This is a genomic window from Salinicola sp. MIT1003 (genome assembly GCF_001858555.1).
Lineage (GTDB): Bacteria > Pseudomonadota > Gammaproteobacteria > Pseudomonadales > Halomonadaceae > Salinicola > Salinicola salarius.
In genome coordinates this window covers 1-40,803 of sequence record NZ_MCAP01000019.1, presented here as the reverse complement: position 1 = coordinate 40,803, position 40,803 = coordinate 1, and the positions used below count along the sequence as shown (strand labels likewise).

At 63.2% G+C, this 40,803-nt stretch carries 30 protein-coding genes; 6 read left to right on the top strand and 24 right to left on the bottom strand.

All coding sequences use genetic code 11. The annotated features are described in order from the left end of the window. Positions 1-481 precede the first annotated feature (481 nt). The 18 genes from BC443_RS09555 to BC443_RS09470 all read right to left on the bottom strand — a co-directional run bounded on the left by BC443_RS09555 (position 482) and on the right by BC443_RS09470 (position 28,806). Positions 482-1,264 (bottom strand): SapC family protein, encoded by a 783-nt coding sequence (locus BC443_RS09555; protein ID WP_071231608.1) that lies wholly within the window; start codon positions 1,262-1,264, stop codon positions 482-484. 593 nt (positions 1,265-1,857) lie between these two features. Continuing rightward, a complete protein-coding gene (locus BC443_RS09550) occupies positions 1,858-3,159 on the bottom strand; it encodes a DUF4214 domain-containing protein (protein WP_071231607.1) in 1,302 nt (433 codons plus the stop codon). 301 nt (positions 3,160-3,460) lie between these two features. Further along, positions 3,461-5,170 (bottom strand): DUF4214 domain-containing protein, encoded by a 1,710-nt coding sequence (locus tag BC443_RS09545; protein ID WP_071231606.1) that lies wholly within the window; start codon positions 5,168-5,170, stop codon positions 3,461-3,463. Positions 5,171-6,039: 869 nt separating this feature from the next. After that, the gene (locus BC443_RS09540) at positions 6,040-8,505 is read right to left on the bottom strand and encodes a glycosyltransferase family 4 protein (protein ID WP_071231605.1); all 2,466 of its coding nucleotides are present in this window, start codon (positions 8,503-8,505) and stop codon (positions 6,040-6,042) included. Beyond that, positions 8,502-9,578, bottom strand: coding sequence for a glycosyltransferase family 4 protein (locus BC443_RS09535; RefSeq protein ID WP_071231604.1), 1,077 nt, complete (start codon positions 9,576-9,578; stop codon positions 8,502-8,504). Before BC443_RS09535 ends, BC443_RS09540 begins: the two co-directional genes overlap by 4 nt. Further along, positions 9,575-11,164 (bottom strand): methyltransferase domain-containing protein, encoded by a 1,590-nt coding sequence (locus tag BC443_RS09530; RefSeq protein WP_071231603.1) that lies wholly within the window; start codon positions 11,162-11,164, stop codon positions 9,575-9,577. Before BC443_RS09530 ends, BC443_RS09535 begins: the two co-directional genes overlap by 4 nt. After that, the gene (locus BC443_RS09525; protein WP_071231602.1) at positions 11,161-12,408 is read right to left on the bottom strand and encodes an ABC transporter ATP-binding protein; all 1,248 of its coding nucleotides are present in this window, start codon (positions 12,406-12,408) and stop codon (positions 11,161-11,163) included. The genes BC443_RS09530 and BC443_RS09525 overlap by 4 nt, the downstream gene beginning before the upstream one ends. A gap of 152 nt (positions 12,409-12,560) precedes the next feature. After that, positions 12,561-13,364 carry an ABC transporter permease gene (locus BC443_RS09520; RefSeq protein ID WP_071231601.1) on the bottom strand — a complete coding sequence of 268 codons (804 nt, stop codon included), beginning with the start codon at positions 13,362-13,364 and terminating at the stop codon, positions 12,561-12,563. A gap of 60 nt (positions 13,365-13,424) precedes the next feature. Then, complete coding sequence (locus tag BC443_RS09515) at positions 13,425-14,678, bottom strand: glycosyltransferase family 1 protein (RefSeq protein ID WP_071231600.1); 1,254 nt, start codon at positions 14,676-14,678, stop codon at positions 13,425-13,427. A gap of 7 nt (positions 14,679-14,685) precedes the next feature. Then, positions 14,686-15,822 carry a glycosyltransferase gene (locus BC443_RS09510; RefSeq protein WP_083387313.1) on the bottom strand — a complete coding sequence of 379 codons (1,137 nt, stop codon included), beginning with the start codon at positions 15,820-15,822 and terminating at the stop codon, positions 14,686-14,688. Between the two features lie 79 nt (positions 15,823-15,901). Beyond that, a complete protein-coding gene (locus BC443_RS09505; protein ID WP_071231598.1) occupies positions 15,902-17,362 on the bottom strand; it encodes a mannose-1-phosphate guanylyltransferase/mannose-6-phosphate isomerase in 1,461 nt (486 codons plus the stop codon). A gap of 14 nt (positions 17,363-17,376) precedes the next feature. Beyond that, complete coding sequence (locus tag BC443_RS09500; protein ID WP_247643253.1) at positions 17,377-18,726, bottom strand: undecaprenyl-phosphate glucose phosphotransferase; 1,350 nt, start codon at positions 18,724-18,726, stop codon at positions 17,377-17,379. 30 nt (positions 18,727-18,756) lie between these two features. After that, complete coding sequence (locus BC443_RS09495) at positions 18,757-20,322, bottom strand: TolC family outer membrane protein (RefSeq protein ID WP_083387311.1); 1,566 nt, start codon at positions 20,320-20,322, stop codon at positions 18,757-18,759. A 2-nt stretch (positions 20,323-20,324) separates the two neighbouring features. Further along, the gene (locus BC443_RS09490) at positions 20,325-21,692 is read right to left on the bottom strand and encodes an HlyD family type I secretion periplasmic adaptor subunit (protein WP_071231596.1); all 1,368 of its coding nucleotides are present in this window, start codon (positions 21,690-21,692) and stop codon (positions 20,325-20,327) included. A 1-nt stretch (position 21,693) separates the two neighbouring features. Further along, positions 21,694-23,514: a type I secretion system permease/ATPase gene (locus tag BC443_RS09485; protein WP_071231595.1), complete on the bottom strand. Its 1,821-nt coding sequence runs from the start codon at positions 23,512-23,514 to the stop codon at positions 21,694-21,696. A gap of 499 nt (positions 23,515-24,013) precedes the next feature. Then, the gene (gene glyA, locus BC443_RS09480; RefSeq protein ID WP_071231594.1) at positions 24,014-25,276 is read right to left on the bottom strand and encodes a serine hydroxymethyltransferase; all 1,263 of its coding nucleotides are present in this window, start codon (positions 25,274-25,276) and stop codon (positions 24,014-24,016) included. 273 nt (positions 25,277-25,549) lie between these two features. Then, entirely contained in the window at positions 25,550-28,087 is a 2,538-nt protein-coding gene (locus tag BC443_RS09475) for an FtsX-like permease family protein (protein WP_071231593.1), read from the bottom strand. Then, positions 28,084-28,806, bottom strand: coding sequence for an ATP-binding cassette domain-containing protein (locus tag BC443_RS09470; RefSeq protein WP_071231592.1), 723 nt, complete (start codon positions 28,804-28,806; stop codon positions 28,084-28,086). The genes BC443_RS09475 and BC443_RS09470 overlap by 4 nt, the downstream gene beginning before the upstream one ends. Before the next feature lie 184 nt (positions 28,807-28,990). Between BC443_RS09470 and BC443_RS09465 the strand changes: the two genes are divergently transcribed. Together BC443_RS09465 and BC443_RS09460 are read left to right on the top strand one after the other, a co-directional pair. Further along, positions 28,991-29,527, top strand: a complete 537-nt coding sequence (locus tag BC443_RS09465) for an arylesterase (protein ID WP_282097197.1) — start codon at positions 28,991-28,993, stop codon at positions 29,525-29,527. Between the two features lie 145 nt (positions 29,528-29,672). Further along, positions 29,673-30,644: a zinc transporter ZntB gene (locus tag BC443_RS09460; RefSeq protein WP_071231591.1), complete on the top strand. Its 972-nt coding sequence runs from the start codon at positions 29,673-29,675 to the stop codon at positions 30,642-30,644. 215 nt (positions 30,645-30,859) lie between these two features. On the opposite strand, the gene BC443_RS09455 is transcribed toward BC443_RS09460, so the two are convergent. Beyond that, complete coding sequence (locus BC443_RS09455) at positions 30,860-31,132, bottom strand: SelT/SelW/SelH family protein (RefSeq protein ID WP_071231590.1); 273 nt, start codon at positions 31,130-31,132, stop codon at positions 30,860-30,862. Positions 31,133-31,345: 213 nt separating this feature from the next. Between BC443_RS09455 and BC443_RS09450 the strand changes: the two genes are divergently transcribed. From BC443_RS09450 to ettA, 4 genes are all read left to right on the top strand, one after another. Then, on the top strand, positions 31,346-32,674 hold the full coding sequence (locus BC443_RS09450) for an MFS transporter (protein WP_071231589.1): 1,329 nt from the start codon (positions 31,346-31,348) through the stop codon (positions 32,672-32,674). An 84-nt stretch (positions 32,675-32,758) separates the two neighbouring features. Beyond that, positions 32,759-33,205 carry a PAS domain-containing protein gene (locus tag BC443_RS09445; RefSeq protein WP_244179798.1) on the top strand — a complete coding sequence of 149 codons (447 nt, stop codon included), beginning with the start codon at positions 32,759-32,761 and terminating at the stop codon, positions 33,203-33,205. Between the two features lie 140 nt (positions 33,206-33,345). Then, the gene (locus BC443_RS09440; protein WP_071231588.1) at positions 33,346-33,540 is read left to right on the top strand and encodes a hypothetical protein; all 195 of its coding nucleotides are present in this window, start codon (positions 33,346-33,348) and stop codon (positions 33,538-33,540) included. 185 nt (positions 33,541-33,725) lie between these two features. After that, positions 33,726-35,387 carry an energy-dependent translational throttle protein EttA gene (ettA, locus tag BC443_RS09435; protein ID WP_071231587.1) on the top strand — a complete coding sequence of 554 codons (1,662 nt, stop codon included), beginning with the start codon at positions 33,726-33,728 and terminating at the stop codon, positions 35,385-35,387. A 176-nt stretch (positions 35,388-35,563) separates the two neighbouring features. Here the strand turns inward: ettA and BC443_RS09430 are convergent, their stop codons facing one another. The 5 genes from BC443_RS09430 to rpoS form a co-directional block, all read right to left on the bottom strand. After that, positions 35,564-35,722 carry a DUF1328 domain-containing protein gene (locus BC443_RS09430; RefSeq protein ID WP_071231586.1) on the bottom strand — a complete coding sequence of 53 codons (159 nt, stop codon included), beginning with the start codon at positions 35,720-35,722 and terminating at the stop codon, positions 35,564-35,566. A gap of 143 nt (positions 35,723-35,865) precedes the next feature. Continuing rightward, a complete protein-coding gene (lpxL, locus tag BC443_RS09425; RefSeq protein ID WP_071231585.1) occupies positions 35,866-36,780 on the bottom strand; it encodes an LpxL/LpxP family Kdo(2)-lipid IV(A) lauroyl/palmitoleoyl acyltransferase in 915 nt (304 codons plus the stop codon). A gap of 71 nt (positions 36,781-36,851) precedes the next feature. Further along, positions 36,852-37,940 (bottom strand): alanine racemase, encoded by a 1,089-nt coding sequence (alr, locus tag BC443_RS09420; RefSeq protein ID WP_071231584.1) that lies wholly within the window; start codon positions 37,938-37,940, stop codon positions 36,852-36,854. A 183-nt stretch (positions 37,941-38,123) separates the two neighbouring features. Continuing rightward, positions 38,124-39,599: a TolC family outer membrane protein gene (locus BC443_RS09415; RefSeq protein WP_071231583.1), complete on the bottom strand. Its 1,476-nt coding sequence runs from the start codon at positions 39,597-39,599 to the stop codon at positions 38,124-38,126. A gap of 313 nt (positions 39,600-39,912) precedes the next feature. After that, positions 39,913-40,737, bottom strand: coding sequence for an RNA polymerase sigma factor RpoS (gene rpoS, locus BC443_RS09410; protein WP_247643252.1), 825 nt, complete (start codon positions 40,735-40,737; stop codon positions 39,913-39,915). Positions 40,738-40,803 lie beyond the last annotated feature (66 nt).

The window sequence follows — 40,803 nt, the reverse complement described above, 5'->3', positions numbered from 1 at the left end:
TCACTGAACACGCGGCCGCGCAAGACGCTCGACTGGCGCACGCCGCTGGAAGTCTACGCCGAGGTGCTCAAGAAATCGGTCGCTGGACCGAGCACCCTTCAATAGCGTTGCGCTTGGAACTTGAGACCGCCCTTTCCTTCCATAAAATTTTTTATGCTTTTGCGTCCCTTGAGACAATTCAGTGCATAGCTCATGGCAGTTGGGCGAACCGGAGCAAGATGACCGGCGCGCCGGTATCAAGAATGTCGCTGGCGACGCACGCTACGACTTCGTCCCACCTTTCATCACGAATCCGAAGCGCTGGCTTCGGCCTCGGCGAATGGCTCGAAAACCTCAGGCGGCATGGCTACGCAACAGGCTACGCAACAGGCTACGCAACAAGGACCATGCCGCCTGCCTGGAAGCTTCCAGAATCACGACTTCCACGATTGCTCATTATGGGGCGCGCATGGTTGCCCCTCCCCGAAATCAACCCCCAAAATCAATCCCCAAAATCGAAAGTCAGTTCATCGTCGTCGCCATCGAGCAGCCTGTCGTAACTGTCATCGACCGGCGGCGGCTGAAAGCGGGCCTGGAATGCGGCACGTTCTGCCAGCTTGTCGACCTGGGTCATGGAGAAAAGCTGGCCGAAGGCCAGAGCCAGCGCGCCCTGCTGGCGTAGCGCCACAAACGCGTCGGCCGGCAAGGCATTCAAGGCTTTCTCATCGATATAATGCAGCCCCTCCACCTTATAGGGCGCCTGGCCTTCCCCCCGCTCGATCTGCAAGGCCCAGGGTTTGATCAGGCCAGCCTCCTGCAGCAGGCGCGTGGCCTGCCGGGTGGTCTGGTGCTGCCTGTCGCGTTGCTGCAGGAAGTTCATCGTCTGCCGTACCCGGCCTGCCAGCTCACCGCCTTCGTCGAATAGCGGTTCGCCCTGGCCGCCGTCGGTCATGCTGCCCCGTTCGAGACACAACACCTGCTTATCGCCACCCGCCATCTTCAGGTCGAAGGGATAACCCCGCAACGAGGCCGGCACGTAATCCGCCAGCCAGCGCCCATCGGGATGCAGGTAGAGATTCTGCTCGTTGCTCAAGCCCAACAACGCCACGGCTTCGAAACCGTCGCCCTGTTCGATGAATCCCAGCAGGTAATACGGCAACAGCCGGCTGATCTCCGCAATCAGGATCGACGCCACCGGCTGCCCGGCCGTGAAAGAATAGCGCTCTCTCGGCAGCCAACCGTTATCGGCGTGGTGCTTGCGGGAGACGGCTACATAGTCGCTCATGGATACTCCGTAATCGAAAGGACATTCGGTCGCCCGCGCTTTCGGCCGGGCGCGAAGCGATCGATGCCAGCCAGTGTCGCTCGATCGGCGCCTGCCGATACGCCAACCAGCGATTCGGCGGAACAGTCTACCATGCGACCGAGCGCCCTCACTTCAGGCGCCGCCAGCCCCTCCCCGAAGGATGCCAGCGCCAGCCGGTAATGACATCTGTCAGCCCGCCGGCCAGCAGAACAGGCATGGGTAAAGCGAATACCACCTAGCGACATTCAGCAAGCCGCAAACAAAAACCCTCGACCTTGGTCGAGGGTTTTGCTGGCGAAACAGAAGCCTGCCACGAAACGATACATCGAACGCCGGGCGGTATCCGTCTCAGTGTGAGTTACAACTGCCGCCAGGCGGCTCAGGGCAGCGCGGGCGGAACATCATGACCATGATGCAACCCGGGTGTCACTGGTAACCGCACACGACCGGAAGCCTGGCGTTACGGCACGAAGAAGAAGGCGCTGTCCCGCTTGAGCTGATCCGATGGCGAGGTGCTGCGAGCAATTCCATTCCCTTCCCATTGGTGACCAGCGCCCCGCGCCTGCCTTGGCTCAATACCCGATGGACAGCGAGTCTCCGAACAGCGCGGACAGTTCGCTGCCCGTAACGCCGGTCACTTCGACACTGCCACCCGCCGGGACCACGCTTGCCTCGTTGGCGGAGAGGCCCAGCTCCGTGACGTCGAGGCCGGCGGCGTACTGATCCGTCAGCGTCAACGAGCCGCCCGTGGCGAAGGCGATTTCCAGGTCGATGCCGGGCTCGCCGGCAGTCAGGCTGCCGTTATCGATAAAGCGTAGCGAGTCGATCGATGCCGCCAGCGCGTCGATATCGGCCACGTCGATGACGTTCAGCTCATCGGCCCCGCCATGGGAGAGTTCGAAGCCGACCAGCGTATCCGCCCCGCCAGAGCCGGCCGCATAAGTGAAAATTTCGTTCCCCGGCCCCGCCGTCACGCTGTCGTCTCCCGCGCCGCCCACGATCCAGTAATAGCCATCGGCCCCAGTGAGGACGGTATTGCCCGCATCGCTGAGGCGATACTCCTCCACGTAGTCGTAGCTGACATCGGCATCCGTCAGATCGACCGTGCCGCCTGCGGTGAAAAAGATCGTCTCGTGCCCCGGCGTTCCCGCCCGGCCGGCGTTGAGGGAATCGAAAAGCGCCAGCTGGCTCGGCGTCATGGCGACGCTGGCGGCATCCGCGATATCCAGATACCTTGCGCCCGTCAGGGACATTTCGCTGATATCCGCCCCGTTGCCCAGTCGCAACCAGCCGCCCGCGTCGAATGTCACATCCTGACCCGAGGTCTCCGGGAAAGCCGGGAGTTCGCCAATGCCATCGGCCGGGCCCGAATCCCCCACTTGCGACGACGGCAGCGATTCGGCGATGATCCGGGCGAGAGTCGCCTGGGCCGCGGCCAGCCCGGACGCCGTGGAATACGCCTCCACCGCCTCCGGGGTAGACAACGTGGCGGTGAACGCATCGGCCGCCTCGACACGCGCAGCGAGCACATCGCGGTCTTCGCCCTGGGCGGCGTTGGCGACGGTCAGCGCGATTTCCGCCAGGCTTTTCTCACCGCGAGCCAGCACACCGACGTAGTAGTCACGACCTGCCTCATCCGCCGCTCGGCCGAACAGCTGCCCGTACAGCGTTTCGATGCGTTGCGCGTCGTCCATATCACCGAAGCGGTTTACATACTCCTGAGACTGGCCGAACGCATCGATCATGGCGTTCAGGTTGCCGCCGTTGGCGTCCAGCCGCGTGGCCCAGTAGTCCCGGCCGCCGGGTTCGGCGGGCCGGCCATAATAGGCCACATAAAGCGCCTGAACCTGCTCGAGCGAGGTGGAGGTCGGCATCGCGATTCCCTTTTTCAGTCATGGATAGAGTCATTACATCGGCGCCGCGCGGGCAGAACTTTACAGTGGCGGTATCGAGGAGGATGACGGCGATGACCGTACACGGATGGGAGCCCGATTTACCTCGCTTGGCGATCAGTCAGATCGGGGCGCAGTGACGAGCCCAATCATGACCGTTTGCCCCAGAGAGGGCTGGATGGCGCGGATTCGAGCAGGGAAAAGGAAAGGTAATAACGAAAAAACCCCCGGCCGAGGCCGGGGGTTTGGTCACGATTAACGTTGCCGTTAAATCGCAGTGCCGTTAGGCGATAGTCAGAACGCCGTCAGCGTTCAGCGACACGTCAGTGACACCAGTCAGGGTCAGATCGACATTGCTATCAGAACCGTCAGCGAACTTCTCGACACTCAGCACACCGGTATCGGCGTCGAAGAACGCTTCCAGAGCGCTGTCGTTCGGGCTCTCGGCGTCACCCAGGGTGTAGCCATTACCCAGGTAAATAGCATCGTCATCACCGAAAGTGATCGTAGAATCAACAGTATTTTCTTTGTCGAACACGAACAGGTCGGCACCTGCAGTGCCAGCTTCAGTATTGGTGGTCAGGACGTCAACGGTATAACCCAGTTCATCCTGAGCGTCGTCCAAGTTGGTCTGCGCGGTATCGACGGCATCCTGCGCGGTCTGCAGCGTATTCAGATCAGACTGGGCGTTATCGATGTTGTCACGCAATTCTTCACGATCATCGACTGCAGTCTGAGCATCCTGCCAAGCAGCAAACTCTGTACCAGCTGCAGCTTCGATAGCGTCTTGAGCATCTGCTGCATCATCAACCAGCTCGTTACGTTCGTCGAGCGTGGTCAGCAGGTTTTCAACGTTGTCGCCGGCTGTGCCGTCTGCCAGTACGCTAGCATCATCTTCACCACTGAAGACTGAGCTGAACGTAGTTGCAGCTTCGTCCAAAAAGGCAGCTTCGTTGGTAGCGTTAGGCGTTGTAAGGTACGCATCTACAGCTGTATTCAGCGCATCAAGAGTCGTGTCGCTAGCGTTATTTGCTTGGTAAGCAGCGATCGCTGCGTTCAAATTACTTGCCAGATCGGCAGTGGTGCCATCGGCTTCGACGTCAGCTTCAACGGCAGCCGTTGCGTTCAGGTAGGTAGTGAACAGCTGACTGGCGGAGAATGCGGCCGCACCGTCTTTAGTAACTAGCGCACCATCTTCATCGAAGCGACCTTCAACCGCACGAATAGCGGCGGCAGCGTCGGAAACGTCCTGATTCAGATCGGCGTCGGTACCGTCGGTAACGATAGAAGTCTGCAGAGCTACTTGCTGATCTTCCAGATAGTCAGAAACGTCAGCAAGCTCTACGGCATCAGTATCGTCGTCGTCTTGGCTGCTGTATGCAGAGTACAGATCGGAGTCTTCCAGGTCTTCAAGCGCAGAAGTGAAGTTCTCGTTGGCCAATTCCAGAGAGGCTTCAGCAGACTGCACAGCCTGATAGTTAGCGGCGATACCGCTGACATTCTGAAGGTCGTCGATTTGTCCGACAACGGCGTCGAAGTCGGCACCGGTGTTGACGTTGTCGATACCGGCCAGCAGAGACTTGGCGCTGTCCGCGTCATAGCTCGGAGCGTTGTCGGTGTAGTAATCGGCAGCCTGAACCTTGGTGTTCAGAACGACACGATCAGAACCCTGCGCCGCGTTGCTGATGGTCAGCGCGATTTCGGACAGTGTTTTCTCGCCAGAGGTCAGAACGCCGGTGTAGTACTCGAGACCAGCGTCATCGGCATCACGGCTGAACAGCTGCTGGTAGAGGTTGTTGACCAGCTCTTCGTTGGAGAGGTCGCCATAGCTGTCCTGGAATTCCTGGGACTCGCCGAAGGCATTGACGATAGAGCCCTGGCCTTCTTCGTCGGCGCGGTCAGCCCAGTACTGGAGACCTTCGCTTTCGGCCGGACGGCCGTAGTAGGCGACGTAGAGCTGTTGTACGAAATCTAAAGATGCTTGTGTTGCCATGGGACTATAGTCTCCTAACGTTTGCAAAGTTGGCGGCCTAGTAACGCCAACCGTTCACACTGCTTGAGCGCTCGAGCTCTGCTCAGTGAGCCACACCCATATCAGTGATTGCTTTTATATCGTGCCGACTATGTTCCTTGGGATCGGTCACCACATTAACCACCGTTACGGATGCGGATACCGGCTAATGTAATGACGCGACTGGCATCAAGTCAACGCGTGATCCCGACGAACAATCGACAAATTCCCTTTCTATTCGTGGCATGCCGATGGCGGGCATTGCGATGGCATGAAGGCCACTCGTCTGCACCATTGGCTTGCCACTAACCCTGAGATTAGCTGATATCGCAGCTTATAGCGAGAGTGAGCGCTTACTTTTCTGCAACTTTCGACTGGCTTGCATCAGTTGCTGATCTCGTTGAGAAAGGCGCCGCTCCATCGAGCTACATCATAGGCCATGTGTGTTTTTATTTCAGCGTCAGGATGAGAAATTTCCCTACCGTATTAATTTTTGTTTCCCCTCCGCCCTGAATTCCCGCGGGTCGCAAAGGAAGCGCTCACTTACCTCCCTAAGGATCGCAGCGTATCCGCTGAAAGATTTGTCCTACGATGACTACTTTAGTTGTAGGAAATATCTTACACGGGCTATTTTTTCGCCCAGATTCGGCGCTGAATCCGCATTTTTTCCGCGTCATGTAAACGGCGATAACGCGTTGTTTACAGGCCACTAAACGCTCTATAAACGCGAGGCACCATCGAGCGAGCGGTGTAGGAAAATGCCGCAGGGAAGCGCCCCGGGCAGACATGAAAAAGGCGCCGTGAGCAGGCGCCGTGGAAAGCCGGTATGGGGTGGCCGGGTGGCCTATCGCTCAGGCAATGCCTGCGAGCGGGCGCACCGCCGAGCCCCAGGCGAAGTGGCGTTCGGTGCGCTCGCGGGCGCGGGCGACCCGCGCCTGGCGGGTGTCGTCGTCGCTGGCGAGCAGCGCTTCGAACGTGCGGGGGAAGGCGTCGAGTTCGGCCAGCCAGACGGCATCGGCGGGGAATTCCAGCCCGCGGTTGCCGAACGGCGTGGTGAGCACCGGCACGCCGCTGGCGGTGTAGTCGAGCATCTTGAGATTGCTGCCGGAGCCGCTGGTCATGGGGTTCAGCGCGACATCGACGCTGGCCAGCAGCACACGCAGCTCGGTATCGCTGACCCGGCCCAGCGCGCGCACGTTGGGCGGCAGATGGCGAAAGTCGGGGTGTTCGCAGAGGCTGCCGGCGAGATAGAAGATCGCCCCGGGGTGGGCCGGCGCCAGCCGCCGGCAGATGAATTCCGCCGCCTGCAGGTTGGGGCCGTGCCAGCTGCCCAGGAACAGCGCCACCGGCTGGTGCTGGTCGAGCCGCGCCTGCCAGCGCCGCCGCGTTGCCATGTCGATCATCGGCAGCGCCGCAAGGTCGGCGCAGTTGGGCACGACCCGGCCCTTGTCGGCGGGCAGGTCGTAGCGCTCGCGGAAGACCCGCAGGTCGCCCTCGGCGCAGGCCAGCACGTCGCGGCTCTGCCGGCAGGCGAGGCGCTCGGCCTCTTCGACCTCGGCCAACGCGGTTTCGGCCTCGGCCACGCCACGGTTCAGGGCGTCTTCGAGAATGGCCCGCTTGAGGTCGGTTTCGACGTTGTGGGATTCGTACAGCCAGGGGCCGTCGAAATGCTCGGTCAAGGCGTGAACGAGATACGGGTGGGCGCAGACGCCCAGCGTGGCGTTGGCGGCGTGACGCTGGAGCGCACTGATGAACGCGGGGTTGTCGCGCCAGCCCTGAATGGCGGCGATGTCATCGACCGGCGCCTCCAGCGCCTGGGTCATGTCCTGCAGGCGGCGGGCCTGGGCGCGGCTGAGCGGCACGCGATGCTCGCAGACGCCAGGGGCGATGATCTGTTCGCGCTCCGGGTCGTCGGGGCCGGTCAGCGAAAGCAGCGTGACGCGCACGCCGAGTTCGCTGGCGACATGGCGGTAGAGATGGAACATGCGGTTCTGGCCACCGCCCATCGGCGGATAGACCGGGAAGGTGTTGAGCACCAGCCAGTGCGCCCCGCCGCCGATGCCGGTGACGATGGGAAATTGCGGGTCGCCCTGGGCCGGGGTGTCCGCCAGCAGGTGATCGACGGTCTGGCGCCAGTTGACGTGGGCAACGCGCGTTCGCGCCTGCTCGCCCATTTGGCGGGTGCGGTCACGGTCGGCGGCCGCTTCGCTGAGCGCATTGGCCAGCGCCTGCTCGGTGGGGGCGACGCTCCAGCCGGTCACGCCGTGTTCGACGAATTCGTTGACCCCGCCGGCGTCGTTGCAGGTGATCACGGCCTTGCCGGCGCCCATCGCTTCGACGGTAATCAGCCCGTAGTCTTCGTCGTACGGCAAAAACGGTACGGCGAGCGCATCGCGGTACTGCTCGACGATCTCGCTGTCGCGGACGAAGCCGAGAAAGCGTACCCGCGGGTCATCGCCGGCGAGCGCCTTGAGTTCGGCCTCCTGCGGGCCGGTGCCGGCGATGCGCAGTTCGATATCGGCATCGCTGCGCAGGAAGGCGCGCAGCAGCAGGTCGATCCGCTTGGGGCCGTCGAGCCGGCTGACGGTGAACAGGTAGTCGTGGTGGCGGCCTTCGAACACCGGCAGATCCGAGGGGTGATGGATCACCTGGACCGGCACGCCACGCGGGAAGTAGTCGGCACGGCGAGTGACGTTGCGCGAGATAGCGGCGTAACGGCGGATCGCGCTCGGCGCGAGGGCTATGGCGTCGAGATGGTGAACGATCGAGCGGGTCAGCGGGCCGGGAAAGGCGAACAACCCGTCGCGGGCGGCTTGCGGCAGGCCGCTGCCGTGCAGCAGCGCGTGGACGAGGCCGAACAGCTCAGGCAGCTGGGCACGCTCCGGCGTGGCTTCGAGCAGCTGCTTCAAGCGCTTGAGCCGCGGGTGGTGGCGCAGCAGGCGAATGGCCTGGCGGCCCTTCTCGCCCGGCCAGGCTTCGGGCTCGAACGGGGCATGTTCGGCCCGCTGCGGCCAGGGGTAAGTATCGTAGAGCCCGCGCAGGGTGTGCTGCAGGTACAGGTGGTGGTCGGGATGCTCGACCATCCAGGCCGGGTACTTGGTGGAGATCACCCGGTCGAAATGGCTCAGGTCCAGCTCGGCGAAGCGCTGGTAGCTGGCGATCAGTTCGGGAAAGTTGCGCTCGGCGCTGGGCAGCTTGATCAGTTCGAGCTGGTGGTCGCTGAGCTGGTTGGCGTGATGCTGCAGGCCCCACCAGAGCTTTTCGGCCCCGCCGACGGTAAACGGCACGCCACTGGGCGCGACGAGGGCGATCTTCATGTGCCCTCCCCGAGCAGCGTGGCGACGACCTGCGGCCAGCCGATGCCGGCGCGGTAGTAGGCGGCCTGGCCGGCGCGGCCCATTTCGGCGCTGCGGGCGCGGTTGGCCCAGGCTTCGTCGATGGCGGCGGCGATCGCTTCGGGTTCGGCCGGCAATACCCAGCCGGTTTCGTCGTGCTCGACGAATTCACGCGGGCCGCCGCTATCCTCGCAGGTGATCACCGGCTTGCCGGAGAGCATCGCTTCGAGGGTGATATAGCCGTAATCCTCGTCACGCGGGCCAAAGAAGACTGCCAGCGCGTGGGCGTACCAGGCGCGCTTTTCGGCTTCGCTGAAGCGCCCGGTGAGGCGCACGCGGTCCTGCAGGCGGTAACGTTCGATCAGCTGCTGGTAGCGTCCGCGCTGGCCGCCGTCCCCGGCGATGAGAATGCGTGCCGGGGTCTTGAGATGGCGCGCGGCTTCGATCAGCAGGTCCTGGCGCTTGAGGCTTTCGAGCCGGCTGGGGCAGAACACGTAGCCCCAGTCTTCGTCGCAGTAGAAGCGCTCGGCGTCGAACGGCGGGTGATACAGCGGCGTGGCGGCAAGATCGTTGTAGTGCGCCAGACGCTCGGCGACCCGCCGCGAGTTGGCGAACAGCCGGCTGGCGCGGGCCAGATGACGGTTGTCGTAGGCGTGAATGGCGTCGCGCAGTTCGCGCTGGGCGGCGCTGGGCTGGTCGCCCTTCCCCGGCTTGTCTTGCCCCGATCCGCCTTCCTCCTCGTATTCCCAGAGTTCATAGACGGCGCGGTGCTGGTGCATCACCCAGACGACATGATCCGGATGCTGCACGCCGTAGCCGGGAAACTGCAGGCTGATCACCTTGTCGATGGCGACGCCGTTGGGGGCGGTGAAATCCAGCGTCTCGGCGTAATTCATGGCGTTGCGGATATCGGATTCGGGCTGGAAACGGAACGGCAGCCTGAGCAGCTCGACCTCGTGGCCGTGCTGGCGCAGTGCGCGGGTCACGCCTTCGATGTGGTAGTCGGCGCCCCCGCGCATGAACGGAACGAGATTGGCGGTTACCAGCACTTTCACGGCTGCGCCTCCTCGGTTGGCGTGTCGTCGGTTGACGTGTCGTCGGTTGGCGTGTCGTCGGTCGGGGTGTCGTCGGCGCGGCTTGCGGCCTGAAGCGCTCGGGTATCGGCCGGTGCGGCCTTGCGGCCCACGACGGCGAAGTCCTGAGGCCCGCACAGGTGGCCGTTGACGCGCTCGGTGAGCGGGTCGTCGCCCGGCACCTTGGCTTCTTCCGGGTAGGGGTTGAAGCGGCGCACCTCGACATCGGCAAAGCCCAGGTAGCGCAGCAGGAACGTCATTGCCGTGGGGGTCAGCGGGTTGCGGTGCGTGGGGTCGTGATAGAAGGTGTGGCTGCCTACCAGCACGTTTTCGGGGTTGGGCGTCTCGAGGATCAGCACGCCACCGGGGGCGAGTACGCGATGCGCTTCGTCGACCATGGTGTAGAGCACGTCGAACGGCAGGTGTTCGGCGAGATGGAAGGCGCTGATCAGCGCGTGGCTGTCTTCGCCCTGCTTCTGCAACGCCTGGATGACGTCGCCGTGCTCGACCTCGAAACCGGCGTCGCGGCAGTGGTCGATCATGGCGATGTTGAGATCGACACCGTGGGAGCTGAAACCCTGCTCGGCGAGCAACTGGAGCCATTCGCCGCGCCCGCAACCCAGATCCAGCGCGCGGTTGCCGGCTTCCAGCGCCTGTTCCCATTGCGGCTGGTACTGTCGCAGGTGGGCGTAGATCGCCGCTTCGCTACCGCGACAGGCGTCTTCGAAAGCGAGGTAGTAGGCGTCCATCAGATCCTGGTCGAGCAGTTGGCCCGCTTGCGCCGTGGGCGCTGGCGCGGGAGGTTCGACCAATCGCTCCACGGCACGCCGGTGCTGCTGCAAGGCGCTCCATAGCGCCGGCTGGTGGCGTTCGATCTCGTCGATCCGCTGGCCTTGAAGCTCAGTGGACTGCGCCTGTCTGGTAATGCGCTGCTCTTGTGCCGTGCCGGCGGATTGCAGGCGCTGCAGCTCGCCGTCGAGCTCGATCAGCACATCGCGCACCAGGGTGTCGCGACGCTCGCCACGATCCTCCAGCGAGGCGATGCGCTCCAGCAGTCGCATGCGCGGGCGCAGGGCGATCGAGGCCAGCCGGTAGGCGAAGCGCATCGGCGGACGCAGCACGCGGCCCAGCGGCCCCAGGCGTCCGACCAGCCGGAACGGCAGCGTGAGCAGGCCACGTCGCGGTACGGTCACGCCGTGGCGGGCAAGATAATCACGTGCCTCGTCGGCGCACAGCAGTTCGGCAAGCACGTACAAGCGCCCGGCACGGGGCAGCACGCCGAGATAATGGCTGAGCCCGTCCTGATCGGCATCGCGGCCCATCAGCGTGCGATAGACGCGCTGCAGGAAGACTTCGTCGCCGTGGCGGGCGGCCACGAGCTCTTCGAGGCGCGGCCGGCACGGGTCGCTGACGCGCAGCGGATCGACGGTGTCGTCGAGCAGTTCGGCAAAGCGCTCGCGGTAGGCGAACGGGGGCGGCTCGGTAGTGGTTTCGTCGGCCTCGATCTGACGGGCCACGGCTTTGAGACGGCCGATCAGGCTGTCGATGGAATCGAAAGTCTGGGTCATGACTGGCTTTCCTGGCGTTCGGTCGGCTGGCCTGCCTGCGAAGCGGCGGCGACCGGGGTCATCTGGATATCAGTGGGGAGGCGGCAGATACCGGAAAAGAGATGCTGCTTGAAACCGGCCACTTCGAATTGCAGGTAACTATCGCACCACCAGTAGCAGTCATCGAGGTGATGTTCGCGACTGTGCAGCGCCACGGTCACCGTGTACTTGCCGGGGGCGATGTTGGCGTCGAGTTTCAGCCGGGCCTGCTGGCGCTCGCCCGCCTGGAGGCTGACCGTCTGGCCCAGCTGGAAGGTGTTGACGCCGAAGATGTCCTGGCCGAATCGATCGCGGATCAATACGCCGAGGGTGACGTCTTCGACCGCCTCGCGGGCTTCCAGCGTCAGGTCCAGTTCGAGCCGCTCGCCACTGGCCAGCGTCGTGCTGAGGCTGTTTTCGCCCCACAGCGAGCCGTCGATCACGCTGATCTCGCCGCTGCCGTAGGAACGGTCGTTTCGCTGCTGGTGGCGCCCTTCTTCCTCTTCGGCCTGACGCGCCATGATGCGATTGTAGAGATTGACGGCATCGTCGGCGTTGCCGTTGTAGGCCAGCTGCCCGCCTTCGATGACCAGGGCGCGGTCGCAGAGCATCTTGACGGCGTTGAGGTCGTGCGAGACGAACAGGATCGAGCCGCCGCTTTCCTTGAATTCACGGATGCGCTTCATGCATTTCTGCTGAAAGTAGCCATCGCCCACCGAGAGCGCCTCGTCGACCAGGAAGCAGCGCGGGTCGGCATGAATGGCGATGGAAAAAGCCAGACGCATCGACATGCCGGACGAGTAGGTTCGCAGCGGTTCGTCGATATAGCCGCCGAGTTCGGAGAATTCAACGATGGTGTCGCGCTTGGCGTCGATTTCTTCGTGACTCATGCCCAGCATCAGGCCGTTGGCGGTAATGTTCTGCAGACCGGTGAGCTCCGGGTTGAAGCCGGTGCCGAGCTCGAGCAGGCCGGTGACTCGGCCGTCGATATGGATCGTGCCGCTGTCCGGCAGCAACACGCCGGTGAGCAGCTTGAGCAGGGTCGATTTGCCGGCACCGTTACGCCCCAGCACGCCGAGCACTTCGCCGGGCGCGACCTGGAAGCTGATGTCCTGCAGGGCATGATAGCTGGTATGCCGGCACTTGCCGGTCACCGCTTCGAAAAGGCGGTCGAGCGGGCGGTGAAAGAGCTTGAAGGTCTTGCTGAGTCCCTGGATTTCGATCATGGCTCTCTCCCTACGCTTAGCCTGAAAAATGTCTGCGCTCACTCATACGGCGTTAAAAATCAGCTCAAAATGCTCATTTACCCCATGTAAACTCCTCTTTCTCGCTGATTTTTGCCTTGTCTGAGCATCGCTCGCCTAATTTTCGGACGAAGCTAGAGGCAGTCGCGAAGGTCGCGTTCGGTCCGACCCAGCAACCATAAAGACAGGCACAGTATCAGCACGGTGACAGCGGTAAAGATGCCGAGTGGCAACAGCTCGGGCAAGCGCTGGTACATGATCAGGTCACGGTAGGCGCTGACCAGCGTGAAGAACGGGTTGAGCTGCATCCAGCCCAGCACCCAGGGGGGCAGGATCTCGGTGACGTAGACGATCGGGGTGACCCAGAACCAGACCTGAAGCACCACGGCGACGACCTCTTTGATGTCCTTTAGGTAGACGGCCATGATCGCCAGGCTCAGGCCAACGGCATAGACGCTCAGGCACTGCAGGCCATACACGACCGGCACCCCGATCCAGTAGGCGGATAGCGGGAAGTCGATCAACAGCAGGAAGCCGATGAAGAACCCCATGCTGATGAGATAGACGATGGTTTCGGCGAGCAGTACCGACAGCGGCAGCGCCAGCAGCGATACGTTGACCTTGGTGACCAGATGGCTCTGGTCCTTGTAGAGGTTGGTGATGCGGCCAAGGCTGTTGGCGAAGGCGGTCCAGGCGAGCACGCCGCAGATCAGGTAGATGCTGTAGGAGTATTGGTCGATTTCGGCGCCGAAGCCTTCCAGCTTGGCGCCCATGATCCGCGAGAAGACCAGCACGAAGACCAGGATATTGACCAGCGGCGCGATGAAGGTCCATGTGGCGCCGAGCAGTGAGCCGGAGTGGCGTTCGATGAGGTCTTGCCGGGTCAAATGCAGAATGACCGGCAGGCTGGCGCGCATGGCGCGAAGGTGTTGTCGCATGGAAACGTATCGCTAATTAAAGGTGGCTAGTTAACGCATGACTGGTTTATGCATGGCTAGTCAACGCATGGCTGCCAGGAACGAAGCTTCCAGGGCACCGGCGGATTTCTGCCAGGTATAGGATCGGGCGCGTCGTCGCCCTGCTTCCCGCAGTTGCTGGGCCAGAGCGGTGTCGTCCTGCAGCCGGATCAGGGCGTCGCGAATGGCTTCGACATCGTCTGCGCCCACCTTGAGCGCGGCATCGCCGGCCACTTCGCGCGTGGCTGTCTGATCCGCCGTGATGACCGGCACGCCGGCGGCCATGGCCTCGATCACCGGCATGCCGAAGCCTTCATAGCGCGAGACATAGGCGAAGAGCGTGGCGTTGGCATAGAGCGCCGGCAGGTCCCGGTCGCTGACATAACCGAGCCGACGAACCCGCCCTTCCTCCAGCGCTCGCGCGGCGCCCTCGGGCAGCGATTCATCACCCCAGCCGGCGATGCCGACCACCAGCAACGGGCAGTCGCGCTGCCGCTCGAGGGGAAGGCTTAAAAAGGCACGCAGCAATGTCGCCAGGTTCTTGCGCGGTTCGAGCGTGCCGACGCTCAGGCAATAGCGGGCCGGCAGTGCATGAAGCTCGCGAACGCGCTCGCGCTGGGCCGGGTCGACCTCGAAAAACCGCGCGGCCACGCCGGGCGGCACGAGATCGATCCGCTCGGGGGCGACATCGAACAGCTCGGTCACTTCGTTGGCGGTGAACTGTGAGACCACGTTGATCCGCGTTGCCTGGGCGATGCTCTGCGCCAGATAGCGATTGAAAAAGGCAACTCGCTCCCTGGGATGGTACTCGGGGAATCGACAGTGCGACAGATCGTGAAGCGTGACGACGCTACGCCCTGGCCAGGGCAGCCGAATGAAGTTCGGTTCCCAGTAGAGCGTGTCGTGCATGTCACGACTGAGCGCAGCATGCAGACGCAGCCGCTGCGCGAAGGCCTGGCGATAGACGAACCGGGTAGCCGGATTGCGCAGATATCGCCTGGCGAAGCGCCAGGCACGGGCGCGGGCGGCACGGGTCGTGGCCGTGTGGGTGGCGCGGGCAGTGTGGGTGGCATGGACAGCGGCCGCTTCATCGGCGCCCTGCGAGGCACCGGCACCTACCAGCAACGGGTGCTCGGCCGTGACGGTGTTCAGCCGCAACCCGGCCAGGCCGAGCACGGAGGAAATACCGCCCGGCGAGTGCTGCCGATCCACCAGTTCGCGGGTGAGCTCCCGCGTGTAATGGCCGATACCCGTCAACGGGCTCAGCAGGGGCTGCAGATTGACGATGACTTGCATGGGCTACTCAGTTATTGGGGACAAGCGCCGGCATGCAGCCAGCCAACTGCTGATGGAGATGTTCGAAGAAAGCATCGTGCCGGAACTGCCGAGCTTGAGTCAGGCAATCCATGGGGTCGAACGTGCGCGCTTCGAAACGCTCGAGTGCCGCCAACAGGCTGGGTATGCTCTGCTCCTGGAAGAAACATCCCGTGGCATGGATGTCGCCCGCTTCCCCCCGCACCGTTTCCCGTGCCCCGCCATTGCCGTAGGCGACGACCGGCGTGCCGCACGCCTGCGCTTCCAGCGGTGCGATACCGAAATCCTCGTCGGCGGCAAAGACGAACGCTCGCGCGTGCGAAAGCCGATGTTGCAGATCGGCGATGGGGACGTAACCCAGAATCTCGATATTCCCGGCCCCTTGCGCCAACTGCTCCAGCCGCTTTCGCTCGGGGCCGTCGCCGATCACGACCAGCCGCCTCTGCGGTGTTTCGCGGAAGGCTTCAATGATCAGGTCGATACGCTTGTAGGGGACCATTCGCGATGCGGTCAGGTAATAGTCTTCCCGCGGGCCGGGGTTGAACTGGAAGGCATCCAGGTCGACCGGCGGGGGTACGACGGCTGCCGAACGCCGGTAGTACTTGGCAATGCGGCGCGCGACGTTGTGCGAATTGGCGATGAACAGGTCGACCTGGCCGGCGGTCACGTAGTCCCACTGGCGCAGGCGATGCAACGTGTAGCGCATGCACCATTCCAGCGGGGCGAACTTGATTCCCGCATCGGCCAGGTAGGCCTCTTTCATCTCCCATACGTAGCGCATCGGCGTATGGCAGTAACAGACATGCATCTGGCCGGAATGCGTCATGACACCCTTGGCCACGGCATGACTGGACGAGATGACCAGATCGAAGTCATGCAGGTCCAGCTGTTCGATGGCGTAGGGCATCAACGGCAGATAGCGCCGGTAATGACGCCGCGCAAACGGCAGGCGCTGAATCAGACTGGAATGGACGCGGTGACGCCCAATCCGTTCGCGTATCGATTCAGGCATGAAGTCGACGACAGTGAATATCTCGGCCTGGGGAAAGGCATCGAGCAGCGCGTCGAGCACCTTTTCGGCCCCGCCGCGCGCGACCAGCCAGTCGTGAACGATTGCCACGCGCATCGACGCTGTCGATTGGCGCAAGGATTCGAGCGAATTCACTACCGTCGTTTCGTGAGCCTCTTGGGGATCTATCGCCACGTCATGCATTCGCATCGGCAGCTTGAGTCTCTACGCGGCCGTATACGTCGTCGAAACGGACGATGTCGTCTTCTCCCAGGTAGCTGCCCGTTTGAACCTCTATCAGCCGCAGCGGGATCTTGCCGGGGTTTTCCAGCCGATGCACGGTGCCCAGCGAGATATAGGTCGACTCATCTTCGGAGAGCAGAAAGTCCTTCAGCGTGTCGCTGCCGTCTTCGCCCTGGGTAACACGGGCGGTGCCCTGGACGACGATCCAGTGTTCGGCACGGTGGTGGTGCATCTGCAGCGATAGCGTCTGGCCCGGGTTGACGACGATCTCCTTCACCTGGAAACCTTCGCTGATCACCATGGTGCGATAGTGCCCCCAGGGCCGATAGACGCGCTTATGACTCTGGCATTCGCTACGCTTGCGGGCCTTGAGCACGTTGACGATCTGCTTGGTGTCCTGGGCGTGGTCGCGATCGGCGACCAGGACGGCGTCATCCGTCTCGACGATGATCAGGTTGCTTACGCCGACAGCGGCGACCAGTCGCGATTCGCTGCGCACGAAGTTGTCGTGCGAGTCATGCAGCAGCACGTCTCCCTGGATCGCATTACCTTCGGCTCCGGCATGTCGCGCCTTGAGATCGTAGAGGGCATCCCAGGCGCCGATATCGTTCCAGCCCGGATCCATGGGGATGACGGCCGCGTGCTGGGTATGCTCCATGACCGCGTAGTCGATGGAGTCGCTGCGGCATTTGCCAAAGGCGTCGTTATCGACACGCAGGAAGTCGAGATCCTCGCGGCGGTTATGATAGGCAGTTTCACAGGACTGCAGGATGTCTGCCGCGTGCTCGGCGAGTTCGGCCAGGTATTGCCTCGCCCGGAACAGGAAAATACCGCTGTTCCATAGGTAGTCGCCGCTATCCAGGTATTGCTGGGCACGCTCCGCATCCGGCTTCTCGACGAACGCGGAGACAGTAAAGCCGGCGCCCTGCTGCTCACCCTTGCGGATATAGCCATAACCGGTATTGGCATTCGCCGGCTGGATACCGAAGGTCACCAGGTTGCCGCTTTCGACCATGGAAACGCCGTTGGATATGGCGGCAAGAAAGGCTTCCGTCTGTTCGATGACATGGTCGGCCGGCAAGACCAGCAGTTGGGGGTCATCTTCCAGCTCGAGTGCCGCCAGAGCCGCCAGGGCCAGTGCCGGCGCCGTATTACGGCCTTCCTTTTCGAGCAGGATATGCGCTGGCTGAACCCCTAGGCTGTTGAGTTGCTCGGCGACGAGAAAGCGATGCTGCTCGTTGCAGACGATCAATGGTTCCCGACAATCCGCAAGGCCCTGTAGGCGCAATACGGTTTCCTGCAGCAGGCTGTGGGTATCGGAGTTCAGTTTGAGAAACTGCTTGGGATAGTGCTCGCGAGAGACCGGCCACAAACGCGAGCCGGAGCCGCCGGACAAAATGACGGGTATGATCATGAAAACTCCTGAATTTAGGGTTTGTCGTTGACAAATCCCCGCGTAACTGTCAGTAACAGTATCTTGAGATCGAATCCCAACGACCAGTTGTTGATGTAATACAGGTCGTAGTCGATACGTTTTTCCATGTCGCTGACATCTTCGGTGATACCACGCAGGCCATGAACTTGCGCCCAGCCGGTCATCCCCGGCCGGACACGATGACGCTGCATGTAAGCACCGATCATATCCTTGTACAAGGCATTATGGTCCATTGCGTGTGGTCTGGGTCCGACCAGTGACATGCGCCCCTGCAATACGTTATAGAACTGCGGAAGCTCGTCAAGACTGGTTCGTCTCAGCCAATGACCAAACCGGGTAACACGGCCGTCCTGATGCCGGGCCTGCCGGTTACTGATGCCCGGCTCATGCTTGTGCATGGTGCGGAACTTGTAAATTCTGAAGCGTTTGCCATCCAGTCCGTGGCGGTGCTGTTTGAACAGTACCGGACGTCCCATTAGCGCCCATACGATGATGGCTATCAGTAGCATGGCCGGTAGAAAAAGAACGAATAATAGCGTGCCCAGCAGCCGGTCTTCCATCGCCTTGACGATTCGCGCCGGTCCGTGCAGCGGGCTGTAGTTCAGGTCGATCGAGAACATGTCGGCGACCTGCGTCATGCGGTGGTTGAGAAGCCGCACGTCCGAAAGATCGGGGAAGTAGCGCACGCTGACAGGCACGGCAATGAGCTGATCGGCCAGAGCCTTGACGGTGTTGCCGTGATTCAGGGGATAGCTCAGCCATATTTCGTCGAAGGAACGGCTGAACACGGAATCCTCCACCAGCCTACGAACCTGCTCGAGAACCTGGGCTTCATCCTCGTGCACGATCATCCGGTCGATGCGATAGCCTGCATAGGGCATTGCCGCGAGCCGTCGATGCACGTGGGCCGCATTCTCGGGCCGACCGATAAAAAGCACCGATTTGAGGTTACGCCCGTCGGCCCGTATCCGACGCAGATAGACGTACAGCAGTCCACGGGCCAGCAGCCCGATCACCAGCACGCTCAGGCAGGATAGTCCCATCCAGAGCCGCGAATAGACACCACCGCTTTGCGTGACGACCAGGAAGGCGCTGATCAGCAGCCCCGTCATTGCCCAGCTGACCAGAAAGGTGCCGAACATGCTGAATATGCTCCGCCCGCGCCACGCTTGATAAAGGCCGAGCATTTCGCCGACTGTCGGCAAGAGCAAGGCGCCGGTCACGATCAGCAGCGGATATTCGATACCCTGTATGGAGTCGAGTTCGGGCAGGCACCACAAGTACAAGGCACCAACGAGCATGGCCAGCGCGGCATCGAAGCCGCGCATGACCAGACGCAACATTTCATTGCTCGTTCGCGACGCCATGCCGGTTCAACCGGTGACGCGCGATAGCAACGCCATGGTATCGACCAGATCCTGGGTGCCCAGATCGCCGACGGCTGCCTGCAGGTTGAGCCGGTCGAGCAGGTACTGGCGGACCACTTCGACGAACTGGATACGCAGGTCATACAGATCGGCGCGCGCATCGAGCACGTCGACCAGGTCGCGCAGCCCGAGCTGTTCGCCCTTCTCGGCCGCCTGCAGGAACAGGTTGCTGGATTCGATGGAGCGCTTGAGCGCTTCGATCTGGCGTTCATCCCCGCGCAGCCCACGCAGGCGCTGGCGAACCTCCTGGCGCGCCAGATTGAGGGCGTTGGTGTAACTCGCCTGTGCGGCCTGCTGGCTCAGTTCGCCCTGCCTGACGCTGGCACTGGTATAGCCACCTTCGTAGAGGGGCACGCTCAGGCGCAGGTTGGCGGAGGCGTCCTTACTTTCGCGAAAGGGGTCGTTGGAGTCGCGGTCCGAGTAGCCCACGGTGAGATCGAGCTCGGGATAGTGCCCGGCGCGCCGCACGTCGGTTTCCGCGTCTGCGACCTTCATCTGCTGCTTGCCCAGTGCGACTTCGACGTTGTTGATGGTGCGCTCAAGCCAGGGATCGGCGTCATCCCAGCCGCCCGGTAGCGTCAGTTCGCCGAGGTCGCCGAGCGTGGCCCCGCTGAACCGGGGCAGCTCGCCGGTCAGGCGTTCCAGCAGGCTCAAAGCGTTGTCGAGTTCGTTCTGGGCGCTCACGGTGTCGGCGACCGCCTGGTCGAGCCGCGATTGCGCCTCGAGCAGATCGATACGGTTGCCGACGCCCAGGTCGTAGGCGCGGCTGGCCTGTTTGACCTGCAGATTCAGCGACTCCTGCTTGGAGTCGAGCAAACCGAGCTTGCGCGAGGCGAGAAAGGCATCGAGATACGCCTCGGCAACCTGTAGCGCCAGATCGCGCTCGCCAACAGCCACTTTCAACTCGGCGGCATCGCTCTGCGCTTCGGCCTTGCCGACCTTGCGCCAGCGTTCGAGGCTGAACAGCGACTGCGACAGCTGTACCTGCCAGGTCTGATCGCGGGTCGTGCCCTGGTAGCGCGCTTCGTAGTCGTCGTTGCCGCCAAGCTCGTTGTCGGGGTTATAGGACGGGTTGTCGGTGTAGTAGTTGTCCGACTCCTGATAAACGTAGCCGGCGGAGGCCTGAATCTGCGGCTTGAGCGCGGCCTGCGCCATGGGCACGTCCTGTGCAGCGGCTTCGGCCTCGAAGCGCTGGCTGGTGAGATCGGCGTCGTTCTGCAATGCCAGGGCGAACAACCGCGGCAGCGACGGCAGAGCGGCGTCCTCGTCGACCACGGGCGCAGCTTCGTCGCTCGCGACCGTCTGGCCGTTCAGCGCCGGCAGGCTGGCGTCGACTTCGTCCATCATCGAGGTCTGGGCAGCGGCCAGCGGCGAGAACAGCTGCGCTGCCAGCGCTAGACCAGGCAGCGCTAGACCAGGCAGTGCTAGACCAGGCAGTGCTAGACCAGGCAGCGCTAGACCAGGCAACAACAGGCCAGGCAGCGTCGTCCATAGCTTACGGTTCTGACCCATGCTCACTCCTCCCGCATGGCGCGTGCCAGCATGTCGGTGATGGGCTTGGTCATGTAGCTGGCGAAAGTGCGTTCGCCGGTCCGAATCATCACCTCGGCGGGCATGCCGGCGAGCAGTTGCATGTTCTCGGTCATCTCGCGCTTGCCGTCTTCGGTCACCTTGACCCGCGCCTTGTAGTACTTGGCGCCGGTGGCTTCGTCCTCGAAGGAATCGGCACTGACGTTGGTCACTTCACCGTCGATGACGTTGGACAGCCGCTGGTTGAACGCGCTGAAACGGATCTCGGCGTACTGGCCGGGGTAAATGTTGTCGATGTCGCGATCGGGAATGCGCGCTTCGACGATGAAGTCATCGCCGGAGGGTACGATCTCCATGATCGGATCGCCGGGCTGGATGACGGCGCCGACAGTATGGACCTTCAAGCCGACGACGGTGCCGGTCACGGGCGCGGTCACGGTGGTTCGCTTGACCTGATCGCTGAGCGCGGTGATGCGTTCTTCGGCATCGGCGATGTTGCCCTGGGCTTCCCGCAGCTGCTCGCCGACCTCTTTCTGGAACTCCTGAAGCTTGACCTGCTTCTGAACCTTGTTTTCGCTGATCTGGGACTTGAGTTCGGCGATCCTGGAACGGCTCTGGGCGATATCGCCCTTGAACTGCAGAGCCTGACGCTCCAGCTCGCGCAGGCGCTGGTTGTCGCCCAGACCTTCCTTGAACAGGGAGCGATAGTCCTGGGCTTCTTGCTGCAACGAGTTCATGCGCTCCTGATTGACGTTGATCACGTCCTGCAGGCCATCGATCTGCTCGCGCATCTGGGCCATCTGTTCGTCGAGCGCGCTGAGGGCGCCTTCGAGCGCCCCGCGACGTGCCTGGAACAGCGCCCGCTGGACGGCCAACACTTCCTTGACCCGCTGGGCGTCGCTCTCGAGCAGTTCATCGGGAAAGGTCAGCGTGTCGGCGTCCTTCTGCTCGGCGAGCAGGCGAATTTCGGCAGCACGGTTGATCAGGTACTGGGAGCGCGAAATCGCGAGCTGCGAGCGTGCCTGGGTGTTGTCGATCACCAGCAGGGTGTCGCCGGCCTCGACGTGGTCGCCATCGTCGACGTTGATCTCGTCGACGATGCCGCCCTCGAGATGCTGAATGGTCTTCTTGAACGATTCGACCGAGACCGCACCGGGGGCCACCACCGACACCGCCAGATCGGCACTGGCCGCCCAGCCGCCGAAGCCGCCGAAGGCGATCAGCAGGATCACCAGCCCGAGGCGAAGATAGCCCTTGCCGCTGGTGGGCAAGGGGCTGGCCGGTGCCGATTCGTCGGGCGTCGATTGCTTGGGCGGGGTGATATCGATACTGCGGGAATTATCGCCTGCCATGCTACTCATGCCCCCGAGATTGCGGCTTGTCTGAATTGCCAGAATTGCCGGAATTGTCGGCGTTGCCAGAATGGTTCGCGCCCGAAACGGCGGTCAGCCGGCCGGCATTCGACCGCCCCAGAGCGCTGCGGCCTTTCTGCGCCGGGGTCTTGGCGAACTGGGCCAGCACCTGATCGCGCGGGCCGAACATGCTGACCTGCCCGTCCTTGAGTACCAGCAGCTTGTCGACGTGCTTGAGGACGCTATTGCGATGGCTGATCACGAACAGCGTGACGCCTTCGGCCTTGAGCTGCTTGATCGATTCGCCCAGCGCCCGCTCGCCGCTGTCGTCGAGGTTCGAGTTGGGCTCGTCTAGCACCACCAGCACTGGATCGCCATAGAGCGCACGCGCCAGCCCGACGCGCTGGCGCTGGCCGCCGGACAAGGCGCCGCTGGAGGCACTGATATAGGTGTCGTAGCCGTTGGGTAGTTGCAGGATCATCTCGTGGACGCCAGCCTTCTTGGCCGCTCTGACGACCTTCTCGGGATCGACTTCGCCGAAGCGGGCGATGTTCTCGCTGATGGTGCCGTCGAAAAGCTCGATATCCTGCGGCAGGTAGCCGATATAGGGACCGAGTTCATCACGGTTCCACTTGGCGATCTCGGCACCGTCGAGGCGTACCGTACCGACCTGCGACGGCCAGATACCCAGCAGCACCCGCGCCAGAGTGGACTTGCCGGCGGCGCTCGGGCCGATGATGCCGATGTGCTCGCCCTTGTCGACGTTGAAATTGATGCCGCGAATCGTCGCCATGCGTACGCCCGGGGGCGCGGCAGCGACGGTCTCGATGGCGATCTCGCCACGCGGGGCGGGCAATGACATGCGACGCTGCTCTTCGGGGATCTGCTCGAGCAGTTCGTTGAGGCGATGATAGGCGCTTCGCGAGCTGACGAAGCCCTTCCAGCTGCCGATCATCTGGTCGATCGGCGCCAGTGCCCGGCCCATCAGGATGGAGCCGGCGATCATCATGCCCGGCGTCATTTCGCCTTCGAGTACCAGCAGCGCACCGAGACCGAGAATTAGCGACTGGAACAGCATGCGCAGCACCTTGGACGCGTTGGTCAACGCCCCGGCACGGTCGCTGGCCTGCGGCTGCTTGGAGAGGAATTCATGATGCTTGCCGGCCCAGCGCCCCATGATGCCGGGCAGCATGCCCATGGCGTGCAGCACTTCGGAGTTGCGCAGGTTGGAGTTGGCGAGATCCTGGGCCTTGATGTGGTCGCTGTTGGCTTCGGCCAGCAGCGACTTGGTGGCCTTCTCGTTGGCGATCGCCAGCGTCAGCAGAATGATACCCGCTACGGTGGCGAAAACACCCAGCCATGGGTGGAAGAGATAGAGCACGGCCAGGTAGATCGGCGCCCATGGCGCATCGAAGAAGGCAAACAGGCCGTTGCCGGTGAGGAACTGACGCAGGTTGGTCAGATCGCTCAGCGGCTGGGCCGTCTGCTTGCCCTGGGTCAGCACGCTGCGCCGGAACATTGCGCTATAAAGCCGCTGGTTGACCATCTTGTCCAGCCGGTTGCCGACCCGAATCAGAATTCGCGAACGCACCAGCTCCAGTCCGCCCATGACCATGAACAGGAAGACCACGACCAGCGTCAGCATGAACAGGGTTTCTTCGCTGCGGGAACTGATGACGCGGTCGTAGACCTGCAACATGTACAAGGGGGGGACCAGCATCAACAAGTTGATGAACATGCTGAAGAACCCCACCGAGAAGAATGACCCGCGACACACCTTGAGGGCGCGTTGCAGATCGGTGGCTTCTTTCTGGGTGGCCATGCAATCGCTCGCTATAAGGACGAAAAGACGAAGGAAGTAAGGTCAGCAGGCGTCCGGCCCAAGCTGACAGGGCGCAAAGGATACCAGATTCTCATCCGCATCTTGAGAGCGGCAGTGTGAGAGGATCACAGAATAGATCGAGGCGTCGCAAGCGACGCCTCGATTAGCTGGCTGAGAATGCGGCTATTCAGTCAATCGACCGACCAGTGCGCAGGCGGGAGCGGGTCTTGGGTCGTCTTAGCAACGGCAAATGTTTGCTCATGATTCGTGGCTGACGCGAAGCCCGGATTTTCGCAGCCTATTCCAGCAGGTTCCTCTGCTCGGTATCAGCGAACATGGCGAGGGCAAAAAAGCGCAGCCGCTCAGGATTGAACGAGAAACCTCGAATACAGAGTCCATCCCCACGGCGTGGCACCTTTAACGGAAAAGGCCATGCCCTCCTGGAGGACATGGCCCATTGCCCGGTGACGCCCGATGCGGCGCCAGGACATCACACCACTCAGCGATAGACCGGCAGGCGTGAACAGACGGCTTCGACCTTGGCCTTGACCGCGGCTTCCGCCTGGCTGGAGTCGCCCTGCTGCATGGCGTCGAGGATGTCGCAGATCCAGCCGGCCAGATCGCGGCATTCGGTTTCGCCGAAGCCGCGCGTGGTCACCGCCGGGGTGCCGATGCGCAGGCCGGAGGTGACGAACGGGCTCTGCGGATCGCCGGGTACGGCGTTCTTGTTGACGGTGATGTGGGCGCGGCCGAGAGCGGCGTCAGCGTCCTTGCCGGTCAGGCCCTGCTTGACCAGCGACAGCAGGAAAAGGTGGTCTTCGGTGCCGCCGGAGACGACCTCGAAGCCGCGCTCGATGAACACGCCGGCCATCGCCTGGGCATTCATGATCACCTGCTGCTGGTAGGTCTTGAACTCGGGGTCCATCGCTTCCTTGAAGCAGACGGCCTTGGCCGCGATGACGTGCATCAGCGGGCCGCCCTGACCACCGGGGAAGACGGCGGACTGCAGCTTCTTCTCGATGTCGGCGTCGTTTTCGGCGGAGAGGATCAGGCCACCGCGCGGGCCGCGCAGCGTCTTGTGAGTGGTCGTGGTGACCACGTGCGCATGCGGCAGCGGGCTCGGGTAGAGACCGGCCGCGACCAGCCCGGCGATGTGCGCCATGTCCACCAGCAGGAACGCGCCGACTTCATCGGCGATCTGGCGGAACCTGGCCCAGTCGATGATCTGCGAGTAGGCGGAGAAGCCGGCGATGATCATCTTCGGCTGATGCTCGCGTGCCAGTTTGGCGACTTCGTCATAGTCGATCCGGCCGCTCTCGTCGATGCCGTACTGAACCGCGTTGTAGTGCTTGCCGGAGAAGCTCGGCTTGGCGCCGTGGGTCAGATGGCCGCCGGCGTCAAGGCTCATGCCGAGGACGGTGTCGCCGGGCTTGACCAGCGCCTGGAAGACCGCGCCGTTGGCCTGGGAGCCGGAGTGCGGCTGGACGTTGGCGTAGGTCGCGCCGAATAGTTCCTTGGCGTAGTCGATCGCCATCTGCTCGACCACGTCGACGTGCTCGCAGCCGCCGTAGTAACGCTTGCCGGGATAGCCTTCCGCGTACTTGTTGGTCAGTTGCGTGCCCTGGGCCTGCATCACGCGCGGGCTGGCATAGTTCTCGGAAGCGATCAGCTCGATGTGGGCTTCCTGGCGCGCGACTTCCTTTTGCATCGCGTCCCAGAGGGCGTCATCGAATCCGGCAATCTGCATCTCTCGGTTGAACATCGACGGGTATCCTCGGCTCGGGGATGGTTCGACTGCCACCGGCACTCGTCCGGCGTCCGGTGGCTCGATCTCAAATGATGGGCGGCAATGATACCCCAGCGTTAAGGGCCTTTCCCATGAAAGTCCGTCATGCGCTGGACCATAATTTCTCACGTTGGCTTTAGCGTCGGTAAAACGTGCGCATTAGCGGCATCCGGCGTTTCAGGCGCGTCAGCCCGGTGTCTCCCGTGGGATTCGTGAACACCGAGCCTTCTTCGAGACGCCGCTTTGGCTTCAGGTTTCTCCCAGCAGCCGCAGGCTGGCCATTGGCGCTTGCCGGCGGCTGCTGCGGGAAAGCAGGTAGCCGATGCCGCCCACGATTGCCGCGCCCAATAGCGGCATGACGCCCCACATCAGCCAGTGCATTCTGGGCGCCAGCCCCAGCCAGCCGTAGATGCCCAGGGCGGAAGCCTCGGCCAGTGCCGCGCCCAGCAGCCCGCTGGCGAAACCGAGCAGCGCGAACTCTGCCCACTGCATGCGCGCCAGGGTGCGATTGCCGGCGCCGAATACCCGCAGCAGCGCGCCTTCGTGAGCCCGTGCCGGGCGGCTGGCGGTGAGCGCCGCGTAGAGTACGCTGATGCCGGCCAGCAGCACGAAGCCCAGCACGAACTCGATGGCTCGCGTCACCTGGCCGAGAATGCCGCGCACCTGCTCCAGCAGCGCCTCGACGTTGAGTACCGAGACGCCGGGGTACTGCCGCACCATCTCGCCCAGCATCTCGTCGCCGGCATCGGGCAAGTGGAACGACGTGATGTAGCTGTGGCCGAAGCCGTCCAGGGCGCCGGGCGGGAAGATGATGAAGAAGTTGGGCTGGAAGCTCTCCCAGTCGAGATGGCGCAGGCTGGTGATTCTCCCGGTCACGCTGTCGCTGCCAATGGTGAACGTCAGTTCGTCGCCGAGCGAAAGGCCGAGCCGGCCCGCCAGCTCCTCTTCGACCGATATCGGCACCGAGCCATCGCTCGCCATCGCACTGCCGGCATCGGCGGCGCCATCGGAGCCGAACCAGGCCCCTTCGGTGATCCGGTTGCCTTCGGGCAGCGTCGCCCGCCAGGTCAGGTTGAGATCACGCCGCAGCGCGCCGTCGGTCCGGTGCGCCTCCGGCACCTGCTGTTGCGGGGGTTCGCCGTCGATGGCGGTCAGCCGCCCCCGCACCATGGGATAAAGACCGCTGGTGGTGTCGGCGGCGCTGTCGATCAGCGATTCGACGCCGTCGCGCTCCTGCGGCTGGATATTGATCGCGAAGTAGTTGGGTGTATCCGCGGGCAGTTGGGCCTGCCAAGTCGTCAGCAGGTCGCCGCGCACCAGCGCGATGATCGCCATCGCCGCGAAGGTGACCGAGAACGCCAGCAACTGGCCCAGGCTGGCGGTGCGCCGCCTCGCCAGCTGGCGGCCGCCGAGCTGCCATGCCCGGCCCTGCTGGCTGCGCTGCGGCAGCCGCGCCAGCACCGCGAGCAGCAGGGTAAGCATCAACTGCCCGAGCCCCCACAGCACGACCAGCGCCACCAGACCGCCGAGCAGAATGCCCACCGATAGCAGCGGATCACCGGAGTAGAGCCAGAGCAGCGCGCCGAAGACCAGGCTGGCGACGGCCACCACCACCCAGCCAGATGCCGGAATCGGATCGAGTTCCCGGCGCAGTACCTTGAGCGCGCTGACCCGCTTGAGCCGCAGCAGGGTCGGGCCGGCGAAGCCGACCAGCACCGCCAGCGCGGTGAGGACGCCCATCAGCCACGGCATGCCGCCGGGCGGGGGCAGTTCCAGCGGCAGAAAGCGTGTCAGCAGTGCCAGCAGCGCGGCCTGCCCGGCGAGCCCCAGCAGCGCCCCGACCGCCGCCGCCACCAGCCCCAGCCACGCCAGCTGCCAGGCGAAGAGCTGGCCCAGCTGACGTTGGGACGCGCCGAAACAGCGCAGCAGCGCTGCCGTGTCCAGATGGCGGTCGACATAGCGTCGCGTGGCCATGGCGACCGCGACACCGGCAAGCAGCACCGCCGCCAGCCCGGCGAGACTGAGATATTTCTGCGCCCGATCCAGCGAGCGGCCCAGGCTGGGCCGGTCCACGCGCACGTCGCGTATCTCGACGCCCGCATCGCGCAGCGCATCGAGCCGGCTTTCGAGACCATCGATCGCCGCCGGCGGCCCGGCGGCCAGTATCTCGTATTCGATCCGCGAGCCGGGCCGGACCAATCCGGTCGCCCCGAGATCCTGCAGGTTGAGCATGATGCGCGGGGCCAGGCCGGAGAATCCGCCCTGCTGGTCAGGCTCGCGCTCGATCAGCCCGGCAACGGTCAGCGAAAGCGAGCCGACCTGCACCGTGTCGCCGATGCCGGCATCCAGCAGTTGCGCCAGCCGTGGCGCGATCCAGGCGCTACCGGGTGGCGGGCCATGCGCCAGCCCTTCGATACCGTTGCCCCGGTCGACGCGAACCTGCCCGTAGAGCGGGTAATGGTCGTCCACCACCTTGAGCCCGGCCGGCTGGAAGGCATCCGCCTGGCTGACCATCGATACCAGGTCGACCTGGTCGCTGAGTTCGAGCCCGGCCTGGCGCAGCGTCTGGCGAAGTTCGTCGTCGAAGGCCTGGCCCTGTTCCAGCACCAGATCCCCGCCGAGCAGCTGGCCCGCCTGACGGGTCAGCCCGCGGTCGAGCCGGTCGAGGAAGAAGCCGATCATGGTGGTGGCGGCCACGGCCAGCGCCAGCGCCACGAACAGGGCCCGCACGTCGGAGGCGCGCAGATCGCGCCGGAGCCCCTTGAGCGATAGGGCGATCAGGTTCATGCCTCGACCCCGTGCCGCTGCCGTTCGAGCGCCTGCAGCCTGCCGCCTTCGAGCTGCAGGCAGCGATCGCATCGTCTGGCGAGGGCCATGTCGTGCGTCACCAGGATCAGGGTAGTGCCGGACTCCCGGTTGAGCTCGAACAGGAGATCGATGATACGCTTGCCGGTTGCTTCGTCGAGGTTGCCGGTCGGCTCGTCGGCGAAGACCAGGTCAGGGTCGGTCACGAAGGCACGCGCCACCGCCACCCGCTGCTGCTCGCCACCGGAAAGCTGCTTGGGCAGGTGGTCGAGGCGCGCACCCAGGCCGACGCGCTCCAGACATTGACGACTTTTGGCCGCTATGTCTTGCCGTGGCGACAGTTCCAACGGCAACATAACGTTTTCCATGGCGGTAAGAGTGGGTAATAACTGGAAGTTCTGAAAAACGAAGCCGACGCGTCCCGCACGCAGCGCCGCCCGTCCGTCTTCGTCGAGCGCGCTCAGGGATTGGCCGAACATTTCGAGCTCTCCCGAGCTGGGTGCATCCAGCCCTGCGAGCAGGCCGAGCAGCGTCGACTTGCCGGCACCGGAACTTCCTACGATGGCGACACTCTCACCGCGTTCGACATCCAGCGTCAGCGATTCGAGGATGACCAGCTCCCGTTCCCCGCTCGTCACCCGTTTACCGAGTTGGTTGGCGTATAAAATTCGCTTTTGCTGATTGTCCGAGGAGTGAGACATGGTGCCTGGTTTCCCTGTGCCTGGTATTGAGATGCCTTTCGCCAATATGCCTGTCACCAAGGTGCTTTTCACCAAGATGCCTTTCGCCCGGATGGCGAGGCGCTGTGCGGGTGCCGCGCTATTGTCGTGTCTTGCCGTGCTGTCGCTGACTCCCGTCGAGGCGCGTGCCGATACCATTCTGGTGATGGGCGACAGCCTGAGCGCCGCCTACGGGATCGACCCGCAGGCGGGTTGGGTCAACCTGCTGAAACAGCGTCTGGGTGACGAACATGAGGTCGTCAACGCCAGCATCAGCGGCGAGACGACATCCGGTGGTTCGGGTCGGCTACCCGACATTCTGAGACAGTACCATCCCGATATCGTTCTGCTGGAACTCGGTGGCAACGATGGCCTGCGCGGCCTTTCTCCGCAGCAGATGCAGGTCAATCTGGCCAAGATGATCGAGCGTAGCCAGGAGAAAGGCGCCGAGGTTCTGCTGCTGGGTATCGAAGTGCCGCCCAACTACGGCCCCGCCTATACCCAGGCCTTCCGTGAAGTCTTCACCCAACTGGCCAGCGAGCACGACGTGCCGTTGGTGCCGTTTCTGCTCGAGGGTGTCGACCTCGACGGCATGCTCCAGAGTGACGGCATCCACCCCACTGCCGAGGCACAACCGATCATTCTCGAGAACGTCTGGCCGAAACTGGAACCGATGCTCTCTCCCTCGGACGAGGAAAAGTGATCCTCTTCGCGTCGAGCCTGTTTCCCGCCGGCCTGGATCCGCGCTAGCCCTCATGCCCCGCGATTTCGCCGGCGTGCTATCGTTAACGCCTTGAAAAAACTCGCGGCACGGCGAGACGAGACACGCTTCGACAAGGAGGTTGACGATGGAGGCAGAAACGGCGCTGGTCGCCGCCTACGAACTGGACGGAAAAGGCGGCGGCACCCTGCTCAGCGTTCGCCAACTGCGCGAGGCCTGGGCCGATCCCCAGCGCCCGCTGTGGATGCACCTCGATTTCCGGCATGAAGACGTTCGCACCTACCTCCTGGATATCGCCGGGCTCGACGAGGCACCGATCGAGGCGCTGCTGGAAGAGGATACCCGCCCCCGCGTCGCCAAGTTCCGCAATGGCGCCGTCAGCACGCTGCGCGGTATCAACCTCAACCCGGGTGCCGCGCCGGAAGACCTCATTTCGTTGCGCATCTGGATTGCGCCCAACCGCCTGATCACGCTGCGCCGACGGCCGCTGAAATCGGTCGGTGACGTACGCGAACGCATCGACAACGGCGACGGTGCGCTTTCGGTCCCGGACCTGCTGGCGTGGCTGACGGAGACCCTGGTGGACAGGGTCGGCGATGTCGCCCATGAGCTCGACGACCGCCTGGGCGAACTCGAGGAGGATCAGTTGAGCAATGGCGAGATCGAGCCGGACGATCTTTCCCGGCTGCGGCGCACGCTGATCACCTTGCGGCGCTTCATGGGCCCGCAGCGGGACTGCCTGGATCAGATCGCCCACGGGCCGGAGTGGTTCGACGAGGACACCAAGGTATCGATCCGCGAAAGCGCCAACCAGCTTTCACGCTACGTGGAAGACTTCCACGCCATGCAGGAGCGCGCCCTGATCCTGCAGGAACAGCTCTTTAGCGAACACAACGAGCGGCTGAACCAGCGGATGTACATGCTGGCGATCGTCACCACCGTGTTCCTGCCGCTGAGTTTCCTGACCGGCCTGCTGGGCATCAACGTCGGCGGCATCCCCGGCGCCGAAAGCCCCTACGGTTTCCTGATCTTCCTCACCATTACCGTCCTGGTCGGCGGCGGGGTGATGTGGCTGCTCAAGCGCAAGCGTTGGTGGTGAGACGAGCCGCGAGCCGCGAGCCGCGAGCCGCGAGCCGCGAGCCGCGAGCCGCGAAAAGCAGAGTGTGGCCTCCGGAAATCCGCAAAGCCCGAAGCCCGAAGCCCGAAGCCCGAAGCCCGAAGCCCGAAGACAGGATGCGATTATCGCTATTGCCGTAGGGGGTCGGCTTTGCTTTTTCTTCCCGCTTCCAGGCGCGTAGCGCCGCTCTTCCAGCTTCAAGCTCTATCCGTATGCCCCAGATCCCGTTCGGGGTCGAGGCGGTCGCGTACGCGCCGCTTCAGTTCCTTGATATCGGGAAAGCCGCCGTCGCGCTTGCGCTCCCACAGCGTCTCTTCGTCGTAGAGCACTTCGAAGTGTCCGCCGTGACTGGGTGCCAGGGCGACCTGTTCGAGATCCTCGCCGAAGGTCTGCAGCAGTTCCTGGGCGTACCAGCCGGCACGCAGCAGCCACTGGCATTGGGTACAATAATGAATACGAACCTTGGCCATCCTTCTGTTTCTCCCGAGCCTTTGACAACCGTGCCGACAACGATAAAAAGACATGATGCGCTCGTTGGAACGCCTCGCTCAAGCGATGACCCGAACGCATTCGCCGCTCGTAGCTGCTGTCTATAGCGCCCCGAAGCCGGCGCTAGCCCGTGGTCCGTAGTCCGTAGTCCGTAGTCCGTAGTCCGTCGCATCAGAAAACAGGGAACGTTTTGCATGTCAGCCAACGAAGCCAGCCTCACTCGTCTCTTCGAACGCGTCACCGGTGATGAAGACAGCCGCATGTGTCGCGACATCTCCGACGAGGCGTGTCAGGAACAACCCGGCAACTTCTTCCGTCATCTCGTCGCCGCGCTCGGCAACAAGCTCGCCGACGAACTCTCCAACGCTCGCCTGATCCTGCCGTGGCTGATGGGCGCGATCGGCGCACCGGTGTGGATGGTCGGTCTGCTGGTGCCCATCCGCGAGGCGGGCGCCCTGCTGCCGCAACTGCTGATCGCCGGCTACATCCGGCTGCGCCCGATCCGCAAATGGGTCTGGGTCACCGGCGGCATCGTCCAGGCGATCGGCGCCCTGCTGCTGGCGCTGCTGGCGCTTTTCGGTCACGGCAGCTGGGGCGGTGCGCTGGTACTGGTCGCGCTGACGGGGCTGTCGCTGGGCCGGGGGCTGTCGTCGGTTTCCACCAAGGACGTGCTAGGCAAGACCATCGCCAAGCAGCGCCGGGGCACGCTGATGGGATGGAGCGCCAGCGTCGCGGGGGCGCTCACCCTGCTCGTCGGTGCCGCCATGGTCGTCATCGGGGATCAGCCCGGCACCTGGGCGCTGGCCATCCTGCTGTTCGCCGCCGCGCTGGGCTGGGGCCTGAACGCGCTCTGCGCCGCCGCGATACGCGAAGCGCCGGGGGCCACCGAAGGCGGTGCCAACGCCTGGGACAGCGTCAAGCAGGGCGTTTCGCTGATGCGCCGCGATCGTCGCTTTTTGCATTTCAATCTCTCGCGAGCGCTGCTGCTGTCCAGCGCGCTCGCCCTGCCCTACCTCGCCCTGCTGGGCCAGCAGAACAGCGGCACCGATCTGGCCAGTCTCGGCATCCTGATCGTGACCTCCGGCGCGGCCAGCATGGTCGCCGGCCCGATCTGGGGGCGTCTGGCCGACCGCTCCAGCCGCCGAGTGATGCGCAACAGCGCTATCGGCGCCGCGGTTTGCTGCCTGGCGGGTGCTGCCTGCGTGTGGCTGCCGGCAGCGGCGCGCGAAAGCGTGTGGCCCTACGCCCTGGTCTACGGCCTGCTGATGATCGCCCATGCGGGAATACGTCTGGGCCGCAAGACCTATGTCGTCGATCTGTCGGACAGCAATACCCGCGCGCTCTACGTCGCGTTTTCCAATACCTTCACCGGCGTCCTGATGCTCGTCGTCGGGCTGTTGCTCGGGGGCCTGGCGCAATGGCTAGGCAGTGCAGGCCTTCTGCTGGTGCTTGCGGCACTGGCCGTGGCGGCTGCGCTCAGCTCCCATGCCCTGGTGGAAGTCGAGGACGTGAACGACGCGTGAAGCGTTGTAATCCCGAGACACCGTGGCATGATGTTCGATCGTATCGACCCTACAATCCGTCGAATGCCCAGTCTGGAGGCAAGGATGGCCAGTACCAGTAAGCAACCGCCCATGATCAGCCCGGCGCTACTCGAACGTATCGTCAACGCCTCGGATGACGGCATCGTGGTGGCTGAACAGGAAGGCGACGAAAACATTCTGATCTACGCCAATCAGGGCTTCGAACGCCTGACGGGCTACAGCGTCGACGAGATTCTCTATCGCGACTGCCGCTTTCTGCAGAATGGCGATCGCGACCAGCCGGCCATCGACCGGGTGCGCACCGCCCTGCGCGAAGGCAAGCCGTGCCGCGAAGTGCTGCGCAACTATCGCAAGGACGGCAGCCAGTTCTGGAACGAGCTCTCGATCACGCCGGTCTACGACGAGGAAGACAGGCTCACCTATTTCGTCGGCGTGCAGAAGGATGTCACCAGTCTGATCGAGACCCTGCAGGAACTCGAGGCGCTGAAAGCCGAGCGTGATCCGGCCTGAAACCTCAGCAGAATCCTGAACTTATCGCCGCCTTGCGCGGCGATAGTTTTTTTTAACCAAGAAAATCTTGTACCCGGCGGCATTCGACGATATATAGCCCGGAGCGTCACTGAGATGCGATTTCACGGGAGGGCTAAAACATGAGCCGTGAGGATTACGTCGAGGATCAGGATTTTTCCGAAGCCATCAACGACGAGCAGTTCGAACGTCCACGCAGCAGCAAGGCGGATACGCTGCGTGCCAGGCGCCAGGTCGAGGCATTGCTGGAAGAGCGTCGTCTGAAACGTGCCATCGAAGATGACTGGTACAACGATTTCGGCGACGAAGAAGAGTAGGCCGACAGCGGCTTTCCGCATTACCCCCGACGGGCGCCTCCAGGCGCCCGTTCGCATTGTCGGCATGACTCGTTTACCCTGCCTGTCAGACGCTGGGCCCCGTTGACGGGCGCTGCAGCGATGACTGCCTGTTTTTATCCACTGCGAATTACTTTCTATCCACTGCGAATTACTATCGGATTTCCATGGCGCAATATGTTTACACCATGAACCGGGTGGGCAAGATCGTCCCCCCGAAGCGCGAGATCCTGAAAGACATCTCGCTCTCCTTCTTCCCCGGCGCCAAGATCGGCGTGCTCGGTCTCAACGGCTCGGGAAAATCGACGCTGCTGCGCATCATGGCCGGCGTCGACACCGAATATAACGGCGAAGCCCGGCCGATGCCGGGCATCAACATCGGCTACCTGCCGCAGGAGCCCGAGCTCGACGACAGCAAGAATGTCCGCGAGACGGTCGAGGAAGCCCTCGGCGAGGTCAAGCAGGCCCAGGTAGAACTGGAAGCCGTCTACGCCGCCTATGCCGAGCCGGATGCCGATTTCGATGCGCTGGCCGCGCAACAGGCGCGTCTGGAGAACATCATCGAGGCGGCCGACGCGCACAACATCGAGCGCAAGCTGGAAGTCGCCGCCGAAGCGCTGCGCCTGCCGCCGTGGGAAGCCAGCGTCGGTCATCTTTCCGGGGGCGAGCGTCGTCGCGTGGCACTCTGCCGCCTGCTGCTCTCCAGCCCGGACATGCTGCTGCTGGACGAGCCGACCAACCACCTGGATGCCGAATCCGTCGCCTGGCTCGAGCGCTTCCTGCACGACTATCCGGGCACCGTCGTGGCCATTACCCACGACCGTTACTTCCTCGACAACGTCGCCGGCTGGATCCTGGAGCTCGACCGCGGCCACGGCATTCCGTTCGAAGGCAACTACTCCCAGTGGCTCGAGTCCAAGGAGCAGCGTCTCGCCCAGGAAGCCAAGCAGGAAGCGGGCCGCCAGCGCGCGATCAAGCAGGAGCTGGAGTGGGTCCGTCAGAATGCCAAGGGCCGACAGGCCAAGAGCAAGGCGCGTCTCAACCGCTTCGAGGAGTTGCAGTCCGGCGACTACCAGAAGCGTAACGAGACCAACGAGATCTACATTCCGCCCGGGCCGCGGCTGGGTGACAAGGTCATCGAGTTCCACGATGTCAGCAAGCGCTTCGACGAGAAGATGCTGTTCGACAATCTCTCCTTCCAGATACCGACCGGCGCGATCGTCGGGATCGTCGGCGGCAACGGGGCCGGCAAGTCGACCCTGTTCAAGCTGATCGCCGGCAACGAGCAGCCGGACGGCGGCGAAGTGGTACTGGGCGATACGGTGGACGTGGCCTACGTCGAACAGCTGCGCGACCACTTCGACAACTCCCAGACCGTGTGGGAAGCCGTCTCCGGCGGCCAGGACATCCTCAACATCAATGGCTACGAGGTCTCTTCACGCGCCTACGTCGGCCGGTTCAACTTCAAGGGAACCGACCAGCAGAAGCGCCTGAGCGAACTTTCGGGCGGGGAGCGCGGGCGCCTGCAGCTGGCCCAGACGCTGAAGCAGGCCGCCAACGTGCTGCTGCTCGACGAACCGTCCAACGATCTCGACATCGAGACGCTGCGGGCGCTGGAAGAGGCCTTGCTGGCCTTCCCCGGCTGCGCGCTGGTCATCTCGCACGACCGCTGGTTCCTGGACCGCATCGCTACGCATATCCTGGCGTACGAGGGTGATTCCAACGTCATCTTCTTCGAGGGTAACTACACCGAGTATGAAGCGGACTACCACAAGCGGGTCGGCAACGACACGCCGAAGCGCATGAAGTACAAGCGTATCGACGCCTGATTTCATTCGCTTTCATGCCTCAAGATCAAATACCCCGCCATCAAGGCGGGGTATTTGTTAGAGACCATGTCTGCTAGAGACTGTGGCTATTAGAGACTGTGGCTGTTAGTCGCCAAAATCGTGAGCAGCCAAGGTCGTCAGCGGCAAAGTCGATTGGCGACCGATCCTGTCAGACTTCAACGACCTCGTCCGCGAATCAGCGAGACGACGAACAGGATCAGAAAGATCACAAACAAGACCTTGGCGATCGTCGCTGCGGCACCGGCGATACCGCCGAAACCCAGAACCCCGGCGATGATAGCGACGATGAGAAAAATCACGGCATAACTAAGCATGGCAACTCTTCCTGTGCTGACCCGTTGGACTTGCTGGCGCCGGTAATATCGACCGCCTGCCAAGCCACCCTCTCGTTCCGTGAGGGCTAACTAAGCCTTGTCGTTCATTGCGTTTTCGTCAAGTTTCGCGCTTGCCTGCCCGTTCAATAAAAGGACGCTTCACCCGGCGGACGGGTCTTGAAACGCCGGTGCAGCCACAAATACTGCTCGGGGTGACGGCGGATCGCCTGCTCGATGAAGGCATTCACCTGTGCGGCATCGGCGACATCGTCACCACTCGGGAAGTTCTCCAGCGGCGGCAGGTACTCGAGCGTGTAGGTCCGGTCGTCGGGATTGCGGTGGAACATGAGCGGCATGACGGGAGCGCCGGTCATTCTGGCGATCTTGGCCGTCAACTTGATCGAGGCAGCAGGAATGCCGAAGAATGGCGCGAAGACGCTCACCTCGCGGCCGAAATCCTGATCCGGGGAATACCACACGGCATGGCCCGACTTGATCCGGCGAACGACGCCACGCAGGTCATGACGGTCGATGGCCGCGCCGAAGATGCCACGCCGGGCGCGGGTCATGAAGTCCTCGAACACCGGGTTGTCGTGAGGCCGGTAGACCACATCGGCGGGGAAGAACAGCGAATGCAGCGCGCCGCCGAGATCCAGGGTCGAGAAATGGATGCCGATGATCAATGCGCCCTTCCCCTGCGCCATGGCCCGCTCCATGTGCTCGGTGCCCTTAAAGGTCACGCGGTGGCGCAGATGCTCCGGGTCGCGGCACCAGCCGGTTGCGGTTTCGAGAATGCCGATCCCGTTGGCGATGAAAGTCTTCCTGACCAGCTCCGCGCGCTGCCGGTCGTCCAGTTCGGGAAAGCACAGCGCCAGGTTGGTGTCGGTGATATGGCGGCGGCGCTTGGCCAGCTTCCAGGTCAATAATCCGATGCCTCGACCCAGCGCCAGCTTGAGGCGCCAGGGCAGCATCGCCCCCGCTCGCATCAGGCCGATGCCGAGCCAGGCCCCCCAGTAACGGGGATGAGCGCGATTGGCGGGATAGGTCTTCTTGGCCATGTTCCTTCCGATTCTCTATGCGTGCCGGTCTATGAATGCCGAATAGTGTAGCGAACTGCAGCGAACGGCCTCTACACGCTCTCGTGGTAGCGTCGCGGCACCCTTGGCAGCAGTCCGGTCAGCAATGTATAGCCGATGGTATTGCAGTGGCCCGCGACCTCGTCGACGCTCAGCCCCTGCCCCCACAGCACCACCTCGCTGCCGACGCCGGCATCGGGCAGGTGGCTGATATCCACCGTCAGCATGTCCATCGAGACGCGCCCCACCAGCGGGCAGCGCTGCCCATCGACCAGTATCGGCGTGCCGTCGGCAGCGTGGCGATCGTAGCCATCGCCGTAGCCGGCAGCGACCACGCCGATTCGGGAAGGGCGAGAGGTGTGCCAGCGCGCGCCATAGCCGACCGGCTCCCCGCCGGACAATGACTGCACGGCGATCACACGCGAGCGCAGCGTCATTACCGGCTTCAGCGAGACGCCCGGTGGCAGTTCGCCTTCCAGCGGATTGCTGCCGTAGAGCATGACACCGGGGCGATTCCATTGCCCGTGCGTCCGGGGCCTGGTCAGCGTGGCCGGCGAGTTGGCAATACAGACCGGCGCTTCGAGACGCTGGCGGACGGACTCGATCGTTCGCTGCTGACACTCGAACTGTGACGTATCGGCCTGATCGGCACTGGCGAAGTGGCTGATCAGGTGGATATCCCGAACCCGGTGAGAAGCCGCCTTCAATCGTATCCAGCGGTCGGCGAACGACTCTGGATCGTAACCCAGCCGATGCATGCCGGAATCCAGCTTGAGCCAGACCGTCAACGGTTGTGCGGCGGGATGGTTCAGGACGGCGTCCAGTTGCCAGTCGCTGTGTACGACCTGCCACAGTTGCAAGGCCTCGACGCGGGCCAGTTCCTCGGTCTCGAAGATGCCTTCCAGCAGCAGTATCGGCCGCTGGATGCCCGCTTCACGCAGGCTCTCGGCTTCTTCCAGCGAGGCGACCGCAAACGCTGGCGCCGCGCTCTCGAGCGCCTGGGCGCACGCCACGGCACCGTGACCATAGGCATTGGCCTTGATCACCGCCATGGAACGGCTTCCGGGTGCCAGTTCGCTGGCAATGGCGTAGTTGTGGCGCAGCGCGTCGAGATCGATATCGGCGATGAGAGGCCGGGCCATGAAACTTCCTTCGAAACGGGCAGAGGAAAACCGGCGGCTGCCACCGGTCGATCGTGGTCATTTTACCCTGCCTGACAGCCTTCGCGGCATCGGGAGACGATAAAGGCTGCCTCCGGAAACGACGACGCCGCTGCTGGGGCAGCGGCGTCGAGTCGACTTCCTGCGGACGCTATCAGAACCGTATCAGGACGCCGGCGGCGGCGTGGGCCGCGCACCGATATCCTCGACGGAGGACGAGACGCCGGCATCGTCGACCTCCGTCAGCGATACGGGATTGCTGTCGCGCAGCCAGCGGTTGGTCGCCCGGATCACGTCGAGATTCAGCACGCCGGTCTGCTGGCGCAGTTGCAGCAGGTCGGTGACGTAGGTGTAACGGGCGTCGGCGTAGTTGGAGATGGATTCGTAGAGCGACTGCTCGGCATCCAGCACGTCGACGATGTTTCGCGTTCCCACCTCGTATCCGGCTCGAGTCGCTTCCAGGGCACTGCGACTGGAGACGATGGCTTCACGCTGCGCCTCGACCGATTCCACGTCGTTGCTGACCTGGGCAAACAGGGAACGCACCTGCTGCATGGTGTAGCGACGCTGGTCCTCGAAGTCGTACTGGGTCGCTTCCAGCGTGTAGGTGTTCTCGCGTACCGCGGCGCTGGTCGAACCACCGGTGTAGATGGGCAGGTTGGCCTGCACGCCGATCTGCAGGTCTTCGTTATGGCCGCGAAGCTCGTCGCGGTCGTTGTTCGAGTAGGAGTAATCCGCGAACGCGTCCAGCGTCGGCAGGTGGCCGGCCTCGGCGATATCGACGCCGGATTTCGCCAGCTCGACCGCAGCCTGGGCGTATTGAATGGACGGGCTGCTGGACAGCGCCAGCTCGACCCAGTCGTCGCGACTGGCTGGTACGGGAGGCTGGATCGGCAGCTCGTCATCGAGCCCTTCGATGCTGTCGTACTGCTGCCCCGTCAGGCGCTCGAGCGTCTCGAAACTCACCTGCAGGTCGCTCTTGGCAGCGATACGCTGCGCACGTGCCGAGTCGAAGGCAGCCTTGGCCTCGTTGACATCGGTGATCGCCACCAGGCCGACGTTGAACTGCTCTCTGGACTGCTCGAGCTGCCGCCCGATCGCCTTTTCCTGGGCCTGGCGTGCTTCCAGCACTTCCTTGGCGCGCAGAATCTCGAAATAGGCCTCGGAGACATCGTAGAGCAGCTGCTGCTGGTCGATTTCCAGCTGCAGCGCCTGCTGGCCAACCTGCTTCTTGCTCTGCTGGTACTCGTACCAGTTGGTGGCATCGAACAGCGCCTGGGTAACGCTGACACCGATGCTGCTGCCGTTGTAATCCTCGCCGCTGGACGACGAGCCGGTACCGGCGGCGGCCTGGCTACCGCTCGAACCAGCGTAGCTCTGACTCTCCAGCGAGTCATAGCGATACAGACTCCCGGTGGCGCTGGCCTGCGGCAGCAGATCGCCGCGTTCCACATCCTGACCCGCTTCGGTGCTCTTGAACGTCGAACGCGATGAATTCAACGTTGCCGAATGCTCTAGCGCGTCCTGAGTGATGGTCAAGAGATCTGCCGCGTGAACCGAGGGGGCAAACGCTGCCACGACCAGCAGCGAAATGGCATGTCGCAGGGGAGAGCGCGACGGCAACGAGATGAGAGGCGACATCGAGAAATATCCTATCGTTGAGCACTGGTGACGATACGAATCTGGCTGTGAGAGTCCATGCAAGCATGCCCCACAAGCCACGGATGTCGTCGGCATCGCCCAGAAACCCAATCATGGCTGTTTTTCTGGCGGACTCGAGACGCCAACGATCGTCGACGTCATCCGGGACCACACAACAAACGACCGAGGCGCCAGCAACACAGCTGACGCCTCGGCTTGAGGTTTACATACAATGCCGCATGTATGCGACCGGATCAATAGCATGGCCGGTCTTCACCGGCATTTGCGCATTCGTCATGTTCCCGGAACCGGCCTATTCGAAGATCGAATCCATCGACAGACCCTGCTTTTCCAGCATCCGGCGCAGCTTCTTGAGCGCCTCGACTTGGATCTGGCGCACGCGCTCGCGCGTCAGGCCGATCTCTTCGCCGACCTCCTCGAGCGTGGCGGCCTCGTGTCCGCGCAGGCCAAAGCGGCGCAGAACGACTTCCCGCTGCTTGTCGCTCAGCTCGACCAGCCATTCGTCGACGTGCTGCTTGACGTCGTCGTCGACCAGGTTGGATTCCGGGCCGACCTCGTTCTCGTCCGCCAGCGTGTCGATCAGGGGCTTGTCGCTCTCGGCACCCATCGGATAGTCGACCGAGGAGACGCGTTCGTTGAGTCCCAGCATGCGTTTGACGGTGCTCACCGGCTTGTCGAGGAACTCGGCGATCTCTTCCGCGGTGGCCTCGTGGTCGAGCTTCTGGGTCAGCTCGCGAGCCGCGCGCAGGTAGATGTTGAGTTCCTTGACAACGTGGATCGGCAGGCGAATCGTGCGCGTCTGGTTCATCAATGCCCGCTCGATGGTCTGGCGAATCCACCAGGTGGCGTAGGTCGAGAAACGGAAACCGCGCTCCGGATCGAACTTCTCGACCGCACGAATCAGGCCCAGGTTGCCTTCTTCGATCAGATCGAGCAGCGACAGTCCGCGGTTGAGATAACGTCGGGCGATCTTGACCACCAGGCGCAGGTTGGACTCGATCATGCGCTGACGCCCCGCCGGATCGCCCTTTTGCGCAAGGCGGCCGTAATGCACTTCTTCTTCGGGCGTCAGTAGCGGTGAAAAACCGATTTCATTGAGATAGATCGGCGGTCTCAATGACCAAGTGCAACACGTGAGCCATCAGGTACGGTGTTGCCATGACTTACTGCTATCGCCATCTCT

Coding starts and splice junctions, on each gene's coding strand:
- BC443_RS09555 (WP_071231608.1), bottom strand. CDS start 1,264: ATGAGCGACTATGTAGCCGTCTCCCGCAAGCACCACGCCGATAACGGT.
- BC443_RS09550 (WP_071231607.1), bottom strand. CDS start 3,159: ATGCCGACCTCCACCTCGCTCGAGCAGGTTCAGGCGCTTTATGTGGCC.
- BC443_RS09545 (WP_071231606.1), bottom strand. CDS start 5,170: ATGGCAACACAAGCATCTTTAGATTTCGTACAACAGCTCTACGTCGCC.
- BC443_RS09540 (WP_071231605.1), bottom strand. CDS start 8,505: ATGAAGATCGCCCTCGTCGCGCCCAGTGGCGTGCCGTTTACCGTCGGC.
- BC443_RS09530 (WP_071231603.1), bottom strand. CDS start 11,164: ATGACCCAGACTTTCGATTCCATCGACAGCCTGATCGGCCGTCTCAAA.
- BC443_RS09525 (WP_071231602.1), bottom strand. CDS start 12,408: ATGATCGAAATCCAGGGACTCAGCAAGACCTTCAAGCTCTTTCACCGC.
- BC443_RS09520 (WP_071231601.1), bottom strand. CDS start 13,364: ATGCGACAACACCTTCGCGCCATGCGCGCCAGCCTGCCGGTCATTCTG.
- BC443_RS09515 (WP_071231600.1), bottom strand. CDS start 14,678: ATGCAAGTCATCGTCAATCTGCAGCCCCTGCTGAGCCCGTTGACGGGT.
- BC443_RS09510 (WP_083387313.1), bottom strand. CDS start 15,822: ATGCGCGTGGCAATCGTTCACGACTGGCTGGTCGCGCGCGGCGGGGCC.
- BC443_RS09505 (WP_071231598.1), bottom strand. CDS start 17,362: ATGATCATACCCGTCATTTTGTCCGGCGGCTCCGGCTCGCGTTTGTGG.
- BC443_RS09500 (WP_247643253.1), bottom strand. CDS start 18,726: ATGTTGCGTCTGGTCATGCGCGGCTTCGATGCCGCGCTGGCCATGCTC.
- BC443_RS09495 (WP_083387311.1), bottom strand. CDS start 20,322: ATGGGTCAGAACCGTAAGCTATGGACGACGCTGCCTGGCCTGTTGTTG.
- BC443_RS09490 (WP_071231596.1), bottom strand. CDS start 21,692: ATGGCAGGCGATAATTCCCGCAGTATCGATATCACCCCGCCCAAGCAA.
- BC443_RS09485 (WP_071231595.1), bottom strand. CDS start 23,514: ATGGCCACCCAGAAAGAAGCCACCGATCTGCAACGCGCCCTCAAGGTG.
- glyA (WP_071231594.1), bottom strand. CDS start 25,276: ATGTTCAACCGAGAGATGCAGATTGCCGGATTCGATGACGCCCTCTGG.
- BC443_RS09475 (WP_071231593.1), bottom strand. CDS start 28,087: ATGAACCTGATCGCCCTATCGCTCAAGGGGCTCCGGCGCGATCTGCGC.
- BC443_RS09470 (WP_071231592.1), bottom strand. CDS start 28,806: ATGTCTCACTCCTCGGACAATCAGCAAAAGCGAATTTTATACGCCAAC.
- BC443_RS09465 (WP_282097197.1), top strand. CDS start 28,991: ATGGGCGACAGCCTGAGCGCCGCCTACGGGATCGACCCGCAGGCGGGT.
- BC443_RS09460 (WP_071231591.1), top strand. CDS start 29,673: ATGGAGGCAGAAACGGCGCTGGTCGCCGCCTACGAACTGGACGGAAAA.
- BC443_RS09455 (WP_071231590.1), bottom strand. CDS start 31,132: ATGGCCAAGGTTCGTATTCATTATTGTACCCAATGCCAGTGGCTGCTG.
- BC443_RS09450 (WP_071231589.1), top strand. CDS start 31,346: ATGTCAGCCAACGAAGCCAGCCTCACTCGTCTCTTCGAACGCGTCACC.
- BC443_RS09445 (WP_244179798.1), top strand. CDS start 32,759: ATGGCCAGTACCAGTAAGCAACCGCCCATGATCAGCCCGGCGCTACTC.
- BC443_RS09440 (WP_071231588.1), top strand. CDS start 33,346: ATGAGCCGTGAGGATTACGTCGAGGATCAGGATTTTTCCGAAGCCATC.
- ettA (WP_071231587.1), top strand. CDS start 33,726: ATGGCGCAATATGTTTACACCATGAACCGGGTGGGCAAGATCGTCCCC.
- BC443_RS09430 (WP_071231586.1), bottom strand. CDS start 35,722: ATGCTTAGTTATGCCGTGATTTTTCTCATCGTCGCTATCATCGCCGGG.
- lpxL (WP_071231585.1), bottom strand. CDS start 36,780: ATGGCCAAGAAGACCTATCCCGCCAATCGCGCTCATCCCCGTTACTGG.
- alr (WP_071231584.1), bottom strand. CDS start 37,940: ATGGCCCGGCCTCTCATCGCCGATATCGATCTCGACGCGCTGCGCCAC.
- BC443_RS09415 (WP_071231583.1), bottom strand. CDS start 39,599: ATGTCGCCTCTCATCTCGTTGCCGTCGCGCTCTCCCCTGCGACATGCC.